Raw genomic sequence first — 55,313 nt, forward strand, 5'->3', positions numbered from 1 at the left:
ATGTCGATGCCATCGCGCTCTACCATGGCGAAGCCGATGCCAGGCAGCGGCTTGAACTCGACCTCGGCACGGTGCTGGGTGCCATGCGGCGCATCTATACCGCGCAGATCAACCTGTCCTGGGTGACCGATACCTATGGCTGGATCACCGTCGTGGCGCCGATCCTGGTTGCCTCGCCGGTCTATTTCTCGGGCGATATCAGCTTTGGCGGGCTGATGATGGCGGTCGGCGCCTTCAACCAGGTCCACTCCTCGTTGCGCTGGTTCATCAACAACATCGGCGCCATCGCAGATTGGCGCGCCACGCTGATGCGTGTCGCCGACTTCCGCATCGCGCTCGATGAAACCGATGTGCTGCACGACACCGAAAGACGCATCACCTTCGATCAGAACGCCAATGGCAGCCTGACGTTCGAGAAGCTCCAGGTGGCCTCGCCGGAGGGCTGCACAAAACTTTCCGACCAGCATGTCGAAATCCACCCCGGCGAACGCGTCATGATCACCGGCGAACCCGGCGCCGGCAAGACGCTGTTCTTCCGCGCCATTGCCGGGCTTTGGCCCTGGGGCAGCGGAAAGATCGGCCTGCCGGCGGGAGAAACCCTCATCTTCGTGCCGCGCGTGCCGTATTTGCCGGCTGGCACATTGCGCGAGGTACTCAATCACGCAAATGGGCATGCGCCCGCGAGCGATGCCGATATTGTGGCGGTGCTGGCCGAAGTTGGACTGGAACGGCTGTCGTCCTCGCTTGACCGCGTCGGGCGCTGGGACCACGAATTGGGCGATGATGAACAGCGGTTGCTGGGCGTCGCCAGGCTGGCCTTGCGGCGGCCGAAATGGGTGATCATCGACGAAGCGATGGATGCGTTCGACGGCCCCTCGCTGCGGCGGGTGCTGGCGATGCTGGAAAAGCATCTGAAGGGCTCCACGATCATCAATATCGGGCGTGGCCAGCACAATATCCAATTCTTTCCGCGCGGCCTGACGATCGTCAAGGATTCCGGTGCTCAAGCGCTGAAACCCGCCCACGTCAGGGCCGGCGCCATCGATCCACCGCCGGTCGCGGTCCGCCGCAAGAAATAGGGCTGTCTTTCCGCATCGTCGCTGCAAGCTTTATTTCGCCGCGATCGCGAAGGAGAATTTCCCGGAGAACAAAATTTGGCGGTGGCGATGCTTGATGCCCTGCGCCTGCTTGCCTGTCTTGCCTGCGCCCAGCCAACACCCGTTGCGGCGCCACCGGATGCGCTGGTCGTCGACGTAGAGCTGGTGCTGGCCGTCGATATATCCCTGTCGATGGACGAGAAGGAATTCGCCCTGCAGCGCGCCGGCTATGTCCAGGCGCTGCGTCATCCGGATTTCATCCAGGCGGTCCGGTCCGGCAATGCCGGGCGCATCGCGATCACCTATTTCGAATGGGCCGGCACGGTGCGCGACGACGCGGTCATCGGCTGGCAGATCATCGACAGCGCGCAGAGCGCCTACAGCTTTGCCGATAAGGTGGCGGCGCGCCCGTTCCGGAGTTTTCGCGGCACCTCGATTTCCACGGCTCTTGCCTTCGGCACGGAGCTGTTCGACAGGACGAATTTCGCCGGGGAACGCAGCGTCATCGACATATCGGGCGACGGCCCCAACAATATCGGGCCGCCGGTCACCGCGATGCGTGATGCGGCAACCGCAAAAGGCATCGTCATCAACGGCTTGCCGATCCTGATCAACCCATCGCCGACCTTCAAACATCTCGACCAGTATTACGCGCAGTGCGTGACCGGCGGACCCGGGTCCTTCGTGCTGCCTATCTACTCGGCCTCGGAATTTTCCACCGCCATCCGGCGCAAGCTGATCCTCGAAGTGAGCGGCATTCAGGGCAAGGCCAGCATCATTCCCGTCGACGCGGACGCGCCGATCGACTGCCTGCAAGGCGAACGCGACAGACGGTTCCTGTCGGATCCGTATTTTCCGGAACTCGACCGGTGAACTTGCGCCAAGAGCGCCAGAGACCGGCCGTCGAAGCAGTTGATACCATTACTTCTGACGTAATCGCTTTGCCTCAGGCGCTCCTGCAGATTGCCCTCACGAGGCCGGCAAGTCGGCTTCGATAGACAAGGGAGTTATGTCATGACCGCTTACGCCGTTGCCCATATGCGCCAAGTCACGATGGGCCCGCAGATCGTCGAGTACCTGCACAAGATCGATGCCACGCTGGAGCCATTCTGCGGCCGTTTCGTCGTCCATGGCGGCAACGTCGAGGTGGTCGAGAACGACTGGCCGGGCAACCTCATCGTCATCGAATTTCCCGACCGGCGGCATGTGCGCGCGTGGTATGCTTCGCCCGCCTACCAGGCGATATTGGCGTTGCGCACGGAGAATTCCCAATCCGACGTGGTGTTCGCCGACGGTGTCGAGCATCCGCACAAGGCCACGGATGTCCTGGGCTAGACGCGCCGTACTTTAGCGCTTCAGCAGGAACACCGCCTGCTGGCCGAAAAAATTCCAGAACCACCAGGGCATCGACAGGCCGATCTTCTGGCCGGCGGCGTCGAGCGCGGTCGCCTTTTCCACGGTCGCGCCAAGCTCCTCGCACAAATTGACGAAGTCGCGGATGGTGCAGAAATGGATGTTGGGCGTGTCGTACCAGGAATAGGGCAGGTCCTGGGTCACCGGCATGCGGCCTTTGACGAACAGCGACAGACGCACCCGCCAATGGCCGAAATTGGGGAAGGAGACGATCGCCCGGTTGCCGATGCGCAGCAACTCGTCGAGCACCAGCTTCGGGTTGCGGGTGGCCTGCAAGGTCTGTGACAGGACGACGAAGTCAAAGCCCTTGTCGGGATAGAATTGGAGATCCTTGTCGGCATCGCCCTGGATGACGGAGAGGCCGCGCGCCACGCATTCGTTGACGCCGCGCTGCGACAGTTCAAGCCCACGGCCGTCGACCTGCTTGGTGTCCTGCAGCAATTCAAGCAGTGAGCCGTCGCCCGAACCGACGTCGAGCACGCGGGACTGCGGCGGGATGAGGTTGGCGACGACCTCGAGGTCGACGCGCTGGCTGCCGTTGACGCTCATGATATCGCCCTCCGTGTGGCGCTTGATCCTGATCCGGAAAGTCTGCAACGTTCCGGGGTCATGCGCTCAGCCCTCTCGCCCGCGCCGCCGACCCGATGAAGCCGTTGATGGCGGCGAACAGTTCCGGCTCGTCGAGCAGGAAGGCATCGTGGCCGCGATCGGTCTCGATCTCGACGAAGGACACCGAGGCGCCGGCGGCATTGAGCGCATGCACGATGGAGCGGCTTTCTTCCGTCGGAAACAGCCAGTCCGATGTGAACGACACCAGGCAGAAGCGGGTCTTGGTTCCGGCAAAGGCGTCCGCCAGCCTGCCGCCATGGTCGGCGGCAATGTCGAAATAGTCCATGGACCGCGTCATATAGAGATAGGAATTGGCGTCGAAGCGGTCGACGAAGGTCATGCCCTGGTGGCGCAGATAGCTTTCGATCTGGAAGTCGGCGTCGAAGCCGAACGTCAGGTGGTCGCGATCCTGCAGATTGCGACCGAATTTGCGGTGCAGGGCGGCTTCCGAGAGATAGGTGATGTGGGCAGCCATGCGCGCCACCGCCAGGCCCTTTTCCGGGCGCTTGCCATGCTCGAAATATTTGCCGCCATGCCAGTCCGGATCGGCCATGACCGCCTGCCTGCCGACTTCGTGGAACGCAATGTTCTGCGAGGAATGGCGCGCGCCGGTGGCGATCGGCAGCGCCGAAAAGACACGCTCGGGATAGCTCGACGCCCATTCCAGCACCTGCATGCCGCCCATCGAGCCGCCGAGCACGCAGAACAGTTTCTCGATGCCGAAATGGTCGATCAGCATCTGCTGCGCGCGAACCATGTCACGGATGGTGATGACCGGCAGGTCGAGCCCATAGGGCTTGCCGGTGGAGGGGTTGGTCGAGGCCGGGCCGGTGGAGCCCAGGCAGCCGCCGATGACGTTGGAGCAGATGACGAAGAAACGGTTGGTGTCGATGATCCTGCCGGGGCCGATCAGCACTTCCCACCAGCCCGGCTTGCCGGTCACCGGATTGGTGTTGGCGACATGCTGGTCGCCGGTCAGCGCGTGGCAGACCAGGATGGCATTGGAGCGGGCATCGTTCAGCGTGCCATAGGTCTGGTAGGCGATCTGGAACGGCGACAACAGCGTGCCGGCGTCGAGCTTGAGCGGCTTGTCCGCCCCGAAGCGCAACACCGGGCTCGACGGCTGGTCGGCCTCGTTGTTGGTCTTTCCTGCGCGCAGAGTGGCCATTCACGTACTCACTTGCTGCATCGTGCCAGACGAAAAACCGTCGCCGATGCGTCCGTCCGGCCGGCCGCGGACAATAAAAAACCGGCATTGCCATTCGCAAAGCCGGTTACGTCACGCAAACGGCCCTTTAGCGAATTGTTTAACGTGGCTGCAAGCCGACCGGCCAAATCACCACGGAACTGTCGCTGTCCTTCTAGAACTCGCTCGCCCCGCCGTCAATGCCGGCTGTCTGGGCCGGCCACTAGGCCAGCTGCTGGCCCCACTGCCACCTCTCGACATTGCGGGCCGTGGCTTGTATTTCCGCTGCGGCCTCCGGATGGAGGCATTTTCGACGGATTTTGCAAAAAATGAACCAGACACCGGATCAGGCTCGTCCAACCCCGCGCGCGGGCATCATGGACATCGACGCCTATGTGCCTGGCAAGAGCGCCGCACCCGCTGGTGTCGACAAGGTCTACAAGCTGTCGTCGAACGAGAACCCGCTTGGCCCTTCACCGAAGGCGATCGAGGCCGCGCGTGAGGTCGCCGCCAGGCTGGACATCTATCCCGACGGCACCGCCCGGCGGCTGCGCGAGGCGATCGCGGACGTGCATGGCCTCAATGCGCAGAACATCATCTGCTCCAACGGCTCCGACGAGATCCTCGGCCTCTTGGCGCAGACCTATCTCGCACCCGGCGACGAGGCCATATTCACCGAACACGCCTTCATGGTCTACAAGATCTACATCCAGTCTGCCGGCGCCACCCCGGTTGTGGTCAAGGAGACCGATGAGCGCGCCGACATCGATGCGATACTTGCCGCCGTCACGCCGCGCACGAAAATCGTGTTTCTCGCCAACCCCAACAATCCGACCGGCACCTATTTGCCGTTCCAGGAGGTGCGCCGCTTGCATGCCGGCCTGCCCAGACATGTGCTGCTGGTGCTCGACGCGGCCTATGCCGAATATGTCCGCCGCAACGACTATGAAGCCGGCATCGAACTGGTCGGCAGCGCCGAGAATGTGGTCATGACCCGCACCTTCTCCAAGATCGGCCTCGGTGGCGCGCGGATCGGCTGGATGTACGCGCCCCTGCACATCGTCGACGCCATCAACCGGGTACGCGGGCCTTTCAACGTCAATGCGACGGCGATCGAGGCCGGCATCGCGGCGATCCGCGACCGCGCCCATGTCGAGCGCAGCGTGGCGCACAACGAGACCTGGCTCGCCTGGCTGAGCGCGGAGATGACCGGGCTCGGGCTGCGGGTGACGCCCAGCGTCGGCAATTTCCTGCTGATCCATTTTCCCCACGACCAGAAGCATTCGGCTGCCGCGGCGGACGACTACCTGAGCGCGCGCGGCTATATATTGCGGCGTGTTTCCGGCTACGGTTTTCCCAATGCGCTGCGCATGACCGTCGGCACGGAAGAGGCCAATCGCGGCGTTGTCGCCGCACTCACGACATTCCTGAAAAGCTAGAACGCCCCGAAAAGCTGGAACACCATGACCTCACCGATGTTTGAAAAGATCGCTCTGGTCGGCATCGGCCTGATCGGCTCGTCGCTGGCCCGCGTCATCCGCCGCGAAGGCCTTGCCGGCCACGTTGCCATTTCCACCCGAAGTGCTGCAACGCTGAAGCGGGCGGAGGAGCTTGGACTGGGCGATTCCTACACGACCGACGCGAAAGAAGCGGTCCGCGATGCGGACCTGGTCATCGTCTCGGTGCCCGTCGGCTCGTCCGGCGCGGTGGCCGAGGAGATCGCGCCGGCGCTGAAGAAGGGTGCGATCCTCACCGATGTCGGCTCGACCAAGGCGTCGGTTATCGCGCAGATGCAGCCGCACGTGCCCGACGGCGTCCATTTCATTCCCGGCCATCCGCTAGCGGGCACGGAAAAATCCGGCCCGGATGCCGGTTTTGCCGATCTGTTCGACAATCGCTGGTGCATTTTCACGCCGCTGCCGGACACCGATCCGGATGCGCTGGAAAGGCTGTCGGAGTTCTGGCGCCGCTGTGGCGCCAACATCGACACGATGGACCCACAGCATCACGACATGACGCTCGCCATCGTCTCGCATCTGCCGCACATCATCGCCTACAACATCGTCGGCACCGCCGACGATCTGGAATCGGTGACCAAGACGGAAGTCATCAAATATTCCGCCTCCGGCTTCCGCGACTTCACCCGTCTGGCCGCCTCCGACCCGACCATGTGGCGGGATGTCTGCCTGCACAACAAGGACGCCATCCTCGAAATGCTGGCGCGGTTCTCGGAGGATCTGGCCTTCCTGCAGCGGGCGATCCGCTGGGGCGATGGCGACAAGCTGTTCGACCTGTTCACCCGCACCCGCGCCGTGCGCCGCTCGATCATCGAGGCCGGCCAGGACATCGATGTGCCCGATTTCGGCCGCCAGGCGGTCGAGCATCCCGTCAAGAGCTAAGCCGTCTCCGGCCAGGTCGCCGCGACCATGGCCAGCGTCTCGGCCCGGTCCGGCGCGCCGAGCCTGCCGCCGAAGCGCAGGCATTTGAGCGCGGCGGCGGCACTGGCAAAGCGTAAGGCCTGCTCGACAGGCATGGCCTCCGCCAGCCCGACGGCAAAGGCGCCGTGAAAGACGTCGCCGGCGGCGAGCGTGTCGACCGCCTTGATTCTTGGCGCGGCGACATGGCGGGATGATCCCGACGCGCGATCGAACCACCAGGTGCCTGCAGCGCCGCCGGTGATCGCGACGAACGCATCGGTGCGGGAGGCCATGTCGGTGCAGGCGGTCTCTAGATCCATTGCATGGCCGCATATGATGCGTACCGCCGGCTCGGAGGCGACGATATGCGAGGCCAGCGGCAACAGCTGCTCCAGCACGGCCAACGGCGCCGTATCGGCATCGAGGATTGCCGGCCGGCCGGCTCCCCGCGCGGCTTTCAGGGCAAGCGCCGCGGCTCCCGGCCACCGCACGTCCACCAGCACGGCATCGAATGGCGTGATGTCGGCGAAAGGCAAGGCTTCGGGATCGGCCTGGGCCAGGCTGTCGTAGAAAGGCACGATGATGCGCTCGCCATGGGCGTCGACCAGGATCGAGGCCAGTGCCGAGCGGGCGCCGCTGACGCGGCGGACGTAGCTGCAGTCGACACCCTCGGCCTCGATCCCGGCGACCAGCTGATCGCCGATGAGGTCGTCGCCGGCACTCGCCCATAGCGATACGTCGGCGCCCAGGCGATGCGCGGCGCAGGCGGCGCTTGTCGCCATGCCCGAGGCGATCTGGACGCCGTCGGCGGCGATGAACTTGCCCTGATGCGTGGGCAGTGTTTCGACACGCAGGATGGTGTCCAGCGTCAGCGCGCCGACACTGAGGAGCCTCGCGGGTCTTGCCATGGCCGCGCTATTGCACCGGCTTGATCTTGCCGAGCGGGATGAAGCCGAGCGAGGCCTTGCCCTTGATCACCTTCAGCGGCATCGACGGTTCTTTGCCGAGCATGGCGAGCGCGGCAAAGCCCTGTTCGATCGCATCCTTCTGCTCGGGTATGGCGCCGGCCAGGATGGATGCCACGGCCTTGGGGTCCTTGATCCGGATCATCAGGTCGGCATCGACCAGGCCTTCGGCGTCGACCGACAGCGGCCCGGAAACGGTAACGCGCGCCGTGCCTGATGACAAATCGAGGTTGCGGATTTCGAGGCTCTGGCCACGTAGGCTCTTCACCTGCGTTCCGATCAGCGCGACACCATTCTTAAGCGTGGCGTCGCCGCTGGCATCGAGTGCCGGCAGCACGCGCCCGCCGATCGCATCCGCATCGATCTCCAGATCGGTGAAACTGCCGGCATAGTCGACGTCCTGACCGTTCGGCTGCAGCTGGCCGGCCGCCCTGCCGGCGCTGAACAGTTCCACCGGATCGGTGTCGTCGGCCGGGTCGGTCTGGCCCGACAGGCCCTCTGCCTGCAGCGCAATGCGCTGCGGCAGCGGCCATGACAGATTGACCTTGGCCTGCAGATTGTCCCAGTCGATCCACAGCGGCACCATGCCGGGAACGGAGGTCCTGAGTGGACCACGCAGATCGGCGACCGGCGACAGAGGCTGGGTGATCTGGGCGACGGCGTTGAAGGAGCCGGCCGAGGCCGCGATGTTCTTGGCGTCGTCCTCGTAGGCGAGGTTGTCGCAGGAGACGGTGAAGCTCAGCGGATAGCCGCTGACCTGGAGATTGGCGCAGCCGGCCTCGATGCCGCTCTTGTTGAGCGTGGCGACCGCCTTGTCGGTTTCAGTCCTGACCTTGTCGGCCAGGTAGAACCAGCCGCCGCTATAAAGGGCGAACAGCACAACGATGAACGCCATGAGCCAGAACAGGCCGCGGCGGGACTTAGGTCGGCGTTCGTCACTTGACGTCATGCTTTGGCTCTCATTAACGCATGGGTATTGGTGGACGGAGCTTTGATTCCGACAACACCAGGCAGGCTTGACGGATAGGTAGCTGGGGACGGACAGAAAAAACACCGGTTTCCGGTGCGGTGTTGCCATTCTTTTTGCAATCAGGCGCGGCGATATGGGCGATTTTTGGGTGTTTGGCTACGGGTCACTGATCTGGCGGCCGGGTTTCGCGCATGTCGAGACGCGGCGCGCCCATCTGCACGGCTATCGCCGCTCGCTCTGCGTCTATTCCTTCGTGCACCGCGGCACGCGCCAGCGGCCCGGGCTGGTGCTCGGTCTCGACCATGGCGGCTCCTGCGTCGGCCTGGCTTTCCGTGTGCCTGGCGAATTGCGTGACGAGGTCATCGCCTATCTGCGCGAGCGCGAGCTTGTCACATCAGTCTATCTCGAACGCACGCTCAAGGTCCGCCTCGAGGACGGCGGCGCGGTCGAAGCCGTGGCCTACATCGTCGACCGCAAGCATGAGCAATATGCCGGCGCGCTGGATGCCGCGCATGCGGCGGCGGTGGTGCGCGGCGCCGTCGGCCAATCCGGCAACAACGAGGACTATGTGCTCAGCACGCTGAAGCATCTGGAGGCACTGGGCATCCGCGACCACTGGCTGGAGGACGTGGCGCGGGGAATAGCGCCTTTGTGAAGCGCTGGCTCTGCTGAAATAGGCGGTCAGGCCTTTGACCTCGGCGCGGCAAGACCTAGCTTAGGCGTCGAACCCCAGCCAGCGGGCGGCATTCGCCCCATCCCCATCATCACGGAGATTCGTCTTGCAGAAACGCCGTCTCGGTCGCACCGACCTTTCCATCGCGCCGCTGGTTCTGGGCGGCAACGTCTTCGGCTGGACCGCTGACGAGAAAACCTCTTTCGACCTGCTCGACCGCTTCGTCGGGGGCGGGCTCAACGCCATCGATACGGCCGACGCCTATTCGCGCTGGGTGCCGGGCAACAAGGGCGGCGAGTCGGAAACCATCATCGGCAACTGGATGAAGGACCGCGGCAACCGGGACAAGGTCGTGGTGATCACCAAGGTCGGCTCGGATATGGGGCAGGGGCACAAGGACCTCTCCGCCGCCTATATCGAAAAGGCTGTCGAGGCCTCGCTGAAGCGGCTGCGGACCGATGTCATCGACCTCTATCTGTCGCACTGGCCGGACCCGGCGACGCCCTATGAGGAAACGCTTGGCGCCTACGAGAAGCTGCTCGCCAAGGGCAAGGTCCGTCACATCGGCTGCTCGAACCTCGACGCCGGCCAGTTGCGCGCGGCGCTCGATGTGGCGAGCCTGCGCAGCCTGCCGCGCTACGAGGTGCTGCAGCCGGAATACAATCTCTACGACCGCTCCTCCTTCGATGGGCCGTTGCGCGATCTGTGCGTGGCCGAGGATATCGGCGTCATCACCTATTTCAGCCTGGCCAAGGGTTTTCTGAGCGGCAAATACCGCAGCGAGGCCGATCTCGGCCAAAGCGAGCGCGGCGAGGACGTCGGCAGCTATCTGAACGCGCGCGGCATGCGCATCCTGGCCGCTCTCGATGCCATATCCGCCAGGCATTCGGCGAAACAGGCTGAAGTCGCTCTCGCCTGGGCGATCGCGCGGCCAGGTGTCACCGCACCGATCGCCAGTGCCACCAAGCCCAGCCAGATGGACAGCCTGATCAAGGCAGCGTCGTTGAAATTGACCGCCGACGACATGGCCGAACTCGACAGCGCGAGCGACTGAGCCTTCGGCTGCCGGTCCACGCACGAACGTCCAAGACCACGCCTCAGCCTTGCCATAGCGTCCTTCGCTGTTGGCAAGACAGAGGGTGCAATGACGGAGCCGCTTCTTTCGCAGCCGCAGCTTTGGCGGCCGCTGCTCGCTCTGGTGCTGGCCGCTACGGTGGTCATGGGCAGTCCAGGGCCGGCAACGATAAGCGTCACCGCTGTCGGCGCCGCCTTCGGCCTGCGCGATTCTGTGCGCTACACTTTGGGGATCGTTCTCGGCACGATCGCCGTGCTTCTGGTGGTGGCGACCGGGATCATGGCGGCGCTTTCCTCGATGCCGAAGCTGGCGCCGGTCCTGGTTGTCGCGTCGGCCGCCTACATCCTTTATCTCACCTTCAGGATCGCCACGGCGCCGCCGCTGGCGGCGCGCACGGCCGAGGCTGCGCGTCCGACCTGGCTTGCCGGTTTTCTGCTGGCGGTCGCCAACCCCAAAGCCTATGTGGCGATCGCCGCCGTATTCGCAGGCGCCTCTTCAAGCCAGGGCGATGCGGTACTCGGCCTGTGGTTGAAGCTGACGGTGCTCGCGGCGATGATCGTTGTTATCCATGCCGTGTGGCTGCTTGCCGGCGCGGCGTTCGCGCGCTTCCTGCGCAGGCCTGTCGCATCGCGGATCATCAACCTGGTCTTTGCCGCCACGCTGGTGCTGACCACGGTGCTGGCCGTCTACGGCTGATCGCCCGGCCGGAGGCCCTTCAGGCCTTCGCGCCGAGTTCCCGCAGCCGCTTTAGCGCCGTCGGCGGGAAGGCGGGCGGGTTGGGCGCGCGGGCCGCTTCGATGAGCATCTGGTCGCAGGCGGCTTCCGTCTCGCCGATCAGCCGTGCCATGAACTCGTCCTTGCTGAGGCCCGGCGGGATCGGTGGCAGGAAACGCGCCTTGATGATGCCGGGATAGCGCAGGAACTTGCGGCGCGGCCAATAGAGGCCGGCGACATGGGCCACTGGCACCACTGGTACGCCAAGCTGCGCGTAGATTTCGACGATGCCGTATTTGTAGGCCGGCTCGTCGCCCGGCGCCCGGCGCGTGCCCTCGGGATAGATGATCAGCTGGCGCGGGTTGCGCGCCATCTCTTCCTTGGTCGCCGCGACCACGGCCTTCAAGGCCTTGGAGCGGCTGCCGCGATCGACCGGGATCATGCGCATCTTCATGATGTACCAGCCGAAGAACGGGATCCAGGTCAGCTCGCGCTTGAGGATGTAGAGCGGGTCCTGGAGGAAAGGGAAGAAGGCGATGGCATCCCAGAACGACTGGTGCTTGGGCGCCAGGATGAAGGAGCCTTCGGGTAGGTTCTCCTGCCCGGTGATGTCGTTTTTGGTGCCGGCGATCTTGTCGTAGAGCCACATGCAGCTGCGCGACCAGAATTTCGGCACGAACCAGGCGCGGTGGCGAGGCGACAGGAAATAATAGGGGGTCCAGAGGATCATCTGGACGATCAGATTGACGTAGAAGACGAAATTGAACGCCAGCGATCTGACATAGAGCATGAGGGAGGTCCGGTGAGGAAGTGTGCGTTGGTTACACCAAGCGCGGGGAAAAAGGAAATGGCGCGGCCGTGTCCCGGCCAATGCTGAAGCACGGCTCAGGCTAGCCCAATCGTGCCAGCCGCTCCTTTAGACGCGGTGCGGCAAAGTCTAGGAAGGCGCGCAGCTTGACCGGCAGCAGGCCGTGGCCCGCATGCACGAGGCTCACCGGCCATGGTTCCGGCTCGAACTCTTGCAGCAGGATGCTGAGCATGCCGGATCGCACCGCGGCATCGACCTGATAGGAAAGCACTTTCGTCAGGCCGACGCCGGCAACCGCGGCATCGATCGCCGCTTCGGCGGTGTTGACCTGAAGGCGTGAGCGGACCTGGACCGTGACGTCCGTCTTGCCTCTGGTGAAGCCCCAGGGGGCGGCGGAGGAAAGTCCCTCGAAGGTGATGCAGTTGTGCGTGCTTAGGTCTTCCGGGATCGTGGGTATCCCGTGTTCGGCCAGATAGGCCGGGCTGGCGCAGACCACACGGCGGATCGAACCGACGCCAACGGCGACAAGGCGCGAATCGGGCAAGTGGCCGATGCGCAACGCGAGGTCGAAATGGTCTTCGACCAGCTGGGTTATGCGGTCCGCCAGGGTCAGGCGGATGTCCACGTCGGGATAGGCCGCGAGAAAGCCGGTGACCACGGGCAGCACATGGAGACGACCGAACACGACCGGCGCGGTGATGGCCAGTTCACCGGTCGGAGCGCTGTATTCGCCGGCCGCGGCGCGTTCCGCCTCGCCGACGTCATCAAGGATACGGCGGCAGGCCGCAAGATAGGCCTCGCCGGCGTCGGTCGGCGTCAGCCGGCGCGTCGAACGGTTCAGCAGCCTTGTGTTGAGATGGCGTTCCAGATCGGAGACCTTGCGGCTGACGGTCGCCAGCGGAACGCCGAAACGGCGGGCCGCGGCGGAAAGGCTGCCGGCCTCCACCGCCGCGACAAAGAGCGACATGGCTTCGAGACGATCCATAGCTTCTTCCAGAAAATGGAAGGAATGATTGCAGATATGCCATCTGCATTTCAGGAATGGAAGGGGCTATATCTCCAGCATGGCTTTGTCCGCAGCATAGCCACGCAATGGAGTTCCTATGTCTGAAAGCCGCCCACCCCTTCCGCCCTTCACCGCCGAGACCGCGGCGCAAAAGGCGCGCATGGCAGAGGATGCCTGGAATTCGCGCGATCCCGCGCGGGTCGCGCTCGCCTATACGACCGACAGCCGCTGGCGCAACCGCGCCGAATTCCTGCAGGGCCGCGATGCCATCCAGGCTTTCCTGACGCGCAAATGGAGCCGCGAGCTCGACTACAGGCTGATCAAGGAGGTCTGGGCCTTCCACGGCAACCGCATCGCCGTGCGCTTTGCCTATGAATGGCGCGACGACAGCGGCTCCTGGTTCCGCAGCTATGGCAATGAGAACTGGGAATTCGACGAGCACGGGCTGATGCGCCTGCGCATCGCCAGCATCAACGACCTGCCGATCGCGGAAGCCGACCGCAAATACCATTGGCCGCTGGGACGCCGCCCGGATGATCACCCGACATTGTCGGCGCTCGGGCTCTAGCGCCATCCCCGCAAGGAGGTTTCGATGAACGCGCATGCTTTCACCAGCGATGTCGCCTTTACGCCGACCGTCAAGGCGATCCAGGCGCGCAAGGGCTCGCGCCAGTCCTACGCCCGCGTCGAGGAGCGCGGCGGCTGGCAAGCCGTCATCACGCCGGACCTTGCCGCCTTCATCGGGATGCAGACCAGCGTCTTCCTATCGACGGCCAATGGCGATGGCCAGCCCTACATCCAGCATCGCGGCGGTCCGGCCGGCTTTCTCAAGGTCTTAGACGAAAAGACGATCGGCTTTGCGGATTTTTCCGGCAACAGGCAGTTCATCACGCAAGGCAATCTGGCCGACAATCCACGCGCCTTCCTGTTCCTGATCGATTACATGCTGCGTCAGCGCATCAAGATCTGGGGCACGGCGCGCGTCGTCGAGAACGATGCCGAGCTGATGGCGAGGCTGATGCCTGGGGATTACAAGGCGCGGCCCGAACAGGTTATCCTGTTCACGATCTCGGCCTGGGATGCGAATTGCCCGCAACACATTCCGCAACGCTTCGAGGCGGCTGATGTGGCGGCAGCGCTTGGCGAGCGGGACAGGCGCATCCAACTGCTCGAGCAGGAGATCATGCAGCTGAAAGCCGCGTCGAAGGGGACCGACCAGGAATGATGATGGAACGGTGGCTCAGCCGCCGGCTGCGGTCTCGGCCAGCGCAATGCCGTCCGGAGTCGGTTTCACCGGCACGATGCCGCGCGCCAGCGCCAGCAGATATTTGGTGTATTCGGTGAACAGCACGCGCAACGCCCGCGGCTTTGTCAGCCAGCCGCCATTGTCGAGATTGGAATTGACCACCGGATAGGGTTCCAGCTTGGCGCGATGCAGCAGGCGGCCCATTTCCAGCAGGCTGCGCGGCATGTGGTAATTGTTGGTGACCAGGATCACCGTGCCATAGGCATGGCTTTCGACCCATTTGGCGCTTTCCTCGGCATTGCCGATCGTGTCGAGCGCGGCGCGGTCGATGTCGACGCAGCAGGAAAACAGGTTCTTGTCGCCGCCGGTCGCGGCCTGGAGCTGGCGGCGGCTGGCGGAAGGATGCACGCCGCTGATCAACAGCCGCTCGCCCTTGCCGGACGCCAGCAGATCCATCGCCGCATCGAGGCGCGACTGGCCGCCGGTCAGCACGATGATGGCATCGGCTTTCTCTGGATTGGCGGGTGTGGTCAGATGCGCGACCTTGTTGGCGAACCAGCCGAAGCCGCCGGCAAACAGCGTTGCGAGAACGAGGAGCGAGAGCGCGGATATCCGCAGCGCGGTTTTCAAACGACTAAACCCGCCGTGGTCACGCAAACGAGCAACCACCACTGGCATCTGTCCAGCCGTCCCGGTCGAATCCCGCACGTCCATGGCCATATGGTTAATCCTGAAATGCGGCCTTTGGTAGGTAAAAGACGCACTTTGCGTTACGCTGTTTCTCCATCCGTGATCACCCTGGTTCGATCTCCGCCAGAGCAAGCCTCCCTTTCATGCGTCGGGTTGGCGAACATCGATGTCGCTGAGATAGGCGACGACGGTGGCATGCGAGGTTGCCGCGGTCAGCGCACCGATCACCAGCACCATCAGAACGACGCCGAGATAGCCCGCCGAGCCGATGGCGAAATTGCCGAACAAAGCGGTTGCCTGATCGGCCTGCGGCGTCGCCATGTTGCGCGACGACCACCAGGAAAAGACGATGAAGACCAGCACCGCCGCCGCGCCGCCGGCGGCCGCGCCCTTCATGCCGGTGACCAGGAAATGCCGGCGAAATTCGCGCGCGATGAAGGCCGCCTCGGCGCCGACGAAATGCAGCACTTCGATGATATGGCCATTGCCGGCCATGGCGCCGCGGGTCGCGAACACCACGGTCAGCACCGTCGCCGACAGCATCAGCGCCAGCACGGCAATGCCGATGGTCACCGTGGTGCGCGCCATGGCCACCAGCCGGTCGACCCAGGTGCGGTGATCGTCGAGCGAGGCGCTCGGCAGTTTTGGCGTGATCGCGGCCCGCATGGCGGCGAAGTCGGGCGGGCTGTTCTCATCGATGGTGACGATGATCAGGCGCGGCACCGGCAACTCGTCGATGTTGAGGCCCGAACCCAGCCATGGCTCCAGCAGCCGCGCGGTCGCGTCGCGATCGATGATCTTTGTCGACTTCACACCGGGGAATTCGCCGGCGATCTGCGAGGCCTGGGCAAGGGCGGCCTCCATGTCGAGGCCGTCGGCCGGCTTGATCTGGATCGTCGCCTCGCGCGAGATCTGGTTCTCCCAGACCGAGGCGGTGTCGCGCACCAGCGTCACGGCGCCGAAGGTCAGGCAGGACAGGAAGGTCATGATGGCGATGACCAGGACGAGCGCCCGGCCGGCGATGTTCTGCGCCGGCACGATCGGCGCCATACGGCGCTGGGTGCGCGGCCTTGCCTCGGCCGCCTCGGCTTCCTGCTCATGCTCCTGGAGGTGTTCGGCGGACAGGTCAGTCATAGATGTCCAGCCTTCCGCCGGCCAGGATCATGCGGCGCGCGTCGACCTGCTCCATCAGGCCGAGGTCGTGGGTGGCGATCACCACGGCGGTGCCGAGACGATTGAGCTCGATGAAGAGCCGCAGCAGCCGTCGCGCCAGCGGCGGATCGACATTGCCGGTCGGCTCGTCGGCGAGCAGGATCTCAGGCTGCTCGATCAGCGCGCGCGCGATGGCGGCGCGCTGCTTCTCGCCGCCCGACAGGACCGGCGGCAGCACATGCATGCGCTCGCCCAGCCCCACCCATTTCAGCAGCTCGGTGACATCGGTGCGGTAGCTCGCTTCTTCGCGCCCGCGCACGCGCAGCGGCAACGCGACATTCTCATAGGTCGTCATGTGGTCGAGGAGGCGAAAATCCTGGAACACCACGCCGATGCGGCGCCGCAAATGCGGCAGTTCGGTGCGCGAGATGCGCGAACGGTCCTTGCCGAAAATGGTGATGAGCCCGCGCGTCGGCTTCAGCGACATGAACAGAAGGCGCAGCAACGTCGTCTTGCCGGCGCCAGAAGGGCCGCTCAGGAACTGGAAGGAGCGCTCCGGTATATGCAGGGAGATGTCGCGGAGGATTTCCGGACCCATGCCATAGCGGAGGCCGACATTTTCGAAGCGAATCAATTTCGACGACCTGAAATTCCTGGCAGCGCCAAGCGTGCCTGTTCTGTGAAAAGACCATCGGCCGGCATGGTTAACCGGCGGTTAATTCCTGGGTTGTTTCGGCGCGTCACGAGAGCTCCGGTGGGGAAGCGTTAACCATTTTTGTTTACGCAAAAGAAACGAAAAGCGAACACGCGCAATAACGGGGCCATGATGGCTGACGAACGAACCGCGCGCCCGGTTTCCGGCGAAATCATGACCGATGCCCCGGCAATTGCCGTGGCGGACAGGATCGTGCGCGGCCCGGCGGCCGATATCGTCGATGCCGACTATGTCGTGATGCCGCGCCTTGTCCCCATCGTGGAAAGCGTTTCACCGCAGCCGCGCCCGATCGTCACGCCTTCCATCGAGGGCATGGACATGCTGCGCAAGCCGGAAGCGCCGGCGGAACGGCAGCCGGCCGTCCGCGGCGGGCCGATCTTCTGGATCGCCGGGATCGGTGCTGCTCTCGCCGCCTTCTGGGTCTCCGGCGGCCATGCGTTGGTGCGCCAGGCGCCGTTCCTGTCCGGCGCGCAAGCGTCGGCGCTGACCATCTCGGGCGTCACTTCGCGCGTCGACGCCTCGGGGGCCAATCCGGTGCTGTTCGTCGATGGCGAGGCCGCCAATGACGGGGTGGGGGCCGCGACAATGCCGCCGCTCGAAATCCGCGTGACCGGCAATGACGGGCGTACAACCCGCTATACGTTGGGGACATCCGGCCATTCGCTGGCATCCGGCGAAAGATTCGGCTTTGCCAGCCGCCTCGACGTGCCTAAGAACGGCGTGAGGACCGTTTTGGTTACTTTCGCCCAATAGGCGATCACCGGGGAAGACCAGCAATGCCCATCGTACGCGACAAGGACATCGAAGTCCTGTTTTCGGCATCGGCGATCGCGCGCCGCAATCTCGAACTCGCCAAGGAGATCGCCGAGCACGACTATTACGATCTCCTGGTGATTTCGGTGCTGAAGGGCTCGTTCATCTTCGCCGCGGATCTGATCCGCGCCATGCATGATGTCGGCCTGTCGCCAGAGGTCGAGTTCATCTTCATTTCCAGCTATGGCGCCGGCACCACCAGCGGCGAGGTGAGGGTGCTGCGCGACATCGACAATGAGGTCGCCGGCCGCGACGTGCTGCTGATCGACGACATCCTTGAATCGGGCAAGACGCTGACCTTCACCCGTGACCTGATGCTGTCGCGTGGTGCGAAAAGCTGTTCCATCGCCGTGCTGCTCGACAAGCGCATGCGCCGCCAGACCGCGCTCGTCGCCGACTATGTCGGCTTCGACTGCCCCGACTATTTCGTCGTCGGTTACGGCATGGACGTCGCGCACGCCTTCCGCGAATTGCCTTTCGTGGGCGTCGTGAAGGGTGATGCGTGAGGCCACTGCCTTCGACCGACAAGTCTTGAAAAAGGCCTTAACGACGCTGCAAAAATTAGCCCGGTCAGGGGATGGGGGCTTTCAGGAAAAGTCAACTTTTCGCGGCCAAATTGCCGGCCATGGCAAAGCTTTTGATCGTCGAGGACGATGAGTCCGTCCGCACCCTCGCAGCCCGCGCGCTCGAACGCGCAGGCCACGCAATCGATATCGCCGCCGATGGCGCCCAGGGCCTGGCGCTGATCCGGGCCGCGCATGGCGGCTATGATCTCGTCGTCTCCGACATCCGCATGCCCGAGATGGACGGCATCGAGATGGCGATCGCGGCGGCGGCGCTTTTTCCGGCGATGAAGATCATGCTGATGACCGGCTATGCCGATCAGCGCGAGCGCGCCGAGGAATTGAACGGCATCATTCTCGATGTCGTGCAAAAGCCCTTCACGCTGGCCGAAATCCGCTCGCGCGTCGAGCGGGCGCTGATCTGCTTCGCCTGATCAGGCCGGATCGGCAGTTGCAAGTACCGGCGGTGCGTTCTTGCGGCGCCCGGTGTTGAGCGCGAGCAGGCCGGCGCCGATGATCAGCGCCGCGCCGATCACCGTTGTCGACCTGGGCACCTCGGCGAAGAACAGGAAGCCCCACAGCGGCGACCACAGAATGCCGGTGTATTCGAAGGTGGCGACGCGGTTGGCCGGCGCCAGCCGGTAGCCTTGCGACAGAAGGATCATGCCGGCGGAGGCGACGAAACCGCAGGCGGCCATCTTGAGGAAATCCGGCAGCGTCGGCCATATCCAGGGCCGTACCAGGAATTCGACGCTGGGGTGGACGGCGTGATTTATGCCGGCCAGATGGAATGTGCCGGCAACGACGGCCGCGCCGATGAGATAGGCGCCGTTCTGATAGAAGGCCATGACGGTGGACGATTCGGTATCGCCGATCTTGCGCGCCATCAATTGCGAGAAGCCGTAGAGCGCCGCCGAGCCGAGCGACAGCAGTGCCGCCCAGTCGAACAGGCCGGCGCCGGGGCGCACCATCACGATGACGCCAAGCAGTCCGATCAGCACGGTCGCCAGCGTCCGCCAGGAGACGCGTTCCCCAAGATAGGGGCCGGCCAGCGCCATGATGAACAGCGGCGCCATGAAATAGAGCGCCACCGCGTCGGCCAGCGGCAGCGCGGCGATGGCCAGATAGTAGACCGTGTAGGAGGTGAACTGGATAAAGGCGCGGATCGTCAGCAAGCCGAACCGCCTCGACAGGATTGCGCCCAAGCCGACATCGGCGTGGACGAGCACGATCAGGATCGGCAGGGCGACGATCGAGCGGATCGCCATCACTTCGGTCACGGGGTAGGCGCTCGACACGGCCTTGACGAGCGGGTCCTGCAGCGAAAACACCAGCACGCCCAGGCACAGGCTCAGGATGCCGCGCACCATCCTATTCTGCATCTGCGTTCAGGCTCCCGCGCGTATGACCCGAGGCTCTCGCCAGCGGGGTAAAAAGAACCCGCCACCGTTTCGGGCAGCGGGCACGAGTGAGGACTCTTTGAATTGGTCCGCGGCCGATTTCGCAGCCGCATATCCAATGGGTAAGGCAACTATCGTCCGGTGTTTGACATGTTGCAAACGAATTGGAATGATGCCTGCAATCAAATCTGCTTATGATGGATAGCATGCGCCCGACCCTCGACAGCGATCTCCTGCGCACCTTCGTCGCCATTGCCGAGGCCGGCAATTTCACCCGGGCGGCCGAGCAGGCCGGCCGCACCCAGTCGGCCGTGTCGATGCAGATGAAGAAGCTCGAGGAGCTGGTCGGCGACAGCCTGTTCGAGCGCGGCTCACGTGGCGTCGCGCTGACGCGGCGTGGCGGCGAGCTCATCGTCAACGCCCGCCGCATCGTCTCGCTGCTCGACGAAACGGCGGCGTCTATGGCGGCGCCGCCGCTCGGCGGACCGGTGCGCATCGGCATTCCGGAGGAATATGGCCACGCCATCCTGTCGCGCGCGCTCGGCGCGTTCTCGAAGCGTCACACCAAGGTCGAGGTCACGGTGCGCTACGCGCATTCGGAAGCGCAACTGGCGGCAGTCGCCGCCGGCGAACTCGATCTGTGCGTGGTGTTCGAATGGCAGGATCCGGCTGGAGGCGAAGTGCTGATGCACGACCCGACGGTCTGGGTGACGTCCACCCTGCATCACATGCACGAGGAACGGCCTGTGCCGATCGCGCTCTACAACCGGGTCAGCTGGTGCAAGGACTTCGCCATCAAGTCACTGGAGCAGCGCGGGCTTGCCTATCGTGTCGCCTATACCAGCGACACCACCGGCGGCCTGAAGCTTGCTGTCACCTCGGGGCTGGCGATCGCGCCGATCTCACGCAGCAACATTCCGGACGGCTGCCGTGAACTGACCTCCGCCGACGGGTTCGGCGACATCGATTCCTCCAATGTGGTGATGCATCGCAACCCGAACGCGTCGGGCGAGGCGATCGACGGCATGCAGGAAGCGATCCGCGAGGCGTTCGTCAACCGGTAGAGTCAGTCCCTCACATCCTCATAGAAGGTCAGGCGGTTGCCGAACGGATCGGCAACCGTGACCTCTTTCGTCCTCCAAGGGGTCTCCTCCAACCCCGGCCTGGCAAAGCGGTATTTTCTTTCGGTCAACTCGTGGTGGAGCCCGGCAATGTCGGCAGTCTCGATCCGGAGATGAGCGCCTGGCGCGCCGTCGCCATGATGTTCGCTCAGATGCAAGACGCAGCCGTCGCGGGTAACGCCAGTGTATAGCGGCGTGTTGTCTTCATAGCGGTGTTCGAACTGCACTTCGAACCCGAGAAAACCGACGTAGAACTCATGCGCCTTGGCGACATCGAAGATACGCAGGATGGGCGTGACAGGACCGAGCTTCGGCATGGTGTTGCAACCGTTCGGAGGGGCGGGCGGGGTGTGGGGCTGAGGTCCCTATTTCAGCTCGAGCAGCCGTTCGAGATAGCTGCGCTCGATATCGGGGCTTAGCGCGTTGCCGAGCCGCTTGCGGATCGCTTCCAGGATCTGGCGGGCGCGCTGGACGTCGATCTCGTCGGGGACCTTCACAGAATCGCCGAAATCGGGACCCTGGCTGGCACGCGGCCGGCCGAGCGGGTCACGGTCGGCATTCTGCTGGCGGCCGCCTTCCTGGCTGCCGCCCTGGTCGCCCTGCATGGCCTGCATCTGCTTCATCATGTCCTTGGCGCCTTTGCGCAGCGCCTCGAGCGCCCGGCCCTGGTGGCCGACGGCCTCGTCGCCCTGGCCCTCGCCAAGCGCCTGCTCGGCGCTACCCATCGACTTGCCGGCCTCGCCAAATCCTTCATTGGGCTCCATGCCCATGCCTTCGAGGCTCTTCTTCAGCTTATCGAGATCGCTCTTGAGCTGGCCCTGGCCTTCCTGCAACTGCTTCAGCGCATCGGCGAATTCCTGCGGCGTCATCGGCTTTTGCCTCGCTAGCGGGTCGCGGTCCTCGCCGACGCCGGGCTTGTCCTGGTCCTCGCCACCGCCCTGGCCAAGCTGCTCGTCGCGGTTCTGTCCGCGCTGGCGCTCGCCGCGCTGCATCTGGTCCATGCGGAAAGTGTCGTTCATCATCTCCTGCTGGCGCCGCAGGATCTCGCCGAGCTTGTCCATCTGCTGGCGCATCTGGCTGTCTTGCTCGCCGCCCTGCTGCTGCCGGCCGGCCTGGAGATTGTTCATCATGTCCTGCAGCTGCGACAGCAATTGCTGCGCCTTGTCGCGGTCGCCCGACTTCGCCAGGTTCTCGATCTGGTCCATCATGCGGTCGATGTCGCTCTGGCGCAGTTCCTGGCCGTTCTGCTGCATTTGCGGGGCGTTCGGATTCTGCTTGGCGCGCTCGGCGAACTCCTGCAGGAACTGGTTCATCGCCTCGCGCAGTTCCTTCATCGCCTTCTCGATTTCGGCATCGCTGGCGCCGTTCTTGATGGCGTCCTGCAGCGCCTGCTGCGCCTGGCGCAGCCGCTTCTCGGCCGCCGAGAGGTTACCCTCTTCGATGCCGAGCGCGATTTCCCAGAGATAGGCGACCTCGCCGCGCAGCTGGTCGTCATTACCGGCCAGCTTCAGCCGGCTGCGCGCGCTCATGATGGCGAGGTAGTGGGACATGTTGTCGAATGTGTCTTCGGGCCGCAGCGTGATGGCGTCGATCAGATCGAGCACGCGCGGCTTGGCATTGGCGTCGAGCGCCAGCAAGCGGCGCTGTTCGATCACCGCCCGTGCCAGCGGGTTGGCGAAGGGCCGCTCGGGCATCACCAGCGTCTTGGTCTCGCTCGACGCGGTGTGGCCGGCGTCGTCGGTGGCGACCAGCGTCAGCTTGATGCTGTTGCCGGCCCAGACGTGCTCGGTCAGGTCCTTGGTGGTCTTGGCGGCATTCGACTTGCCACCGCGGCGCGGCAGCGCCAAAGGCATTTCGGGCGGGCCGTAGAGCGGATGCGCGGCCGGCGCCTGCGGGTCGGCCAGCGCGAAGACCGCCTTGGCGGTGGCGGCGCCATAATCATCGTCGATCTGGTAGTTGAGCTCGAAGGCGCCGTTGGCGGCGCGCTTGGGCTCGCCGACGAAGCGGATCTGCGGCGGCTTGTCGGCGATCACGGCGAAGGCCCAGCGGCCGAGCTGATCCTCGCCCGATTTCAGCGTCAGCGTGCCGTCGCCGGTCAGCTTGCCGGTGAACTGGCGCACCTTCGACGGAGCCGCCGGGTTCGCAGCTGGCTTGGCGGTCGCGGCCTGCGGCCCGGCCGGGTCGATGGTGCGCGCGTTGCCGTCCTTGTCGGCATAGGCGAGCGTTTCCTCGCCCGAGCCTCCGGTGACGCGCAAGGACACGTCGCTGCCCTCAGGCACATGAAACGTCGGCGTCGCCTGGTTGGCATCGGCGGTCAGGAAGATCGGCGGCTTGCCGGTGTAGGCAGGCGGCGTCACCCAGGCATCGATGCGTGGCGGCACTGCATCATGCGCGCCGTGGGCGCTGAAGCCGTCGGCTATCCTGCCGCCTGTCGGCCCGAAGGAGAAGGCAAAGGCGGTGACGAGCAACAGCGCCGCCACGGCGCGCAGCCCCCAGGGGTCGCGCTCCGGCACACGGGTACGCGGCAGGTCAGCGCCAAGGCTGTCGAGCCGGGCTGCCATGCGCTTCTGGTGTTCGCGCCACAGCGCCTGCGAGAAGCTGCTTTCGCGACCGCTCGGCCGGTCGGCCTGCACCAGCACGGGGCTGTGCAGCAGGTCGTTGGCGGCCTCGATGCGGCGATCGACCTCGGCGGCGCCAGGCAAGCGGAAGAAGCGCAGCGGATAGAGCGCCGCCAGCCCCGCCAGGCCGAACGCGGCGACAAGGCCGATGCGCGCGACATCCGGCAGCCGGGAGAAAACGCCGAACCAGGAGACGCTCAGGAACAGGCTGGCGAGAAGGATCAGCGGCAGCAGCAGCGGCCAGCCGCGCTCGACCATAATCGAGACCCGCGTTGCCAGCCGGCTCAAGGCCAGGCGCCCGGCCAGGCCGCGATCGCTGCTGAAGGTGGGTCGTTCGGTCATCGGCCCTTCCTGGAATCGGGCGGGATAGCCCGATCCTCACGACTCGAAGAATACCAGCAAACACGGCAAAGGCGAGGCGCTTTGAAAAAACGTGAAGCCCGCCAAAATGGTTGCAATCAGAAATTGGCGGGGTTTGCGTTGGCCCCGCAGACCAGCACGGCGACGCGTTCGCCCGGCGCCGGCGTGTAGCGGCCGGACAAGATCGCGGCGAAGGCGGCAGCCCCACCCGGCTCGGAAATGATGCGCACCCGGTTCCAAAGCGCCTTCTGGGCGGCGATGATATCGTCGTCGCTGACCAGGATGGAGCGCTCGACGAAGGCTTCGGCGATCGGGAACATCATTTCGCCGACGCGCTTTGGCGCCAGCGAATCGGCGGCGATGCCTTCGGCGGGTGCGTCGACGGGATGGCCGGCCGCAAAGGCGTGATGAAGCGTCGGCGCGCCTTCGGGCTCGATGGCGATGATGCGGATGCGGCCGGCATACCAGGCGGCGATGCCGCCGATCAGGCCGCCACCGCCGACGGCGACCAGCAGCGTGTCGATCCGAGGCACGTCTGCCTCGATTTCGAGCCCGAGCGTGCCCTGGCCGACCAGCGTTTCCTCCTGGTTGAAGGCATGGATCTGCAAGGCGCCGGTTTCCTCAGCGAAGCGTTCGCTGGCGGCCAGCGCCTCGGCATAGCGGGCGCCGCCGACGACCAGGTCGGCGCCATAGGAACGAATGCGGTCGAGCTTGGCCTGTGGGCTCACCTCAGGAACGAAGATGGTCGCCTTGTGTCCCAGCCGCATGGCGGCATAGGCGACGGCGGCGCCATGGTTGCCGCCCGACGCGGCGACGACGCCGGCCTCGGGAACCGGTCGTTCGAGAAGATTGGTGAAGGCGCCGCGCGCCTTGAACGAGCCGGAATGCTGCAGACATTCGAGCTTGAGGTCGACCGTCAGCGGCGGCCGGTCGAAATCGGCCATGTCGACGCGCAGCACCGGCGTGTGCCTGATAAAGGGGCGGATGCGCGGCTCGATCGCGGCAATGCGTTCGCGTGTGACGGTATTGCCCTGCGACATGATTTGCTCCCCGTCGTGAGATTCCGACTTATGCGAGCCAGTCTGGCACCGAATCCAGCCCGATCAAATCGTCATAGGTCAGGCGCGGACGCACGACGTGGAAACGGTCGCCGTCGACCAGAACCTCGGGCACCAGCAGTCGGGTGTTGTAGGTGCCGGCCTGCACGGCGCCGTAGGCACCGGCGGTGGCAACGGCAACGAGATCGCCGGCCTTCAGCCTGGGCAGGTCACGATCGAGGCCGAGATAGTCGCCGGTCTCGCAAACCTGGCCGACCACGTCGACCATCATGCGCGGCGTGTCGGCCGGCGGCTGCACGACCGGCTTGATGTCGTGGAAGGCATCGTAGAGCGTCGGCCGGATCAGATCGTTCATGGCGGCGTCGACGACCAGGAAATTCTTGGCGTCACCTTCCTTCACGAAGATCACTTCCGAGACGAGGATGCCGGCATTGCCCACGATCAGCCGGCCCGGCTCGAACATCACCTTCAGGCCGAGTTTGGTGACATGCTTCCTGACGATCTGGGCATAGGCGTCGGGCAGGGGCGGCGGGTTGTTGTCGACGCGGTAGGGGATGCCCAGCCCGCCGCCGAGATCGACATGTTCGATGGCGTGGCCGTCGGCGCGCAGCGCGCCGACCAGATCGACCAGCAGGGCGAAGGCGTCGTCGAAGGGCTGCAGCTCGGTGATCTGGCTGCCGATATGGGTGTCGATGCCGGCGACCTTGATGCCTGGAAGCGTTGCCGCCCGCGCATAGACCTGCCGCGCCCGCTGCCAGGCAATGCCGAACTTGTTTTCGGCCTTGCCGGTGGAGATCTTCTTATGGGTTTTGGCGTCGACATCGGGATTGATGCGCAGCGAGATCGGCGCCACCTTGCCAAGCGCTGTGGCGCGGGCTGACAGCAGCTCAAGTTCAGGTTCCGACTCGACGTTGAAGCAAAGGATGCCGGCTTCCAGCGCAAGGTCCATTTCGCGCGCGGTCTTGCCGACTCCCGAGAACAGGATCTTGCTGGCCGGAATGCCGGCCGCCAGTGCCCGGCGCAACTCGCCTTCCGAGACCACGTCGGCTCCAGCGCCGAGCCTGGCCAGGGTGCGCAGCACGGCCTGGTTGGAGTTGGCCTTCATGGCGTAGCAGACCTGCGCGTCGAGGCCGGCGAAAGCCTGGGCGAAGACGCGGTAGTGCCTGGTCAGCGTGGCGGTCGAATAGCAGTAGAACGGCGTGCCGACCTGAGCGGCGATATCAGGGATTGCCACGTCCTCGGCATGCAGCACGCCGTCGCGGTAGTCGAAATGGTTCACGAGAGTGATTCCGGAAGTTGGTGCACGACGAGATCGGGTTCGGAAGACCAACCCGGTCCGATCGGTTTCTAGATCAGCGGGTCGAGGATGAACTTCTTGTCCTTGACCGGTTTCTCCGGCTCCGGCGGCAAAGGCTCCTTGGCCTTCTCGGCATCCTTGCGCGCCTGCACGGCCGCCTCATAGGGCGTGTCGAGACCGGCCTTGCGGCCGCAGGCGGTCACGGCGGCCATCGCAGCCAGCAGCGTCAGCGTCACCAAAATCCTGCTTCCGGTCATCGATCCATCCGTCCGAAACGTGTTGTCAGCCGCCGCTTTTAGCCGAGTTCTCCGCGTATTGCACCCCTGGCTCAGGCTTTGGCCAGCCGCTTTTTCCAGTAGCGGATCTGCTTCCTCACTTCCGACGGCGCGGTGCCGCCGAAACTGGTGCGGCTCTTCACCGAGTTCTGCACCGCCAGCACCGAGAAAATATCTGGCGTGATGCCGGGATCGATCGACTGCAGGTCCTCCAGCGAAAGCTTCTCCAGGCTCACCTTCTTCTCCTCGGCCAGCGCCACCGCGCGGCCGGTGACGTGATGCGCCTCGCGGAACGGCAGGCCGAGCGTGCGCACCAGCCAGTCGGCAAGGTCGGTCGCGGTCGCGTGGCCGGAGCCTGCGGCCTTCTTCATCGCGGCGGCGTTGACCGTCATGTCCGAGACCATTCCGGTCATCGCCGCCAGCATCAGGTCGAGCGTCTCGGCGGCATCGAACACCGATTCCTTGTCTTCCTGCATGTCCTTGCCATAGGTCAAAGGCATGCCCTTCATCACCGTCAGCAGGCCGACCAGATGGCCGTTGACGCGGCCGGTCTTGCCGCGCACCAGTTCGGCGGCGTCGGGGTTCTTCTTCTGCGGCATGATCGAGGAGCCGGTGGAAAAACTGTCCGACAGCCTGATGAAGCCGAACTGCGGCGTCGACCAGATGATGATCTCCTCGGCCAGCCGCGACAGATGCGTGGCGCAGATCGCCGCCATGCCGAGAAAGTCCAGCGCGAAATCGCGATCGGAGACGCTGTCCAGCGAATTGCGCATCGGCTCGCGGAAGCCGAGCGCCTTGGCGGTCCGGTGGCGGTCGATCGGGAAACTGGTGCCGGCGAGGGCGGCGGCACCCAGCGGGCTCTCGTCCATGCGTTCGATGGCGTCGCGCACGCGCGACAGGTCGCGCGCAAACATCTCGACATAGGCCATGCAGTGATGGCCGAAGGTCACCGGCTGCGCCGCCTGCATATGGGTAAAGCCGGGCATCACGGTCGCCGCATGCTCCTCGGCCCGCGCCAGCAGTGCCGTGATCAGGCCCTTCAGCGCTTCGGCGACGCGGAAGCATTCGTCCTTGACCCAGAGCCGCAGGTCCACCGCCACCTGGTCGTTGCGCGAGCGCGCCGTGTGCAGGCGGCCGGCAGCCGGGCCGATCAGGTCGGCGAGGCGTGCCTCGACATTCATGTGGATGTCTTCGAGCTTCGTCGAGAACTCGAAGCTGCCGGCCTCGATCTCTTTCAGGATCGTGTTCAGGCCGTGAGCGATTTTCTCTTGATCGGCCGCCGAAATAATGCCCGTTTGCGCCAGCATCTCGCTATGGGCGATCGAGCCGCGTATGTCCTGCGCGTAGAGTTTGCGGTCGAACGAGATCGACGCGTTGATCGCTTCCATGATCGCGGCCGGACCCGAGGCAAATCGTCCGCCCCACATCTGGTTGCTGGTCTTCTTGTCGCTCATCGCTATAAAACCCGTGCTTCGGAGCAGTTTTGAGAAAATGGCAGACGGAAACAGATTTTTCCCGGCCCCGCGCCTGATCCTCGCCGCTTTGGTGGCGGGAGCGCTGGCCGGCGCGGTCGCGGTATATGTCAGCGAGAGCCGGTCTGGCAACAATGCACCGGCCCAGGTGGCGGTCGGCGGCAGCAAGGATGACGTCGCCTGCGCCGCCAAGAACGACCGCGCCAAGAAGATCGCCGCCGCCGCCACCGGCGAGGTCGCGGCGCTTTTGCCCGCCGATCCGCCGCAATCGATGAAAGGCCTTGCCTTCAATGGTCCGGACGGCAAGCCGATGACCATCGCCGACCATGCCGGCAAGACGGTGCTGCTCAACCTCTGGGCGACGTGGTGCGCGCCGTGCCGCGCCGAAATGCCGGCGCTCGATGCGCTGCAGAAGGAGAAGGGCAGCGACAGCTTTCAGGTGGTCGCCGTCAATGTCGATGCCGGCGACGATGTGAAGCCGAAGAAGTTTCTCAAGGAAACAGGCGTCGAAGCGCTCGGCTACTACCGGGATTCGACGGTGGCGCTGTTCAACGACCTCAAGACGCGCGGCCTGGCGCTCGGCCTTCCCGTCACCATGCTGATCGACGGCGAAGGCTGCCTGATCGCGCATATGAACGGTCCGGCCGAATGGTCCGGGCCTGACGCCAGGCGGCTGGTCGACGCGGCGCTCGGGTCGTAGAGCAATTCCAGGAAAAGTGTGAAACGCTTTTCCGTCGGGAATTGCGTCAGAACAAAGAGTTAGAGCGGTTCGCCGTATCCGTGAAACCGTGAGCCGCTCTAGGTCAAGCCGAGCGCACGCTTGGCTTGAGCAATACGAGATTGCCATCGCGACGGTCGGCGCGAGCCGGAGTGCGCTTGCCGTGGCCGGTCAGGTCGTCGAACGCCTCGATCGGCGCCGGCTTGCCGAGATAGTAGCCCTGGCCGATCTCGCAGGCCTCGGCGTCCAGGAACTTCAGTTCGCCAAGCGTCTCGACGCCTTCGGCAAGGACCGGCAGGCCAAGGCCGCGCCCCAGCCCCAGCACGGCGCGCACGATCGCCGCGACCTGACCGTTGGTGTCGACCGCCTTGATGAAGGAGGAGTCGATCTTGATCTTGTCGAAGGGGAAGGCGCGCAGGTTGGAGAGCGAGGAATAGCCGGTTCCGAAATCGTCCATGGCAACCCGCACGCCAAGCGACTTGACCTGGCGCAAGGTTGCCAGCGCACGCGGCATGTCCTTCACCAGCGCGGTTTCGGTGATCTCGAGCTCCAACCTTGTCGGGGCAAGACCCGTTCTTAGCAACGTCTCATGGACCTTGCGGCTGAAATTGGGATTGTGAAGCTGGACCGCGGAGACATTGACGGCGACCGTCAGCGGATTTTCCCAGCGCGCGGCTTCCTCGCAGGCCGCGTCGAGCACCCAGTCGCCGATCTGCCCGATGGCGCCGCTTTCCTCGGCCACCGGGATGAATGTCGCGGGGGAAACGTCGCCGCGTTCGGGATGGCGCCAGCGGATCAGGGCTTCGAAGCCGACCATCCTGCCGCTGCTGATCTCCTTCTGCGGCTGGTAGACGAGGTAGAACTCGTTGCGCACGACGGCCTGACGCAATTCGTGCTCCATAATGCGCTTGTCTCGGGCCTCGGCACCCATCGAGGCCTCGAAATAGCGATAGGTGTCCCTGCCTTCGGTCTTGGCGCGGTAGAGCGCCGTATCGGCATGGCTGATCAGGGCGGTCGGGTCTTCGGCATCGAGCGGATAGATCGCGATGCCGATGCTGGCCGAGACCAGGCCACCGCCGGCCGCTGCCCGGTTTTCCTCGCGCATGGCGGCGAGCAGCGAGCCGGCGATGCGGCCCGCCGCCTGCGGGTCGGGCAGGTTGGGGGCGATGATGGCGAATTCGTCGCCGCCGAGGCGCGCGAGCATCTGTCCGTGGCGCAGAACGCCGGCCGCGCAGGTCGCCACCTTTTGCAGCATCGCATCGCCGGCGCCATGTCCGTAAAGGTCGTTAACCTCCTTGAAGCGGTCGAGGTCGAACAGCAGAAGCGCAAGGTGCCGGCCTTTGATGCCCTTTTCGGTATTGGCGATCCGGTTCATGGATGCGATTTCCATGTCGAGACGGCTGGAAAAGGAGCGGCGGTTGGCCAGTCCCGTCAGCGGATCGAAATGGGCGAGACGAAGGATCTCCTCCTCCGCCTTCTTGCGCTCGCGGATGTCGCGGACGGCGATGACGTTGTGGGGCTTGCCGCAATAGTCGATGCTCCGGGCGATCAGCTCGACGGGAATTCGCGTTCCGTCGCGGTTCCTCAACTCCGCCTCCCATGGCTGGCCTGCCAGGCTGGCAGCGTCGGTCGCGGTGTGGTCGTCGAAAAGCTCGCGCAGTTCCATTCCGTTCAGCGTCGCGGCAGGCGTGCCGTTCAGCTTGCCCATACTGTCATTGGCGCTGACGATGCGGTTGCCGTCGCAGACGATCAGGCCTTCCACGGCGGCATTGGCCAGTCCGTGCATGCGATCGACCTCGAGCTTCTGGCGACGGAAGCGCAAATCGATCCACAGCGCCGATGCCGACAGCACCAGGATCACCAGCGTGGCGGCCGCGGCCGCGAAAGCCTGCGAGGTCGGCTCGATCGTGTACTCGGATATGACGATCGAGGAATCTGGAAAGATCGAGACGGCGCCCATGCCGATGAAATGCAAGGTGCAGATCGCCAGCGTCAGCAGCACCGCGCCGGCGGACGTCGCCGTCGAGGAAGGGCGGCGCAGCACGACATGCAGCGCCAGCGCCCCGAGCGTCACGCCGGCCAGCAGGGAAACGGCGACCATCAACAGGTTCCATTCGATGCGGCCCTGCACCTCGAATGCCGCCATGCCGATATAATGCATGGCTGCGATGCCGCCGCCCAGAACGGCGCCGCCGACGAGATGATAGTCGAACTCGTGCCGCAAGGTGGCGATCCACATGCCGGCCGCCGTCAGCGCGACCGAGGCGGCGAGCGAGAGCACGGAGAGCCACGGATCATAGGCGCTGGGTATGCCCGGCGTGAATGCGAGCATAGCGATGAAATGCGTTGCCCAGATGCCGAAACCGGTCGACGTCGCCGCGATCATCAGCCAGGCAAGGCGGTTGCGGTCCGTCGAACGGCTGATGTGGTGAAGCAGGCTGACAGCGGAGAAGCAGGAAATTCCGCAGATCAGCGCGGCGAGTGCGACCAGTCTCAGATCGTGCTGGTTCACGATACAATTATAGACCGTCAACATCTTATATCCCCAAGCCCATCTGGAAATAAAAAACGAAATATGACTGATTAAGACCTGGCTGTTGAAGGATCGATAAAGTCGCCTGCAACCAGAACGTGCTTTCCTGACGCATGGTCGGTGCCCTCTGCCGCACCCGCGGTCCATCCAACCTTTAGCCGGACAATCATCGCGGCCGGCATGGCCTTTACGTCCTTTGCAGTCGCGCTAGCTACCTATGCGCCGGTGTGCGTTTTGACGCCGGCCAAGCCGCCGAGGGAGAGGAACGAGCAGCTGTGCAAAGGCCGGAGAGCCACAACAGAACTGTCACATACCTTCTCTAAGAGAGCGGGCAAGGACTTGCGCAAGACCCTTGTCTCCAGCCACTCAAGAGGGAAAACCATGACTATGATCAAGCGGGGCTTTGCTGCCCTTGCCGCTGGTGCGCTCAGCTCTGCGCTGGCGATGCCTGCTTCTGCGGAACCGGTGAAATTCGACTTCTGGTTCGGCCTTTCGGGCGACCTCGCCCGTGTCGTCGACACGCTGTGCAAGAACTTCAATGAATCGCAGAAGGACTACGAAGTCGTCTGCACCAGCCAGGGCAATTACGACGCCACGCTGCAGAACACCATAGCGGCCTTCCGCGCCGGCAAGCAGCCGGCCGTCGTCCAGGTCTATGACGTCGGCACCGCCACCATGATGCTGTCGGGCGCCTACAAGCCAGCCGACAAGCTGATGGAAGAGAACGGCTACAAGATCGACTACGCCGACTATTTCCCCGGCATCGCGCGCTACTATGCGACGTCGAAAGGCGAGATGCTGTCCTTCCCGTTCAATTCCTCGACCCCGCTGATGTACTGGAACAAGGACGCCTTCGCCAAGATCGGCAAGACCGAAGCGCCCAAGACCTGGGAAGATGTCGGCGCCGATCTCAAGGCGTTGAAGGAGGCCGGCTATGAGTGTCCGATGGCCATCAACATCTCGGCCAACGAAAGCTGGCAGCTGATGGAGCAGTTCTCGGCGCTCCACAACCAGCCGATCGCCACCAAGAACAACGGCTATGACGGTCTCGACGCGCGCCTCGAAGTCAACAAGACCAAGTTCGTCCAGTACGTCACCGACCTCAAGAAGTGGTATGACGCCGGCCTGATCAAGATCAAGTCCAAGGATCTCGGCCAGGACATGGTCCAGGCCTTCGCCTCGGGCACCTGCCAGGTCATCCTGACCTCGGTCGGCGACCACGGCACGGTCGGCAGGACCCAGAAGGAAGGCATGAAGTGGGATGTCGCCGAACTGCCGGTCTATGCCGGCACGGAGCGCAAGAATTCGCTGGTCGGCGGCGCTTCGCTGTGGGTGCTTTCCGGCAAGTCGGACGCCGAATACAAGGGCGCGGCCGCTTTCCTGAACTTCATCCATGACCCCAAGACGGCTTTGTTCTGGTCGACCAACACCGGCTACATCCCGGTGACCAAGTCGGGCTTCGACTACATGAAGGGCCAGGGCTTCTACGACAAGGCCCCCTTCAAGGGCCGCGAAGTCGCCATCGCCAGCCTGACCGCGTCCGAGCCGACCGAAATCACCCGCGGCATCCGGCTGGGCAACTTCACCCAGATCCGCGCCGAGTTCGGCACGCAGATGCAGGCGATCTTCGCCAACAAGGTCAGCGTCCAGGAAGGCCTCGACACGCTGGTCAAGAACGGCGACGCCATCCTCGACCGCTTCCAGCAGACCTATCCGGGCAAGACCTTGCCCTGATGCCTGAAACGCCAAGGCCGCCCGTCGAGATTCGACGGGCGGCCATTTCATACCGGTTTTGATTTTTACGCATGTCTTTATCCCGAAACCGGTACCCATTTTCGGGAGACATGCTTTAGTCTTCCGCTGAGAAAGCGGGCTGACGGTTCAACGGCATCGGCGGATCGATGGAAAAACGCGTCACTTTCGGCAAATGGACGATCGGCATCCTCTTCGCGGTGCCACAGCTCCTCCTGATCTTCACCTTCTTCTACTGGCCGGCCGGCCAAGCCGTGTACTGGTCGCTGACGCTGCAGCAGCCCTGGGGCGGCGGCAACATCTGGGTCGGGCTCGACAATTTCCGCTCCATCCTGTCCAACGCCGACTACTGGAACTCGATCACCGCCAGCCTTGTCTTTGCCGGTATCAGCACCGGTCTTGCAATGTTCATCGCCCTGGTGCTCGCTGCCTTGACCGATCGGCAGCTCGCCGGCTCGCGGCTCTACCGCGTCGTCCTGATCTGGCCCTACGGCATCGCGGCGCCCGCGCTGGCGATGGCGTTCCGCTTCATCCTGGCGCCGGAGGCCGGCTTCATGGCTATGGTCAACCAGGTCTGGCCCGGCTTCTGGGACCCCGGCCTCGACGGCGCCGACGCCATGGCCTCGATCATCGTCGCCTTCTCGTGGAAATATGTCGGCTACAACTTCATCTTCTTCCTCGCCGCGTTCCAGGCCATCCCGCGTTCGCTGGTCGAGGCCGCCGCGATGGACGGTTCCGGCGTCATCAGGCGTTTCTGGGACATCCAGTTTCCGCTGATCACGCCGACCATCTTCTTCCTGCTGGTCATCAACATCACCGAGAGTTTCCAGGACTCCTTCGGCATCGTCGACATCATGACATCAGGCGGTCCGGCCAACGCGACCAATTTGATGGTCTACAAGATCTATTCGGACGGTTTCAAAGGCCTCGATTATTCAGGAGCCGCCGCGCAGAGCATCATCCTGATGCTGCTCATCATCGTGCTCACCATCTTCCAGTTCCGCTTCATCGAACGGCGCGTGCATTACAGGTGAGATGGACATGGTCGAGCGCACACCGTTCTTGAATTTCTTCACGCATCTGATCCTGTTCATCGGCTTCGTCTTTTGCATTGCGCCGTTCGTGGTTGTCGTCGTCGCGGCGTCCCACAACCTCAAGGATGTCAACGATGTGCCGATGTCACTGCTGCCGGGCAGCGACTTCTGGGTCAACATCAAGACCGCCTGGACGACGGCCGATCTCGGTCCCAAGCTGCTCAACAGCTTCATCATGGCGACAGGCGTCGCCGCCGGCAAAGTGATCATCTCGGCACTCACCGCCTTCTCGATCGTCTACTTCCGCTATCCCGGCCGCATGCTGATCTTCTGGCTGATCTTCATCACGCTGATGCTGCCGCTCGAAGTGCGCATCGTGCCGACCTACGCGGTTGTCGCCAACGTCCTTGAGCCCTATCAGGCGATCCTGGACCTGACCGGGATTTCCTGGCTGATCGAAAAAGTCTCGGGCGTGCATGTCGCGCTCAACCTGGGCATGCTCAATTCCTATCCAGGCCTGATCCTGCCGCTGATCGCCACCGCCACTGGCACCTTCCTCTACCGGCAGTTCTTCCTGACCGTTCCAGACGAGCTGACCGAGGCCGCGCGCATGGACGGCGCCGGTCCGCTGCGCTTCTTCATCGATGTCCTGTTGCCGCTGTCGCGCAACAATATGGCAGCGCTCGGCACCATCATGTTCCTCTGGGCGTGGAACCAGTACCTGTGGCCGCTGCTCATCACCACCGACCAATCGCATGCCACGGCGGTAACCGAGCTGAAGCAGCTCATCCCCAATGTCGGCGGCGCGCCCGAATGGCACATCGCCATGGCCGGGACGCTGATCGTCATGCTACCGCCGCTGGTCGTCGTGGTGCTGATGCAGCGCTGGTTCGTGCGCGGCCTGATCGCCACCGAGAAATAGGAGACAAGAATGGCCTCCATCGCCATACGCGGCGTCAAGAAGAACTACGCCAAGACGCAGGTCGTGCACGGCGTCGACCTCGACTTCGCCTCTGGCGAATTCGTCGTCATCCTGGGACCGTCGGGCTGCGGCAAGTCCACGCTGCTGCGCATGATCGCCGGGCTCGAGGAGATTTCCGATGGCACGATCGCCATCGACGGCACGGTGGTCAACAAGCTCGAACCGCGCGAGCGCGGCTGCGCCATGGTGTTCCAGAACTACGCGCTCTATCCGCATATGAGTGTTTCGCAGAACATCGGCTATTCGCTCAAGGTCGCCGGCGTTCCCTCGGCCGAGCGCCAGCAGCGCATCCAGGCGGTCGCCCGCACGCTGGAGCTCGAACACCTGCTCGACCGCAAGCCGATGGCACTTTCCGGTGGCCAGAGGCAGCGCGTCGCCATGGGCCGGGCCATGATCCGCGAGCCGAAGGTGTTCCTGTTCGACGAGCCGCTGTCCAATCTCGATGCCAAGCTGCGCGTGCAGATGCGCTCGGAAATCCGCAAGCTGCATCGCCGGCTGAACGCCACCTCGGTCTTCGTCACCCATGACCAGGTCGAGGCGATGACGCTGGCCGACCGGCTGGTGGTGATGAATGGCGGACGCGTCGAACAGGTCGGCACGCCAGGTGAGATCTACACCCGCCCGGCCAGCCGCTTCGTCGCCACCTTCGTCGGCGCGCCGGCCATGAACATTCTGGAAGGCACGGTCGAACTCGATGGGCTGTCGCTGCTCGGCGGCAGCCGGCGCCTGGCCATGGCACGCGCCGGCCTGCCGGTCGGCACCAAGGTCGCGATGGGCATCCGGCCGGAGACCGTCCGACTGGTGGCGCCCGGCACGGCCGGTGCGCTCGACGCCACCGTCGACCTGGTCGAGGAACTGGGCGCGGGGCGGGTCATCTATGTCGATCTCGACGGCGCGCCGTTTTCGGTGATGACATCGGAGGCCGTCCACCCCGAGCCCGGCAGCCAGGTCGGCCTGAAGATTTCGCCGCAGGACATGCATTTCTTCTCATCGGAGACGGGAAGCCGCCTCGATGTCTTCAAGGCGTCCGTGCCCGAGCCGGCGCTCTAATGCCTCGCTGAGCCGTGGCCGATCTACTTGGCCGAATCCGGAAAACGCATCATCGCGTGATCCCGCCACCGCGCCCCCGGGGGCAGCGCCGTTGGGCCTTCAAACGAAGACATGCGCCTTCCCCGACACGGTGAGCCGGACGATCTCGCCTACTGTCGGTGCGTCCATGCCGGATTTGCGCAGGATCAGCGGCGTGTTGCCGATGGCGGCGGCGTCTGGTGGATCGGCATTGTTCAGCAGCCGCACCGCGATCATGCAGGTTGACCCGGCGAATTCCGATTCCGTCACCTCGCCGAACAGCATGTCGGGGGTGCCCGACATGCCTTCACGCGATGTGCGCTTCAGCCCGATCTGCTCCGGCCGCAGCATGATGCGGGCAATATCGCGGCTGTCATTGGTATCGACGGCGATGCGGCCGAGCGGCGAGTTGGCGAAGCCGCCCGAGATGCTCGCCGGCAGGATGATGGCGTCGCCGAGGAACTCGGCGATCATCCTGTCCTTCGGCTTGAGGTAGAGATCGCGCGGCGTGCCGACCTGCGAGAATTTGCCGTCGCGCATCACCGCCACCTGGGCGGCGAAGGACAGTGCTTCGGCCTGGTCGTGGGTGACCAGGATGGTGGTGATGCCGGCCGCCTCCAGAAGTTCGGCCACCGCCTTGCGCATCGAGGCGCGCAGGCCGGTGTCGAGCGCCGAGAACGGCTCGTCGAGCAGCATCAGCCGCGGCTTCATCGCCATGGCGCGGGCGAGCGCCACGCGCTGCTGCTGGCCGCCGGAAAGCTCATGCGGGCGGCGCTTGAGGATCGCCTTGTCCAGGCCCACGATATAGGCGAGTTCGACAATGCGCTCGGTGCGCTTGTCCTCGCCTCGGCCCATGCCAAAACCGATATTGTCCGCGATGGTCAGATGCGGGAACAGGGCGCCGTCCTGCGCCACCACGCCGATGCCGCGGCGATGCGCCGGGACCGCGGCGCCGCCATTGGCCAGCACCTCGCCGTCGAGCACGATGCGGCCCTGGTCCGGCGCCTCGAAGCCGGCGATCAGCCGCAGCAAGGTGGTCTTGCCGCAGCCTGAAGGTCCGACGATTGCGGTCCGGCTGCCGCTGGCGACATCGAGGTCGACGCCGGCAAGGGCTGCGACGGGGCCGTAATGCTTGTGCAGGCCTTTGATTTCGAGAAAGCTCATCGTCCGGCCATCCGTTTCGACTGGACATAGAGCAGCCAGGTGAGCGGCAGCGACATCGCCACCATGATGAAGGCGTAAGGGGCCGCCGAGGCGTAGTCGATCTCACCGCTGTAGGACCAGAATGCCATGGCCAGCGTGCGGGTGCCGTTCGGCGCCAGCATCTGGGTCGCGGTCAGTTCGTTCATGATGCCGAGCGCCACCAGCGCCATGCCGGCCGCGGCACCTGGCGCCGACAGGCGGATGGTCGTCGACCACAGCGCGTTGAGCGGGCGCCTGCCCAGGCTGGACGCGGCGCGCTCGAGCTCGACCGGTGCCTGGGCGATCGAGGCGCGCAGGCTGACCAGGGCGCGCGGCAGGAACATGAGGGCATAGGCGACCAGGATCGTGAACAGCGTCTGATAGAGCGGCAGCGCGATGCGCACGGTGATGGTGACCAGCGCCAGCGCGATGACGACACCCGGTAGCGAGCCGACGATGTAGTTGCAACCCTCCAGCAGGCGTTGCAGCCGTCCCGGCGCGCGGATCGAGATCCAGGCCATCGGCATGGCGGCGACAGTGGCAAGCAGTGCCCCGGCAAGCGCCAGGAACAGCGTCTGGCCAAGCGCCAGGCCAATCTCGTCGAGACGCCAGACCTCGGCGCCGCCGGCGACGAGCCAGCGGCCGATGATGACGAACGGCACGCCAAGCGCCAGCAGCGTGGTGACGACCAGCAAGAGCAGGCTCGGCATGGTGGCGCGGCCGAGGCTCGTGCGTTGCTGGTGGCGCGCCGCGCCGGAGCCGACACGGGCATAACGCTCCTCGCCGCGTACCAGAACTTCGAGGCCCAGAAGCACGAAGCAGCAGGTCACCAGCACGCCGGCCAGCATGTTGGCGGCTGGTCCGTTGAAGGTCGACTGGAACTGGTCGACGATCGCCGTGGTGAAGGTGTCGAAGCGGATGAAGACGTAGAGGCCGTATTCGGCCAGCAGATGCAGCCCGACCAGCAGCGAGCCGCCGCAGATGGCGAGCCTCAGCTGCGGCAGTACGACACGCCAGAAGACGCGCCGGGGTCCAAGGCCGAGGGCGGCGGCTGCGTCCTCCAGGGCCGGATCGAGACGGCGCAGCGCCGCCGATATGGGCAGATAGAGGAAGGGGAAATAGGCGATCACGGACACCAGCACGCCGGCCCACAGGCCATGCAGGCTGGGCACCATGGTGATCCAGGCATAGGAATGCACGAAAGCGGGAATGGCGAGCGGCGCCACGCACAGCCAGGCCCACAGCCTGGCGCCGGGCAGGTCGCTGCGCTCGGTCAGCCAGGCCAGCGCCACCGACAGCACGATGGCGATCGGCACGGTCAGCAGCACCAGCAGCGTGGTGTTGATCAGCAGTTCGCCGACACGCGGCCGCAAGACCAGCGCGGACACGGTCTCCCAGCCGGTCTGGATTGCGATCCAGATGATGAAGGCGAGCGGCAACAGGGCGAACAGCGCGACGAGAGCAGCGGCGGTGACAAGCCAGGGCGCGGCGCGGCGCTGCGGCATTTGTCGCATCCTCGACGTCAGGCCGGCGCGCGTGAGATCGACCGCGGACTGCATCAGCTCGGACGCCCCGCGGTTGCGGCGCGGTGCCAGCAACCAGGGGACCACGGTCGGAGGTCAGGAACGCAGCGTGTCGTCATCGACGAAGGCCATCTCGAAAACAAAACGCTCCCGCGGAAGGTGAATTCTCGCGGGAGCACGGTCGGTTTGTCCTTATTAGGACGAACGGCAACTAAAGCAAGCCGGCTGCCGTCATCAGGTCGGTGACCTTCTTGGAGTTCAGCGTCGTGGCGTCGACTTTCGGCGCCTGCAGGTCGGCCAGCGGAACGAGCTTCGGGTTGGACTCGGCACCCTTGCCGACAGCGTATTCGAAGGAGTTCCCGTTCTTCAGCACATCCTGGCCGCCCTTGCCGGTCACCCATTTCAGGAAGGCCTGGGCTTCCTTCTGGTGCTTGCTCGAGGCGAGCACGCCGCCACCCGAGACCGAGACGAAAGCGCCCGGATCCTGGTTCTTGAAATAGTGCAGCGCGACGTTCTTGCTGTTCTCGCCGGTCTTGGCCTGATCGCCGAAGTAGTAATAGTGGTAGATCACGCCGCCTTCGATCTCGCCGGCGTTGACCGCCTTCATCACCGTGCTGTTGCCCTTGTAGGCGGTGAAGTTCGCCTTCATCGCCTTCAGCCAGTCCGCCGTGGCGGCCTCGCCCTTGAGCTGCAGCAATGCGCTGACGATGGCCTGGAAATCGGCGCCCGAGGGCGAGGCGGCCCAACGGCCCTTCCAGCTCGGATCGGCGAGATCGAGCAGCGACTTCGGCAACTGGTCGGCCTTTAGCTTGGTCGTGTTGTAGGCAAAGACGGTGCTGCGCGCGGCCACGCCCACCCATTTGCCGCTGGTCGCCTGATAGTCCTGCGGCACCTGCGCCAGTGTGTCGGCATCGACGGGCGCGAACAGGCCGGCATTCTCGACCAGCACCATGGCGGGTGAATTCTCCGTCAGGAAGACGTCGGCGGGCGAGGCGGCGCCTTCGGCGACGATCTGGTTGGAGAAGTCGCTGTCGCCGCCATTGCGCAGCGTGACCTTGATGCCGGTCTCCTTGGTGAAACCTTCGGCCCATTCCTTGGCCAGGCTTTCGTGCTGGGCGTTGTAGACGATGATGCCGGCATCCTCCGCCGTCGCCGGACCGGCGGCCAGGCCGATTGCAAGTGCGGTGGCACCGACAAGGGCGGAAAGGGTGTATTTCATGGCGTCATCCTCGTTTGGTTGGTCTTGTCACGCTGCACCTATCGATACCTGACACGCGTAGTCAAGATTGTTGATGTGCTTCAATCGGTCGCTGAGGCGCAAAGGTCGGCGTGAGGGGGACAATTCCATGTGAAGGCCGCCCGGACCGATGGTTTCCCGCAAGACGTCCCCGCAGACCTCCGCTCTGGGGCTGTGCCTTCAAGCACCCGCAATCTTTCGTGATTTGCCCGTAGTTTGGCTTGGACATTATTTCGCCGGCCACGTAACAAATCAGTGCCGAGGCACGAAAATCGGGGGAGTGAACTCTTGTGAGCGGCAAGGACGAAGCCGAGCTTTCCCGGCTCTTGCGGGCCGCGATCGCCGGAGATGAAAAGGCCTATGCCGACTTTCTGCACCGGATTGCCGCGCTGGTGCGCGGCTTTGTCCGGCGCAAGATCGTGCAGGGCGGAGTCGACCCCGAGGATGTCGTGCAGGAAACCTTGCTGGCCATTCATGTGAAACGGCATACCTGGCGCCAGGACGCGCCGGTGCTGCCGTGGATCTATGCCATCGCCCGCTTCAAGCTGATCGATGCGTTCCGGCGGCGCGGCCGGCGCATTGAAATCGATGTCGATGATATCGCCGAGACCTTCGCCGAACCGGAAACCGAAACCGTCAGCGAGCGCGACATCAACAGGGCCCTGGACGGGCTGCCGCCGGCACAGCGTTCGGTGGTTTCGGCTGTATCGGTGGAAGGCCGCTCGATCGGCGAGACCGCAGCGAAGTTCGGCATCAGCGAGACGGCGGTGCGTGTGTCGCTGCATCGGGGGCTTGCCGCCATAGCCAAGCGATTCGGGCAGGGGCGGTTCGGGCGGGAATGACATGAGGACCGAGGATCTCATCAAGGCGCTCGACGCCGATGCAACCAGCAAGGCGATGCCATTGCGTTCGGCCTGGTGGCTGGCTGCCGGCGCGGCCATTGTCATCGCGGCAATCGTTTTCCTGCTGACGATCGGCCCGCGCCCCGACTTCATGGTTGCCGCGCACACGATGCGCTTCCTGTCCAAGTTCGTTTTCACCATCGAGCTGGCCACCAGCGCCTTCGCCCTAATCCGCGCTCTGTCGACGCCTGGCGCCTCGACGGCTTGGGCGATGGCAGGGATGCTGGCCGCGCCGCTGCTGGTGGCCGTGGCGGTGGTTCTGGAGCTCTTCATGGTGCCGGAGGCGTTGTGGGGCACCAGGATGATCGGCTCCAACATGATGATCTGCATGGGCTTCATCCCGCTGATCGGCATCGGCCCTCTGGCCATCTTCCTGTGGATGCTGCGCTACGGCGCGCCGACACGGCCGGTGCTTGCCGGCGCGGTTGCGGGGCTGCTTGCCGGGGGGCTGGCGGCAACCTTCTATGCCGCGCACTGTTTTGACGATTCGCCGCTTTTCGTCGCCACCTGGTACACGATCGCGATCGCGGTTCTCGCCTTGCTTGGCGCGCTCGGCGGGCGGTTTTTCGTGCGCTGGTAGCACGGGACCCGCAAACAGGTCCCCTGCATACCGATCCTTAATCATGCCGGCAATTGTTTGCCGGTTGACCATGTCGCGGTACCCCCACGCAACCTTTCCTTAAAATCGATCCTTCAGGATTTTCTCGGGAAAAAGCGATTGCCCACGGGGGTGGCACGGATCGTGAGACTACGAGGACCGATCAGGCTCCACAAACATGCAGCGCCGGCGTTGCTCGTGGCCGGCTTGGCCGTGGCGGCGGCCTCGGTCATGTTGTCGAGGCTGGACCTTGGCGCGGAAGCGCTCAGGCTTTGCCTTCAAGTGTCGGTCGCCATGACAATCGGCGCGCTTTTTTTCGCCTATCTCTTCATTGGCCGCATCTCGGAAGACCGGCGGCAGATCGCGGAGAGCGAGCAGCGCTTCCGCCGGGCGATGGAGGACTCGGCAATCGGCATCGTCGTCGTCGCCCTGGATGGGCGCATCGTGCAGACCAATCCGGCCTTCGCCTCGATGCTTGGCTACAGCCGCGAAGAGATGGAGGCGCTGACCTTTTTCCAGATCACGCACCCTGACGACCTGCATGTCGGACAAGAGACCATGGAAGGCATCAAAGCCGGCACGGTCAATGCTTTCCAGTTCGAGAAGCGTTACCTCAAGAAGGACGGCACGCCCGTCTGGGCGCATCTCGCCGGCTCCGTCATTCGAGAGGAGACGAGCGGCCGCCCGCTCTATCTCGTTTCGCAGATCGAGGACATCGACGCGCGCAAGCAGGCCGAGGCGCGTATTGCCGAGGCCGAAACGCGCTGGAATTTCGCGCTCGCCGGCGCCGGCCAGGGTGTCTGGGATCTCGACATCCGCAAAGGCGGCACGACCTACTCCTCGACCTGGGTCAAGATGCTCGGTTATGCGGATGGCGAACTTGACGGCGACCCCGATCGTTGGCTGACGATGATCCATCCCGACGATCGCGAAACCGTCGCCGAGGCGGACCGCGCCCATCTCGACGGCAAGACGGAGTTCTTCGAAGCCGAGTTCAGGATGCGTCACAAGGACGGCCGCTGGATCTGGATCCTCGACCGCGGCAAGGCCATCGAGCGCGACGGGGAGGGGCGTCTGATCCGTGCCATCGGCAGCCTGACCGACATTACCGGGCGCAAGGAGGCCGAGGAGCGCCTGACCGTGTCGGCGGCAATGCTGGCCGACGAGAAGGAGCGGCTTCGGGTGACGCTGCAGTCGATCGGCGATGCCGTCATCTGCACCGATGCCGCGAACCGCGTCACATTCATGAACCCGGTTGCCGAGAAGCTGACCGGCGTTTCGGCGGAGGCGGCTCTGGGCAAGACGCTCGGCCATGTTTATTGGGCGGTCGACGAGGAAACGGGACACAGGATCGGCGTGACGCGGCCGGCGATCGGCGCGGAGGCGCCTTCCGACCAGAACAGCCGCGCCGTGCTGATCCGCCGCGACGACACGCGCTGCAGCATCCGCCAGGTCGTGTCGCCGATCATGAACGAGCGCAACGAATTCTGCGGACTGGTCATCGTCTTCCAGGACTTCACCGATGCGCGCGCCCTGCAGCGCCAGCTTGCCCATGCCGCCGCGCATGATGCGCTGACCGGCCTTGCCAATCGCTCGAGCTTCATCCGCACCATGGAGGGATTGGTCGATCAAGCGCGCAAGGACGGCACGGCGGCCGGGAGCGGCCATCAGTTCATGTTCATCGACCTCGACCATTTCAAGCTGGTCAACGACACCGGCGGGCACGCCGCCGGCGACGCCCTGCTGAAGCGGGTCGCCGAGGCCGTGCGCGGCGTGCTCGGGCCCGAAGACATCGTCGCGCGCCTTGGCGGCGACGAGTTCGCGGTCGTCCTGAAATCGGGTTCGACCGCCGGCGCCAGGATCGCGGCGCGCTCAATCATCGATGCCATAGCCAGCCTGAACTTCACCTGGGATGGCCGGCCGCATGCCATCGGCGCCAGCATCGGGCTGGCGGCGATCAACGGCCATTGCGGCGAGGCGGACGAGATCATCGCAAGGGCCGACGCCGCCTGCTACGCGGCCAAGGCGGCCGGCCGCGGATGCGTTTGCGCGGCACCCGACGGCAGGATCACCGACGACAGGCCGGAGCCGCTTGCCGCAGCCTCCTGAGGGGAGATTTCCCGAAGATCGTGAGGCTCAGCGCGTCGGAACGGGGTGCTCGCCGCGATAGTCGTAGAACCCGCGCCCGGTCTTGCGGCCGAGCCAGCCGGCTTCGACATATTTCACCAGCAGCGGGCAAGGGCGGTACTTCGAATCCGACAGGCCGTCATGCAGCACCTGCATGATCGACAGGCAGGTGTCGAGGCCGATGAAGTCGGCCAGCTGCAGCGGTCCCATCGGATGGTTGGCGCCGAGCCGCATGGCGGTGTCTATGGCGTCGACCGAGCCGACACCTTCGTAAAGCGTGTAGATCGCCTCGTTGATCATCGGCAACAGGATGCGGTTGACGATGAAGGCCGGGAAATCCTCCGAGACCGTGATCGTCTTGTCGAGCTGCTTCACATAGGTCTTCGCCGCCTCGAAGGTCTGGTCCTCGGTGGCGATGCCGCGCACCAGCTCGACCAGCTTCATCAGCGGCACCGGGTTCATGAAATGAATGCCGATGAAGCGCTCGGGCCGGTCGGTCTGCGCGGCGAGCCGGGTGATCGAGATCGACGAGGTGTTGGTCGCCAGTATGGCTTCGGGATTGAGCTGCGGACAGAGCTGCGCGTAGATCTTGCGCTTGACGGTTTCGTCCTCGGTCGCCGCCTCGATCACCAGATCGGCGCCGGCGAGATCGGCCATAGCCGGTGCAGAAGAAATACGTGCCATCGCCTGGTTGCGCAGCTTCTCGTCGAGCTTGCCGGAGCCCACCTGGCGGGCCATGTTGCCGCTGATGGTGGCGATGCCCTTTTCAATGCGGTCGGGCGAAATATCGTAGATCAGCACCTTGTAGCCCGAAAGCGCGGAGACATGGGCGATACCTCCACCCATCTGGCCCGCGCCGATGATGCCGATCGTCTCGATCTTGCTCATTACACCGATCCCGTCCGGAGCCCTTCCGCATGCATTGCGAAAGCGCTCCACCTCTTAAGTCTATCGCAATTCCGGACGCAAAACCGCTGCGCACTTTTGCTGGAATTGCTTTTGGCCTTTGTGGCCTGCTTTTTGTGCGGTGCAAACTAAAAGGGCGGGGCGACTTCGTCTACCCCACCCCAGGCATTTAATACGCTTTGTCGGAAAGCGTCAAAGCGCCTTCTGCAACTCCGGCAGAATGACGAAGAGATCGCCGACGAGGCCGTAGTCGGCAACCTGGAAGATCGGGGCCTCCTCGTCCTTGTTGATGGCGACGATGACCTTGGAATCCTTCATGCCGGCGAGGTGCTGGATGGCGCCGGAGATGCCAACCGCGATGTAGAGGTCGGGAGCGACCACCTTGCCCGTCTGGCCGACCTGCCAGTCGTTCGGTGCATAGCCGGCGTCGACCGCGGCACGCGAGGCGCCGACCGCCGCACCGAGCTTGTCGGCGACCGGCAGGATGACTTCCTGGAACTTCTCCGACGAGCCAAGCGCGCGGCCGCCCGAGATGATGATCTTGGCCGAGGTCAGTTCCGGACGGTCGGTCTCCGACAGCTTGTTCTCGACGAAGGTGGACAGGCCGGGATTGGCCGCCGCCTTGACGGTCTCGACCGCGGCCGAGCCGCCCTCGGGCGCCGCCTGGAAGGAGGCGGTGCGCACGGTGATGACCTTCTTGGCGTCGGTCGACTGCACGGTCTGGATGGCGTTGCCGGCATAGATGGGCCGCTTGAAGGTGTCGGGCGAAACCACTTCGATGATCTCGGACACCTGCGCGACATCGAGCAGGGCGGCGACGCGCGGCGCGACGTTCTTGCCCGACGAGGTCGCCGGCGCGATGATGGTGTCATAGCCGCCGGCCAGCGACACGACGAGGGCGGCCGTCGGTTCGGCGAGGCGCTCGGCGAGTTCATCGGCTTCGGCGAGCAGCACCTTGCTGACGCCCTTGAGCTTGGCCGCGGCGTCCGCCGCGCCCTTGGCGCCCTTGCCGGCCACCAGCACATGCACGTCCGAGCCGATCTGCAGGGCCGCGGAAAGCGCCTTGGCGGTCTGGTCGGAAAGGCTGGCGTTGTCGTGTTCTGCGATGAGGAGAATTGCCATTTTATCTGTTCCTTCCGATCTCAGAGCACGCCGGCTTCGTTCTTGAGCTTGTCGACCAGTTCGGCGACGCTCTTGACCTTGACGCCCGCCTTGCGGCCGCCCGGCTCCTCGGTCTTGATGACCTTGAGGCGCGGCTTGACGTCGGCGCCGTAGTCGGCCGGGGTCTTTTCGTCGAGCTGCTTCTTCTTGGCCTTCATGATGTTGGGCAAAGAGGCATAGCGCGGCTGGTTGAGGCGAAGATCGGCGGTGATGATCGCCGGCATCTTCAGTTCCACCGTCTGCAGGCCACCGTCGACTTCGCGCGTCACCTTGGCCTTGTCGCCGTCGAGGACGACCTTGGAGGCGAAGGTGCCTTGCGCCCAGCCGAGCAGGGCCGCCAGCATCTGGCCGGTCTGGTTGGAATCGTCGTCGATCGCCTGCTTGCCGAGAATGACGAGGCCGGGCTGTTCGGCATCGACCACGCCCTTCAGCACCTTGGCGACGCCAAGCGGCTCGGTCTGCTCGTCGGTCTTGACCAGAATGGCGCGGTCGGCGCCCATGGCGAGCGCGGTGCGCAGGGTTTCCTGCGCCTGCTGCGGGCCGATCGAGACGACGATGATCTCTTCGGCCTTGCCGGCTTCCTTGAGCCGGATTGCCTCCTCCACCGCGATCTCGTCGAACGGGTTCATCGCCATCTTGACGTTGGCGAGTTCCACCGCTGAACCGTCGGCCTTCACGCGAACCTTGACGTTCGCATCCACAACCCGCTTCACGGGCACAAGGATCTTCATTTGCCTGTCACCTCTTCACGCTAGTTGGGCGCGCTATAACAGCTTGTGCCCCTTCTGAGTTGTCGAAAGCCGACATTCCTGACTGAATTCCGGCCAGACGGAATTCCGGCCGGATGGAAATTCTGGTCTTTGACCGTCTTGCACTGCTCCTTAACAGCCCTGGGGCTCGGACGGAGACGTTTCCGTAGTTGCGGCAACTCTTGACGTCAATACGCCGAAAGCCGCTCAAATCGGTTCAGTTCGAGCCAGAAGGGCTTCCTCGGCCCCAGCGCGTCGTTGTGGCCGGCGGTTCGGGCGCCGCTGGCTTAGCAGCAGCTGGCGGCTGGTCGGGAGCGGGAGCCACGGTGTCCTCGTCGGCGCCGGCAAAAAGCGGCACGCCGCGGCTGCGCAGCACCAGCACCAGCACCGCACCGGCAATGATGCCGCCAATATGGCAGGCCCAGGAAATCTGGTCCTCGCCGGCGGCGGCGAACATGACGACCTGGAACAGCACCCACAGGACGAGCGGGATGAAGGCCGGAATGCGCAGCGGGATGCGGGCAAAGGCCAGCACCCAGACCTTCACCCTGGGATAAAGGATCAGATAGGCGACGACCACGCCGGCGATGGCGCCGGAGGCGCCGATCAGCGGCACCTGCGAATCCCAGGCGACAAGTCCCTGGAAGGCGGCGCCGGCGATGGCGCACAGGAGATAGAAGATCAGGTAGCGGACGTGGCCGAGCGCGTCCTCGACATTGTCGCCGAACACCCACAGGAACAGCATGTTGCCGCCAAGGTGGAAGATGTCGGCATGCAGGAAGGAATAGGTGAGGTAGCTCAGGCTTTCCGGAATGATGATGAACCGAGGATCAAGCTCGGCGGTGTTGTGCACCACGGACGGGATAAAGCCGAGGCCAAGCACGGCGGCATTGGTGAAGTTCTCGCCGCCGAGTGCGGTGGCGCAATAGACCAGCGCGTTGACCACGATCAGGCCGATCGTCACATATTGCAGGCGGATGTGGCGCAGCCTGTTTGTGTCGTAAAGCGGGATGAACATGCGTGCCTGGTCCCCTCCCGCGTTTCGATCCGTTCAGCGGTTCTTGCCGGGAACCCATAGCACGTCGGCATTTCCGTTGTCATTGACCGCCCGGGCGGCGACAAACAGGAAATCCGAGACCCGGTTGATGTATTTCAACCCGTCCCGATTGACGTGTTCGCCCGGGTCCTGGGCCAGCGCCACCATCAGCCGTTCGGCCCGCCGCGCCACCGTGCGGGCCAGATGAAGTGCTGCCGCCGCCGGCGTGCCGCCGTTGAGGACGAAGGATTTGAGCGGCTGGAGATCCTTGTTGAGGAGATCGATGTCCTTCTCGACACGGTCGGTCTGCGCGGCAACGATGCGCAAGGGCTCGTAGCCAAGCGGCTTGCCGTCATCGGGCACGGCAAGGTCGGCGCCGAGGTCGAAGAGATCGTTCTGGATGCGCGACAGCATGGCATCGATCGCCGGGTGGCTGGCCGCCGTGTGCACGCGCGCCATGCCGATGCAGGCATTGGCCTCGTCGACCGTGCCGTAGGCGTCCACGCGCAGGTCGGATTTCAGCCGCCGCTCACCGGTGCCGAGACCCGTCGTGCCGTCATCGCCGGTGCGGGTGTAGATCTTGTTGAGTTTGACCACGTTGCCTCCCCGCTGCCGATATCCTCACTTGCGGGTGAAATACACGGCCAGAAGGATCAGCACCAGCGCGACCGCCTGCAGCATGACGCGTGCCTGCATCAGCTTGTTCGAAGTGACGCCGGAACCGCCGCGCATCATATTGACGAGGCCTCGGATCAGGACGATCACCACCGCGGCCATGACCAGAATGGCGAGGATGTTGAAGACGGTTGCCATTGTAGCGTTTCCAGTTGTTTCGCGTTCAGGCGCGTTTGGCCATCAGGCGGTAGAGCATCGAAGCCGGCAGGATACGTTTGAGCGCCGTGCCGATTTTAGCCGGCACTGTTACCACATAGTGCGGGCGCGGGCGCCGCGACAGAAGGGCATGGCGCAGAACCTTGTGGACCACTTCCGGCCCGGGCTTCAGCGCCGATTGGCTGCCGCCGGCGCGCAGCCGCTCCAGCTGCGCGGCATAGTCCGCGCGGTGCACGGAATTCTCGATGTCGATGTTCTTCAGGAACCAGGGCAGGCCGTTGCTGGCGATCTTCGACTTCACCGGTCCAGGCTCGATCAGCGAGACATGGACGCCGCTGCCTTCCAGTTCCTGGCGCTGGCAGAGCATGAGCGCCTCGAGCGCGTGTTTGGATGCCGAATAGGCGCCGCGAAAGCGCACCGGTACGAGGCCGAGGATCGACGAGCAATGGACGAGACGGCCATGGCCCTGGCGGCGCATCACCGGCACGAGACGGCGGGTCAGATCGTGCCAGCCGAAGAAATTGACCTCGAACTGCTCCTTGAGCGCGGCAACCGACAGATCCTCGACCGCGCCGGCCTGGGCGTATGCGCCGTTGTTGAACAGGGCATCGAGCCGGCCGCCGGTGCGCTCGAGCATCGCCGTCACCAGGGCGGCAATGGAGTCCGGTTCGCTGTAATCGAGGTAAAAGGCCTCGATGCCGTCCGCTTCGAGGGCGGCGATGTCCTCGGGTTTTCGGGCCGTTGCAAAGACCCGCCAGCCTTCCGCCTTGAGTGCCCGCGCGCAATATGCACCTATGCCGGACGAGGCGCCGGTGACGATGATGGTGCGCAACTGCTGCGCCGTCGGACTCGTGGTTTCGCCAAGGGTTGCCATTTGCCGCATTCACTTCCCATATTCGCGGCGTCGAGACAATCGAAGGGAACGCGGGTTCTTGCTGCGGAATATTGTCGCTCTGCGCCGCGTGCTCTACGACGCGCTCGGCCATTTCAACACCGATGATGGCTGGGCGATGGCCAGCCATCTGGCGATCACGTCGCTGATGGCGCTGTTTCCGTTCCTGATCTTCGCCACCACGCTGGGCAGCTTCCTCGGCGCCCAGGCCTTTGCCGACACGGCCGTGCATCTGGTGTTCGACACTTGGCCGGACCAGATCGCCAAGCCGATCGCGCATGAGGTGCTCAACGTGCTGACCGTCCGGCGCACCGATTTGTTGACCTATGGCGTGCTGCTTGCCGCCTACTTTGCCTCGAACGGCATCGAGGCGCTGCGCACCTCGCTCAACCGCGCCTATCGCGTAACCGAGACGCGCGGCATCATCTATCGCCGGGTGCAGAGCATCTTCTTCGTGCTGATCGCGACGGCCGGCTTCCTGGCGATCAGCGTGCTCCTGGTTTTCGCGCCGTTGCTGGCGCGGCTGGCGGAAGCGCATTTCGAATGGATAAAGCCCTATACCGGCACGATCACGCTGTGGCGCTACGTCATTGCCTCAGCCGTCATCATCGGCGGGCTGTTTGCCGTGCATTACTGGCTGCCGGCCGGCAAGCGCCGCTTCGTCTCGCTGGTGCCGGGCATCGTCTTCACGCTGGCCGCATGGCTTATCGGCTCGACGATGTTCGCTACCTATCTCGACCATTTCTCGTCCTATGTGACGACCTATGCCGGTCTCGCCTCGATCATGATCGCGGTGGTCTTCCTCTACATCGTCTCGGCGATCTTCATCCTCGGCGGCGAGCTCAATGCCGCCATCAGCCGCTATCTGGAGGCGCGGGCGAGGGTCGGATGAGGAAAGGAAGAACTGGAGAATTGGAGAATTAAAGAACTGAAGACGAGATACACAGCGCCAAATACGGCTGCTTTCCTCAGTTCCTCAGTTCCTCAGTTCCTCAGTTCCTCAGTTCCTCAGTTCTCCTGCTCTCTTCAAACCCTCAGCTCTCCCCTTGCCCTGCCGCGCCGTCGCCAGGCCGACGCCGAAGGTGGTGATCGCCATGCCGACGATCTGCAGCGCGTTGAGCTGTTCGTTGAACAGCGCCCAGGCGATGATGGCCGTCACCGCCGGCACCAGGTAGAACAGCGAGGCGACTTTCGACATTTCGCCGTCGCGGATCATCACCATCAAGAGGAAGATGGCGCCGAGCGACAGCACCAGCACCAGCCAGGCCATGGCGAAGATCAGTTCGCCGTTGATGATGACGGTGTGCGTTTCGAAAGCGAGCGCGGCCAGGATCATCAGCGAGGCGCCGCCGACATATTGCCACATGGTCGCCGCCACGAGGTCGCCGCCGGACGCAAAGCGCTTTTGCCAGATGGTGCCGGCGCTCATGCCGAGCACCGAGACCAGTGAGGCGGTCAGCGTCGCCGCCGTTACGCCGCCGCCGAGCGCGCCGAGCTTCGGCCACAGCACGATGACGATGCCGATCAGGCCGATGCCAAGGCCAAGCCAATGGCGCGGCAGGATGGCCTCGCCCAGGAACTTGCCGGCCAGTACGGCGGTGATCAGCGGCTGCAGGCCGACGATCAGGGCCGAAAACCCGGCCGGCATGCCCCTGTGGATGGCCCAGAAGACGGCGCCGAGATAGACGCCATGCATCAGCACGCCGGCGCCGGTGGCGTGCAGCGCCTCCTTGCGTGTGGCGCGTTTCGAACCCAGGACGGGCATCAGGGCAGCCAGCAGGATGGCCGCTATGACGAAACGGGCGGCAAGGAAGGTGAACGGCTCCGCCCATGGCATGGCGTAGCGCGCGCCGATAAAGCCGGTCGCCCACAGGACGACGAAGGTGGCCGGGATGAACCGCTTGATGCTGTGCATTTTCGGGAGATCGCCGTGCTGGTGAGAAATTGACCGTGGCGCTGCTGTAATCCCGTTCGATCCGGCGCGCAAAACGAAACGATTGATCCATGCATCACGGGAATTCAACCGGCGGTGCCCCGACACACGCTTCCCAGAGGCCTTCACCAGGCTTAGAGACCGACCATCCGCCTGATATCGTCAGGTGACGCGCCGGCCCCGCGCAATTTGGCAAGGCCGGTGTCGCCAAGGCTCTTCGACAGCTTTCGCCCGTCCGGGCCGAGGATGAGCCGATGGTGAAAATAGACGGGTTGCGGCAGCCCGAGCAATTCCTGCAGCAGGCGCTGCACGCTGGTCGCGAAAAACAGGTCCTGCCCGCGCACGACATGGCTGACGCCTTGCAGGGCATCGTCGACAATGACGGCGAGGTGGTAGCTGGTCGGGATGTCGCGGCGCGCCACGATCACGTCGCCCCAGTCCTGTGGGCGGGCCTCCACCGAGCGGGTCGCCGACAGCGATTCATCGGTGAATTCGGTCCATGCGAGATCGCCGACGCGCGCGACAGCGGCATCGACATCAAGCCGCCAGGCGAAGGGTTCGTTGTCGGCGATGCGGCGTTTGCGCTCGTTCGGGGCCAATGCCTTTTCGATCGGGGGATATAACGGCACGCCGTCAGGGTCGCGCGGCCAGTCGCGCCCGCGCTTTTCGCTGTCGGCGATGAAGGCACGGATGTCGCCCCGGCTCATGAAGGCGGGATAGACGAGATCCTCCTGGATCAGCCGGTCGAGCACCGCCTGATACTGCGCGAAATGCTCGGATTGGCGGCGCACCGGCTTTTCCCAGGCAAGGCCCAGCCATTTCAGGTCGGCAAGCACGCCCGCCTCGAATTGCGGCGTGCAGCGCGTTGTGTCGATATCCTCGATGCGCAGCAGCAGGCGGCCGTCATGGGCCTCGGCGAGCCTCTGGTTGAGAAGCGCCGAATAGGCGTGGCCAAGATGCAGTTCGCCGTTGGGGCTGGGCGCGAAGCGGAATGTCAGGAGCGTCATGTCTCAAGCGGCAATCGGGTTGTGCTGCGGTTTTGGCCGTTGCTACTTTGCTGCACATTCGCGGACAACGATACCATGCAACGCATCGCCACACTGGACGACATCGCCCGCGGGCTCGATGCGCTTTGCATCATCGACCCGCGCCTGGAAAAGGTGCGCGGCATGGCCGGCGAGGTGCCGCTCCGGCTCTCGGAGCCGGGGTTCAGGAGCCTGGCCTCGATCATCGTCTCGCAACAGGTGTCGCGGGCAAGCGCCGATGCCATCTTCGGCCGGTTGACGAAGCTGGTCGATCCGCTGACGCCGCAGGCGATCCTGGCCGCCGGCGAGGACATGTTTCGCGAGGCCGGCCTGTCGCGGCCCAAGCAGCGCGGGCTGATCGCAGTCGCCCAGGCCGTGGCCGACGGGCTCGACCTCCTTCATCTCTGTTCACTGGACGCGACCGAGGCGATCACGACGATGACGGCGGTGCCTGGCATCGGCCCGTGGACAGCGGAAGTGTATCTTCTGTTTGCCGCCGGGCACCCCGACATTTTTCCCGCGCGCGACGTCGCGCTGCAGAGCGCGGTCGGCCATGCGCTCGGCATCGACCCGCGTCCGCCGGAGAAAACACTGATCGCTTTGGCCGAATCATGGAGCCCGTGGCGAGGTGTCGCATCGCGGCTTTTCTGGTCCTATTATCGCGAAACCAGGGGCAGGGACGCAGCGCCGCCGTCCTGAATCCGCAAAAAAGCATAAAAATCGGGGATTTTTGTCGCTTTGGACAAGCGACAATCCGCTTCACATCCCTGTCATGTCGGGCTTACAGTATCCGTGCCGTTCGGGTCTAGAACCAAGGAGGTAAACACGTGACGGTTGCCGTATCTCCGGATGGGCTTCCAGCACTGGTGCTGAATGCGGATTACCGTCCGCTCAGCTATTACCCCTTGTCGCTCTGGTCGTGGCAGGACGCCATCAAGGCGGTGTTCCTCGACCGGGTGAACATCGTCGCCGAATACGAGCATGCGGTGTCCTCGCCGACCTTCTCGATGAGGCTGCCGAGCGTGGTCAGCCTGAAGGCCTATGTGAAGCCGTCCAGGCACCCGGCCTTCACCCGCTTCAATGTGTTCCTGCGCGACCGCTTCCAGTGCCAATATTGCGGCACGCCCGACGACCTGACCTTCGACCACGTCATTCCCCGCCATCGCGGCGGTGCGACGACCTGGGAGAATGTCGTCGCCGCCTGTTCGCCCTGCAATCTGCGGAAAGGCGGCATGATGCCGGCACACGCCAAGATGTGGCCGCTGCAGAAGCCCTATCAGCCGACCGTGCATGATTTGCACAACAACGGCCGCCTGTTCCCGCCCAACCATCTGCACGAAAGCTGGATGGATTATCTCTATTGGGATGTCGAGTTGGAGCCATAGAGTCCGGCAGAAATCCGCCATTGCTGGCCGCCAGACGCAGCTTTCCGCGCTGCCGGCCTTAGCCGACCGAAGCCCTTGTGGGTAGTTGCGGCAGTTAACGGCTACGGCCGGCGTAGGCCGGTGCTCACGCACCTAAGTAAGCTCCGCTCGTCGACTGCGTCGACCCCGAAATCCGCGCCATCCGACTTAGCCTGACGAATTTCTGGACGAACTCTGCGTCGCGCTGGTTCTGCTTCAGTCGCGAGCCAGCGCGCCGCGGAAGGCGACGGCGGCGAGGATCAGGCTGGCGATGGCATTCCAGCCGGCCAGCGACAGGCCCAGGATGCGCAAGGCCGCCTTGTCGCAGGAGGGCGGCACGAATTTGTCGAGCGCGTCGAGCACGCCCTTGCCGCCGGTGTCGACCGGGCCGGCACCCGCCGTGCAATCGGTCGGGCCGGCCCACCACTGCCATTCGACGCCGGAATGGTAGACGCCGAGATAGAGGCCGTAGAGCATCAGGAGGCCGCCAATGCCCAGCAGGCCGCGCGTCAGCCAGGCCGGCGCGCGCAGCATCGACGCAATCACCGCCAGCACCATCAGCGGCGCGCCGATGTAGTAGGGGGTGCGCTGCTCCAGGCAGAGATGGCAGGGGATGTAGCCGCCAATGTACTGGAAGCCGAGCGCCGAGCCGACGGTCGCGGCCATGGCGACGGCGAGAAACAGCGCGGTCCGCGTCCGCTGGCGTCCGGTGTCGGCATTCATGGTGGCTGTCATAGGGTTTTGTCCGTTGAGTTCGCCGGCTCACTTTTTGTCCATGTCGTTGTCCCAAAACCGCAGGGCACTTTTGGGCGACATGGACTAGAACGCGTATTTGAAGACGATATAGAGCAAAATCAGGGCAGCGGCCGCGGCGCCGGCGATCAGCCCGAGACGCTTTTCGATGAACTCGCGGATCGATTCGCCGTAGCGGCGCAGCAGCCAGGCCAACAGCAGGAAGCGCGCGCCGCGAGCGACGATGGCCGAGATGATGAAGATCAGCAAATTGACGTGCAGGGCGCCGGCAAGGATGGTGACGACCTTGATCGGGGGCAGGTGCGCGAGACCGGAAGTAACGAGCAGCACCAGCATCAGGCCGGTGCCGGAATTCTGCCAGCGCTCGAAGGTCTCCAGGCCGCCGAAATGCTCCAGGATCGGACGGGCGATGGTGTCGTAGGCGAAATAGCCGATCATCCAGCCGGCGATGCCGCCCAGCACCGAGGCGGCCGTGGCGGTCAGCGCATAGCGGTAGGCGCGGTCGGGGCGTGCCAACGCCATCGGCAGATAGAGCACATCGGCCGGCACGAAGAAAAACGAGCTTTCAATGAAGGCGATGATGGCAAGCCACCATTCCGCGGATTTCCGGGCCGCCAGCGACAAGGTCCAGTCGTACAGTCCGCGAAGCATCGGCACTCCTATGCGTATCGCCCAAACGGTGCGCAGCGGTTTCGGGGCAATGGCATGCTCAAAACAAAGACCCAAAGCGCGCCATCCATCCAGTGGGACGCCTCGCTTTGATGCGCCGCCTGTCTAGAAAGATTTTCCGCGCTGCACAATGGCAGCACGGTCACGAAATCAAAAGGCGAAGATTGGTCGCATCTCGGCGATCCCGAGATTTGGCCAGTTGACGAACAGGCCTCCGACCGTATAGTCCGCGCCCATCCAGGCCGCCCGGCCTGAGCCCCTATGGCGGAATTGGTAGACGCGCTCGACTCAAAATCGAGTTCCGCAAGGAGTGCTGGTTCGATCCCGGCTAGGGGCACCATTCCATTTTTCAGTAACTGCCCATGTTGCTTGCCTGCCCGTGAGGCGGGCAAGCTCAGTCAGGCCACGGATGGGTTCGGCTGCGCCTGACGCAGCCGAGAGGATTTCGGCCGCAGGCTGGCCACAGCGCCAGCCTGCGCCCAGCCAATCCGCTCGGAGCGAGTGCTTGTAGCCGATCCCGATGTTCCATTTGTCGCCGGCGGCGCGCGCCACTACTTCGCGGCGTTGAGGGATCAGGACAGCTTAC

57 protein-coding genes, 1 tRNA gene and 1 riboswitch (2 of these 59 running past the window's edge) are annotated in these 55,313 nt (G+C 64.4%); of the genes, 26 read left to right on the forward strand and 32 right to left on the reverse strand.

The window, feature by feature from the left end; genetic code table 11:
- The 3 genes from JG746_RS08205 to JG746_RS08215 all read left to right on the forward strand — a co-directional run.
- Positions 1-1,079 carry the 3' portion of an ABC transporter ATP-binding protein/permease gene (locus JG746_RS08205; protein ID WP_202357686.1) on the forward strand. The gene continues 742 nt to the left of window position 1, outside the view, so 1,079 of the gene's 1,821 nt are visible here — the last part of the coding sequence; its start codon lies off the left edge, out of view; it ends in the stop codon at positions 1,077-1,079.
- An 87-nt stretch (positions 1,080-1,166) separates the two neighbouring features.
- A complete protein-coding gene (locus JG746_RS08210; RefSeq protein WP_202357687.1) occupies positions 1,167-1,970 on the forward strand; it encodes a DUF1194 domain-containing protein in 804 nt (267 codons plus the stop codon).
- A gap of 141 nt (positions 1,971-2,111) precedes the next feature.
- Positions 2,112-2,432 (forward strand): DUF1330 domain-containing protein, encoded by a 321-nt coding sequence (locus JG746_RS08215; RefSeq protein ID WP_202357688.1) that lies wholly within the window; start codon positions 2,112-2,114, stop codon positions 2,430-2,432.
- Between the two features lie 12 nt (positions 2,433-2,444).
- Here the strand turns inward: JG746_RS08215 and metW are convergent, their stop codons facing one another.
- Together metW and metX are read right to left on the reverse strand one after the other, a co-directional pair.
- Entirely contained in the window at positions 2,445-3,059 is a 615-nt protein-coding gene (gene metW / locus JG746_RS08220; RefSeq protein ID WP_202357689.1) for a methionine biosynthesis protein MetW, read from the reverse strand.
- A 58-nt stretch (positions 3,060-3,117) separates the two neighbouring features.
- A complete protein-coding gene (gene metX / locus JG746_RS08225; protein WP_202357690.1) occupies positions 3,118-4,287 on the reverse strand; it encodes a homoserine O-acetyltransferase MetX in 1,170 nt (389 codons plus the stop codon).
- A 107-nt stretch (positions 4,288-4,394) separates the two neighbouring features.
- A riboswitch (SAM riboswitch) is annotated at positions 4,395-4,472 on the reverse strand.
- 162 nt (positions 4,473-4,634) lie between these two features.
- Between metX and hisC the strand changes: the two genes are divergently transcribed.
- Both hisC and JG746_RS08235 read left to right on the forward strand, forming a co-directional pair.
- A complete protein-coding gene (gene hisC / locus JG746_RS08230) occupies positions 4,635-5,744 on the forward strand; it encodes a histidinol-phosphate transaminase (RefSeq protein ID WP_202357691.1) in 1,110 nt (369 codons plus the stop codon).
- Positions 5,745-5,768: 24 nt separating this feature from the next.
- Positions 5,769-6,704 carry a prephenate/arogenate dehydrogenase family protein gene (locus tag JG746_RS08235; RefSeq protein ID WP_202357692.1) on the forward strand — a complete coding sequence of 312 codons (936 nt, stop codon included), beginning with the start codon at positions 5,769-5,771 and terminating at the stop codon, positions 6,702-6,704.
- Here the strand turns inward: JG746_RS08235 and JG746_RS08240 are convergent.
- Entirely contained in the window at positions 6,701-7,630 is a 930-nt protein-coding gene (locus tag JG746_RS08240) for a sugar kinase (RefSeq protein ID WP_202357693.1), read from the reverse strand. The genes JG746_RS08235 and JG746_RS08240 overlap by 4 nt on opposite strands.
- Before the next feature lie 7 nt (positions 7,631-7,637).
- Positions 7,638-8,636 carry a DUF2125 domain-containing protein gene (locus tag JG746_RS08245; protein ID WP_202357694.1) on the reverse strand — a complete coding sequence of 333 codons (999 nt, stop codon included), beginning with the start codon at positions 8,634-8,636 and terminating at the stop codon, positions 7,638-7,640.
- 154 nt (positions 8,637-8,790) lie between these two features.
- Between JG746_RS08245 and JG746_RS08250 the strand changes: the two genes are divergently transcribed.
- The 3 genes from JG746_RS08250 (at position 8,791) to JG746_RS08260 (ending at position 11,101) form a co-directional block, all read left to right on the forward strand.
- Positions 8,791-9,312: a gamma-glutamylcyclotransferase gene (locus JG746_RS08250; RefSeq protein WP_202357695.1), complete on the forward strand. Its 522-nt coding sequence runs from the start codon at positions 8,791-8,793 to the stop codon at positions 9,310-9,312.
- A 124-nt stretch (positions 9,313-9,436) separates the two neighbouring features.
- Positions 9,437-10,384 (forward strand): aldo/keto reductase, encoded by a 948-nt coding sequence (locus tag JG746_RS08255; protein WP_202357696.1) that lies wholly within the window; start codon positions 9,437-9,439, stop codon positions 10,382-10,384.
- Positions 10,385-10,474: 90 nt separating this feature from the next.
- The gene (locus JG746_RS08260; protein ID WP_202357697.1) at positions 10,475-11,101 is read left to right on the forward strand and encodes a LysE family translocator; all 627 of its coding nucleotides are present in this window, start codon (positions 10,475-10,477) and stop codon (positions 11,099-11,101) included.
- Between the two features lie 19 nt (positions 11,102-11,120).
- Here JG746_RS08260 and JG746_RS08265 read toward each other — a convergent pair whose 3' ends face one another.
- Both JG746_RS08265 and JG746_RS08270 read right to left on the reverse strand, forming a co-directional pair.
- Positions 11,121-11,909 carry a lysophospholipid acyltransferase family protein gene (locus JG746_RS08265; RefSeq protein ID WP_202357698.1) on the reverse strand — a complete coding sequence of 263 codons (789 nt, stop codon included), beginning with the start codon at positions 11,907-11,909 and terminating at the stop codon, positions 11,121-11,123.
- 100 nt (positions 11,910-12,009) lie between these two features.
- A complete protein-coding gene (locus JG746_RS08270) occupies positions 12,010-12,912 on the reverse strand; it encodes a LysR family transcriptional regulator (RefSeq protein ID WP_202357699.1) in 903 nt (300 codons plus the stop codon).
- Positions 12,913-13,030: 118 nt separating this feature from the next.
- Here JG746_RS08270 and JG746_RS08275 point away from each other — a divergent pair, with 118 nt between their 5' ends.
- Together JG746_RS08275 and JG746_RS08280 are read left to right on the forward strand one after the other, a co-directional pair.
- Positions 13,031-13,501 (forward strand): nuclear transport factor 2 family protein, encoded by a 471-nt coding sequence (locus JG746_RS08275; RefSeq protein WP_202357700.1) that lies wholly within the window; start codon positions 13,031-13,033, stop codon positions 13,499-13,501.
- 24 nt (positions 13,502-13,525) lie between these two features.
- Positions 13,526-14,158: a pyridoxamine 5'-phosphate oxidase family protein gene (locus JG746_RS08280; protein ID WP_202357701.1), complete on the forward strand. Its 633-nt coding sequence runs from the start codon at positions 13,526-13,528 to the stop codon at positions 14,156-14,158.
- Between the two features lie 15 nt (positions 14,159-14,173).
- Here JG746_RS08280 and JG746_RS08285 read toward each other — a convergent pair whose 3' ends face one another.
- The 3 genes from JG746_RS08285 to ftsE form a co-directional block, all read right to left on the reverse strand.
- Positions 14,174-14,899, reverse strand: coding sequence for a YdcF family protein (locus tag JG746_RS08285; RefSeq protein WP_202357702.1), 726 nt, complete (start codon positions 14,897-14,899; stop codon positions 14,174-14,176).
- Between the two features lie 111 nt (positions 14,900-15,010).
- Complete coding sequence (locus tag JG746_RS08290) at positions 15,011-16,003, reverse strand: cell division protein FtsX (protein WP_202357703.1); 993 nt, start codon at positions 16,001-16,003, stop codon at positions 15,011-15,013.
- On the reverse strand, positions 15,996-16,655 hold the full coding sequence (gene ftsE, locus JG746_RS08295) for a cell division ATP-binding protein FtsE (protein ID WP_010911739.1): 660 nt from the start codon (positions 16,653-16,655) through the stop codon (positions 15,996-15,998). Before ftsE ends, JG746_RS08290 begins: the two co-directional genes overlap by 8 nt.
- A gap of 189 nt (positions 16,656-16,844) precedes the next feature.
- Here ftsE and JG746_RS08300 point away from each other — a divergent pair, with 189 nt between their 5' ends.
- From JG746_RS08300 to JG746_RS08310, 3 genes are all read left to right on the forward strand, one after another.
- Complete coding sequence (locus JG746_RS08300) at positions 16,845-17,489, forward strand: fimbrillin family protein (protein WP_202357704.1); 645 nt, start codon at positions 16,845-16,847, stop codon at positions 17,487-17,489.
- Between the two features lie 23 nt (positions 17,490-17,512).
- Positions 17,513-18,055, forward strand: a complete 543-nt coding sequence (gene hpt / locus JG746_RS08305) for a hypoxanthine phosphoribosyltransferase (RefSeq protein ID WP_202357705.1) — start codon at positions 17,513-17,515, stop codon at positions 18,053-18,055.
- Positions 18,056-18,174: 119 nt separating this feature from the next.
- Complete coding sequence (locus JG746_RS08310) at positions 18,175-18,546, forward strand: response regulator (RefSeq protein WP_010911735.1); 372 nt, start codon at positions 18,175-18,177, stop codon at positions 18,544-18,546.
- Here JG746_RS08310 and JG746_RS08315 read toward each other — a convergent pair whose 3' ends face one another.
- Positions 18,547-19,494, reverse strand: coding sequence for a DMT family transporter (locus tag JG746_RS08315; protein WP_202357706.1), 948 nt, complete (start codon positions 19,492-19,494; stop codon positions 18,547-18,549).
- A 224-nt stretch (positions 19,495-19,718) separates the two neighbouring features.
- Between JG746_RS08315 and JG746_RS08320 the strand changes: the two genes are divergently transcribed.
- A complete protein-coding gene (locus JG746_RS08320; RefSeq protein ID WP_202357707.1) occupies positions 19,719-20,576 on the forward strand; it encodes a LysR family transcriptional regulator in 858 nt (285 codons plus the stop codon).
- A gap of 2 nt (positions 20,577-20,578) precedes the next feature.
- On the opposite strand, the gene JG746_RS08325 is transcribed toward JG746_RS08320, so the two are convergent.
- The 6 genes from JG746_RS08325 to argH form a co-directional block, all read right to left on the reverse strand.
- Entirely contained in the window at positions 20,579-20,950 is a 372-nt protein-coding gene (locus tag JG746_RS08325; RefSeq protein ID WP_202357708.1) for a glyoxalase superfamily protein, read from the reverse strand.
- Between the two features lie 48 nt (positions 20,951-20,998).
- Positions 20,999-23,593: a TIGR02302 family protein gene (locus tag JG746_RS08330; RefSeq protein WP_202357709.1), complete on the reverse strand. Its 2,595-nt coding sequence runs from the start codon at positions 23,591-23,593 to the stop codon at positions 20,999-21,001.
- 116 nt (positions 23,594-23,709) lie between these two features.
- Positions 23,710-24,651 (reverse strand): threonine/serine dehydratase, encoded by a 942-nt coding sequence (locus JG746_RS08335; protein ID WP_202357710.1) that lies wholly within the window; start codon positions 24,649-24,651, stop codon positions 23,710-23,712.
- 28 nt (positions 24,652-24,679) lie between these two features.
- Positions 24,680-25,948 carry a diaminopimelate decarboxylase gene (lysA, locus tag JG746_RS08340; protein ID WP_202357711.1) on the reverse strand — a complete coding sequence of 423 codons (1,269 nt, stop codon included), beginning with the start codon at positions 25,946-25,948 and terminating at the stop codon, positions 24,680-24,682.
- Positions 25,949-26,016: 68 nt separating this feature from the next.
- Complete coding sequence (locus JG746_RS08345) at positions 26,017-26,223, reverse strand: hypothetical protein (RefSeq protein ID WP_202357712.1); 207 nt, start codon at positions 26,221-26,223, stop codon at positions 26,017-26,019.
- 71 nt (positions 26,224-26,294) lie between these two features.
- Positions 26,295-27,695, reverse strand: a complete 1,401-nt coding sequence (gene argH / locus JG746_RS08350) for an argininosuccinate lyase (protein ID WP_202357713.1) — start codon at positions 27,693-27,695, stop codon at positions 26,295-26,297.
- Between the two features lie 37 nt (positions 27,696-27,732).
- Here argH and tlpA point away from each other — a divergent pair, with 37 nt between their 5' ends.
- Positions 27,733-28,413, forward strand: coding sequence for a thiol:disulfide interchange protein TlpA (gene tlpA, locus JG746_RS08355; protein WP_202357714.1), 681 nt, complete (start codon positions 27,733-27,735; stop codon positions 28,411-28,413).
- A 103-nt stretch (positions 28,414-28,516) separates the two neighbouring features.
- Here the strand turns inward: tlpA and JG746_RS08360 are convergent, their stop codons facing one another.
- Positions 28,517-30,967, reverse strand: coding sequence for a sensor domain-containing diguanylate cyclase (locus tag JG746_RS08360; protein ID WP_202357715.1), 2,451 nt, complete (start codon positions 30,965-30,967; stop codon positions 28,517-28,519).
- Between the two features lie 378 nt (positions 30,968-31,345).
- Between JG746_RS08360 and JG746_RS08365 the strand changes: the two genes are divergently transcribed.
- From JG746_RS08365 to JG746_RS08380, 4 genes are all read left to right on the forward strand, one after another.
- On the forward strand, positions 31,346-32,698 hold the full coding sequence (locus JG746_RS08365; RefSeq protein ID WP_202357716.1) for an extracellular solute-binding protein: 1,353 nt from the start codon (positions 31,346-31,348) through the stop codon (positions 32,696-32,698).
- Positions 32,699-32,865: 167 nt separating this feature from the next.
- Entirely contained in the window at positions 32,866-33,750 is an 885-nt protein-coding gene (locus JG746_RS08370; protein ID WP_202357717.1) for a carbohydrate ABC transporter permease, read from the forward strand.
- 7 nt (positions 33,751-33,757) lie between these two features.
- The gene (locus JG746_RS08375; protein ID WP_202357718.1) at positions 33,758-34,672 is read left to right on the forward strand and encodes an ABC transporter permease subunit; all 915 of its coding nucleotides are present in this window, start codon (positions 33,758-33,760) and stop codon (positions 34,670-34,672) included.
- A gap of 9 nt (positions 34,673-34,681) precedes the next feature.
- On the forward strand, positions 34,682-35,782 hold the full coding sequence (locus JG746_RS08380; protein WP_202357719.1) for a sn-glycerol-3-phosphate import ATP-binding protein UgpC: 1,101 nt from the start codon (positions 34,682-34,684) through the stop codon (positions 35,780-35,782).
- 99 nt (positions 35,783-35,881) lie between these two features.
- Here the strand turns inward: JG746_RS08380 and JG746_RS08385 are convergent, their stop codons facing one another.
- From JG746_RS08385 to JG746_RS08395, 3 genes are all read right to left on the reverse strand, one after another.
- Positions 35,882-36,964: an ABC transporter ATP-binding protein gene (locus JG746_RS08385; protein WP_202357720.1), complete on the reverse strand. Its 1,083-nt coding sequence runs from the start codon at positions 36,962-36,964 to the stop codon at positions 35,882-35,884.
- The gene (locus JG746_RS08390; protein ID WP_202357721.1) at positions 36,961-38,541 is read right to left on the reverse strand and encodes an ABC transporter permease; all 1,581 of its coding nucleotides are present in this window, start codon (positions 38,539-38,541) and stop codon (positions 36,961-36,963) included. Before JG746_RS08390 ends, JG746_RS08385 begins: the two co-directional genes overlap by 4 nt.
- 175 nt (positions 38,542-38,716) lie before the next feature.
- Entirely contained in the window at positions 38,717-39,724 is a 1,008-nt protein-coding gene (locus tag JG746_RS08395; RefSeq protein ID WP_202357722.1) for an iron ABC transporter substrate-binding protein, read from the reverse strand.
- A 308-nt stretch (positions 39,725-40,032) separates the two neighbouring features.
- Here JG746_RS08395 and JG746_RS08400 point away from each other — a divergent pair, with 308 nt between their 5' ends.
- The 3 genes from JG746_RS08400 to JG746_RS08410 all read left to right on the forward strand — a co-directional run bounded on the left by JG746_RS08400 (position 40,033) and on the right by JG746_RS08410 (position 43,351).
- Positions 40,033-40,584 carry a sigma-70 family RNA polymerase sigma factor gene (locus tag JG746_RS08400; RefSeq protein WP_019861390.1) on the forward strand — a complete coding sequence of 184 codons (552 nt, stop codon included), beginning with the start codon at positions 40,033-40,035 and terminating at the stop codon, positions 40,582-40,584.
- 1 nt (position 40,585) lies between these two features.
- The gene (locus JG746_RS08405) at positions 40,586-41,224 is read left to right on the forward strand and encodes an NrsF family protein (protein ID WP_202357723.1); all 639 of its coding nucleotides are present in this window, start codon (positions 40,586-40,588) and stop codon (positions 41,222-41,224) included.
- Positions 41,225-41,440: 216 nt separating this feature from the next.
- Positions 41,441-43,351 (forward strand): PAS domain S-box protein, encoded by a 1,911-nt coding sequence (locus tag JG746_RS08410; protein ID WP_244730707.1) that lies wholly within the window; start codon positions 41,441-41,443, stop codon positions 43,349-43,351.
- A 27-nt stretch (positions 43,352-43,378) separates the two neighbouring features.
- Here the strand turns inward: JG746_RS08410 and JG746_RS08415 are convergent, their stop codons facing one another.
- The 7 genes from JG746_RS08415 to JG746_RS08445 all read right to left on the reverse strand — a co-directional run bounded on the left by JG746_RS08415 (position 43,379) and on the right by JG746_RS08445 (position 48,926).
- On the reverse strand, positions 43,379-44,257 hold the full coding sequence (locus JG746_RS08415; protein WP_172223650.1) for a 3-hydroxybutyryl-CoA dehydrogenase: 879 nt from the start codon (positions 44,255-44,257) through the stop codon (positions 43,379-43,381).
- A gap of 210 nt (positions 44,258-44,467) precedes the next feature.
- Positions 44,468-45,397 carry an electron transfer flavoprotein subunit alpha/FixB family protein gene (locus JG746_RS08420; protein ID WP_032931838.1) on the reverse strand — a complete coding sequence of 310 codons (930 nt, stop codon included), beginning with the start codon at positions 45,395-45,397 and terminating at the stop codon, positions 44,468-44,470.
- A gap of 20 nt (positions 45,398-45,417) precedes the next feature.
- Complete coding sequence (locus JG746_RS08425; RefSeq protein WP_010911711.1) at positions 45,418-46,167, reverse strand: electron transfer flavoprotein subunit beta/FixA family protein; 750 nt, start codon at positions 46,165-46,167, stop codon at positions 45,418-45,420.
- A 235-nt stretch (positions 46,168-46,402) separates the two neighbouring features.
- Positions 46,403-47,203 carry a rhomboid family intramembrane serine protease gene (locus tag JG746_RS08430; protein WP_202357724.1) on the reverse strand — a complete coding sequence of 267 codons (801 nt, stop codon included), beginning with the start codon at positions 47,201-47,203 and terminating at the stop codon, positions 46,403-46,405.
- 33 nt (positions 47,204-47,236) lie between these two features.
- Positions 47,237-47,818, reverse strand: a complete 582-nt coding sequence (locus tag JG746_RS08435) for a cob(I)yrinic acid a,c-diamide adenosyltransferase (protein WP_202357725.1) — start codon at positions 47,816-47,818, stop codon at positions 47,237-47,239.
- 24 nt (positions 47,819-47,842) lie between these two features.
- The gene (locus JG746_RS08440) at positions 47,843-48,034 is read right to left on the reverse strand and encodes a twin transmembrane helix small protein (protein WP_202357726.1); all 192 of its coding nucleotides are present in this window, start codon (positions 48,032-48,034) and stop codon (positions 47,843-47,845) included.
- 25 nt (positions 48,035-48,059) lie between these two features.
- Positions 48,060-48,926 carry an SDR family oxidoreductase gene (locus JG746_RS08445; protein ID WP_202357727.1) on the reverse strand — a complete coding sequence of 289 codons (867 nt, stop codon included), beginning with the start codon at positions 48,924-48,926 and terminating at the stop codon, positions 48,060-48,062.
- 58 nt (positions 48,927-48,984) lie between these two features.
- Between JG746_RS08445 and JG746_RS08450 the strand changes: the two genes are divergently transcribed.
- Positions 48,985-49,836, forward strand: a complete 852-nt coding sequence (locus JG746_RS08450; protein ID WP_027047430.1) for a YihY/virulence factor BrkB family protein — start codon at positions 48,985-48,987, stop codon at positions 49,834-49,836.
- A 108-nt stretch (positions 49,837-49,944) separates the two neighbouring features.
- Here the strand turns inward: JG746_RS08450 and JG746_RS08455 are convergent, their stop codons facing one another.
- Both JG746_RS08455 and gluQRS read right to left on the reverse strand, forming a co-directional pair.
- Complete coding sequence (locus tag JG746_RS08455) at positions 49,945-50,859, reverse strand: DMT family transporter (protein WP_202357728.1); 915 nt, start codon at positions 50,857-50,859, stop codon at positions 49,945-49,947.
- Between the two features lie 152 nt (positions 50,860-51,011).
- Entirely contained in the window at positions 51,012-51,884 is an 873-nt protein-coding gene (gene gluQRS, locus JG746_RS08460; protein WP_202357729.1) for a tRNA glutamyl-Q(34) synthetase GluQRS, read from the reverse strand.
- 75 nt (positions 51,885-51,959) lie between these two features.
- On the opposite strand from gluQRS, the gene JG746_RS08465 reads away from it, so the two are divergent.
- Positions 51,960-52,601 carry a DNA-3-methyladenine glycosylase family protein gene (locus JG746_RS08465; protein ID WP_202357730.1) on the forward strand — a complete coding sequence of 214 codons (642 nt, stop codon included), beginning with the start codon at positions 51,960-51,962 and terminating at the stop codon, positions 52,599-52,601.
- Between the two features lie 128 nt (positions 52,602-52,729).
- A complete protein-coding gene (locus JG746_RS08470; RefSeq protein ID WP_202357731.1) occupies positions 52,730-53,287 on the forward strand; it encodes an HNH endonuclease in 558 nt (185 codons plus the stop codon).
- Positions 53,288-53,521: 234 nt separating this feature from the next.
- Here the strand turns inward: JG746_RS08470 and JG746_RS08475 are convergent, their stop codons facing one another.
- Positions 53,522-54,040, reverse strand: a complete 519-nt coding sequence (locus JG746_RS08475; protein ID WP_095772290.1) for a disulfide bond formation protein B — start codon at positions 54,038-54,040, stop codon at positions 53,522-53,524.
- 84 nt (positions 54,041-54,124) lie between these two features.
- Positions 54,125-54,709, reverse strand: a complete 585-nt coding sequence (locus JG746_RS08480; RefSeq protein ID WP_202357732.1) for a YqaA family protein — start codon at positions 54,707-54,709, stop codon at positions 54,125-54,127.
- Between the two features lie 273 nt (positions 54,710-54,982).
- Here JG746_RS08480 and JG746_RS08485 point away from each other — a divergent pair.
- Positions 54,983-55,067, forward strand: a tRNA-Leu gene (locus tag JG746_RS08485).
- A gap of 232 nt (positions 55,068-55,299) precedes the next feature.
- Here the strand turns inward: JG746_RS08485 and JG746_RS08490 are convergent.
- Positions 55,300-55,313, reverse strand: partial view of a hypothetical protein gene (locus tag JG746_RS08490; RefSeq protein ID WP_202357733.1) — the final stretch only. It continues 166 nt past the right edge of the window; only the last 14 of its 180 coding nucleotides appear in the window; its start codon lies beyond the right edge, outside the window — the gene reads right to left on this strand; the stop codon is at positions 55,300-55,302.

The sequence above is a fragment of the Mesorhizobium sp. 113-3-3 genome (assembly GCF_016756495.1).
Taxonomy (GTDB): Bacteria; Pseudomonadota; Alphaproteobacteria; order Rhizobiales; family Rhizobiaceae; genus Mesorhizobium.

Excerpts from the sequence above, each read along its gene's own strand:
- JG746_RS08210 (WP_202357687.1), top strand. The coding sequence starts at position 1,167 with ATGCTTGATGCCCTGCGCCTGCTTGCCTGTCTTGCCTGCGCCCAGCCA.
- JG746_RS08215 (WP_202357688.1), top strand. The coding sequence starts at position 2,112 with ATGACCGCTTACGCCGTTGCCCATATGCGCCAAGTCACGATGGGCCCG.
- metW (WP_202357689.1), bottom strand. The coding sequence starts at position 3,059 with ATGAGCGTCAACGGCAGCCAGCGCGTCGACCTCGAGGTCGTCGCCAAC.
- metX (WP_202357690.1), bottom strand. The coding sequence starts at position 4,287 with ATGGCCACTCTGCGCGCAGGAAAGACCAACAACGAGGCCGACCAGCCG.
- hisC (WP_202357691.1), top strand. The coding sequence starts at position 4,635 with ATGAACCAGACACCGGATCAGGCTCGTCCAACCCCGCGCGCGGGCATC.
- JG746_RS08235 (WP_202357692.1), top strand. The coding sequence starts at position 5,769 with ATGACCTCACCGATGTTTGAAAAGATCGCTCTGGTCGGCATCGGCCTG.
- JG746_RS08240 (WP_202357693.1), bottom strand. The coding sequence starts at position 7,630 with ATGGCAAGACCCGCGAGGCTCCTCAGTGTCGGCGCGCTGACGCTGGAC.
- JG746_RS08245 (WP_202357694.1), bottom strand. The coding sequence starts at position 8,636 with ATGACGTCAAGTGACGAACGCCGACCTAAGTCCCGCCGCGGCCTGTTC.
- JG746_RS08250 (WP_202357695.1), top strand. The coding sequence starts at position 8,791 with ATGGGCGATTTTTGGGTGTTTGGCTACGGGTCACTGATCTGGCGGCCG.
- JG746_RS08260 (WP_202357697.1), top strand. The coding sequence starts at position 10,475 with ATGACGGAGCCGCTTCTTTCGCAGCCGCAGCTTTGGCGGCCGCTGCTC.
- JG746_RS08265 (WP_202357698.1), bottom strand. The coding sequence starts at position 11,909 with ATGCTCTATGTCAGATCGCTGGCGTTCAATTTCGTCTTCTACGTCAAT.
- JG746_RS08270 (WP_202357699.1), bottom strand. The coding sequence starts at position 12,912 with ATGGATCGTCTCGAAGCCATGTCGCTCTTTGTCGCGGCGGTGGAGGCC.
- JG746_RS08275 (WP_202357700.1), top strand. The coding sequence starts at position 13,031 with ATGTCTGAAAGCCGCCCACCCCTTCCGCCCTTCACCGCCGAGACCGCG.
- JG746_RS08280 (WP_202357701.1), top strand. The coding sequence starts at position 13,526 with ATGAACGCGCATGCTTTCACCAGCGATGTCGCCTTTACGCCGACCGTC.
- JG746_RS08285 (WP_202357702.1), bottom strand. The coding sequence starts at position 14,899 with ATGGCCATGGACGTGCGGGATTCGACCGGGACGGCTGGACAGATGCCA.
- JG746_RS08290 (WP_202357703.1), bottom strand. The coding sequence starts at position 16,003 with ATGACTGACCTGTCCGCCGAACACCTCCAGGAGCATGAGCAGGAAGCC.
- JG746_RS08300 (WP_202357704.1), top strand. The coding sequence starts at position 16,845 with ATGATGGCTGACGAACGAACCGCGCGCCCGGTTTCCGGCGAAATCATG.
- hpt (WP_202357705.1), top strand. The coding sequence starts at position 17,513 with ATGCCCATCGTACGCGACAAGGACATCGAAGTCCTGTTTTCGGCATCG.
- JG746_RS08310 (WP_010911735.1), top strand. The coding sequence starts at position 18,175 with ATGGCAAAGCTTTTGATCGTCGAGGACGATGAGTCCGTCCGCACCCTC.
- JG746_RS08315 (WP_202357706.1), bottom strand. The coding sequence starts at position 19,494 with ATGCAGAATAGGATGGTGCGCGGCATCCTGAGCCTGTGCCTGGGCGTG.
- JG746_RS08320 (WP_202357707.1), top strand. The coding sequence starts at position 19,719 with ATGCGCCCGACCCTCGACAGCGATCTCCTGCGCACCTTCGTCGCCATT.
- JG746_RS08325 (WP_202357708.1), bottom strand. The coding sequence starts at position 20,950 with ATGCCGAAGCTCGGTCCTGTCACGCCCATCCTGCGTATCTTCGATGTC.
- JG746_RS08330 (WP_202357709.1), bottom strand. The coding sequence starts at position 23,593 with ATGACCGAACGACCCACCTTCAGCAGCGATCGCGGCCTGGCCGGGCGC.
- JG746_RS08335 (WP_202357710.1), bottom strand. The coding sequence starts at position 24,651 with ATGTCGCAGGGCAATACCGTCACACGCGAACGCATTGCCGCGATCGAG.
- JG746_RS08345 (WP_202357712.1), bottom strand. The coding sequence starts at position 26,223 with ATGACCGGAAGCAGGATTTTGGTGACGCTGACGCTGCTGGCTGCGATG.
- argH (WP_202357713.1), bottom strand. The coding sequence starts at position 27,695 with ATGAGCGACAAGAAGACCAGCAACCAGATGTGGGGCGGACGATTTGCC.
- tlpA (WP_202357714.1), top strand. The coding sequence starts at position 27,733 with ATGGCAGACGGAAACAGATTTTTCCCGGCCCCGCGCCTGATCCTCGCC.
- JG746_RS08360 (WP_202357715.1), bottom strand. The coding sequence starts at position 30,967 with ATGTTGACGGTCTATAATTGTATCGTGAACCAGCACGATCTGAGACTG.
- JG746_RS08365 (WP_202357716.1), top strand. The coding sequence starts at position 31,346 with ATGACTATGATCAAGCGGGGCTTTGCTGCCCTTGCCGCTGGTGCGCTC.
- JG746_RS08370 (WP_202357717.1), top strand. The coding sequence starts at position 32,866 with ATGGAAAAACGCGTCACTTTCGGCAAATGGACGATCGGCATCCTCTTC.
- JG746_RS08375 (WP_202357718.1), top strand. The coding sequence starts at position 33,758 with ATGGTCGAGCGCACACCGTTCTTGAATTTCTTCACGCATCTGATCCTG.
- JG746_RS08380 (WP_202357719.1), top strand. The coding sequence starts at position 34,682 with ATGGCCTCCATCGCCATACGCGGCGTCAAGAAGAACTACGCCAAGACG.
- JG746_RS08385 (WP_202357720.1), bottom strand. The coding sequence starts at position 36,964 with ATGAGCTTTCTCGAAATCAAAGGCCTGCACAAGCATTACGGCCCCGTC.
- JG746_RS08390 (WP_202357721.1), bottom strand. The coding sequence starts at position 38,541 with ATGCAGTCCGCGGTCGATCTCACGCGCGCCGGCCTGACGTCGAGGATG.
- JG746_RS08395 (WP_202357722.1), bottom strand. The coding sequence starts at position 39,724 with ATGAAATACACCCTTTCCGCCCTTGTCGGTGCCACCGCACTTGCAATC.
- JG746_RS08405 (WP_202357723.1), top strand. The coding sequence starts at position 40,586 with ATGAGGACCGAGGATCTCATCAAGGCGCTCGACGCCGATGCAACCAGC.
- JG746_RS08415 (WP_172223650.1), bottom strand. The coding sequence starts at position 44,257 with ATGAGCAAGATCGAGACGATCGGCATCATCGGCGCGGGCCAGATGGGT.
- JG746_RS08420 (WP_032931838.1), bottom strand. The coding sequence starts at position 45,397 with ATGGCAATTCTCCTCATCGCAGAACACGACAACGCCAGCCTTTCCGAC.
- JG746_RS08425 (WP_010911711.1), bottom strand. The coding sequence starts at position 46,167 with ATGAAGATCCTTGTGCCCGTGAAGCGGGTTGTGGATGCGAACGTCAAG.
- JG746_RS08430 (WP_202357724.1), bottom strand. The coding sequence starts at position 47,203 with ATGTTCATCCCGCTTTACGACACAAACAGGCTGCGCCACATCCGCCTG.
- JG746_RS08440 (WP_202357726.1), bottom strand. The coding sequence starts at position 48,034 with ATGGCAACCGTCTTCAACATCCTCGCCATTCTGGTCATGGCCGCGGTG.
- JG746_RS08445 (WP_202357727.1), bottom strand. The coding sequence starts at position 48,926 with ATGGCAACCCTTGGCGAAACCACGAGTCCGACGGCGCAGCAGTTGCGC.
- JG746_RS08455 (WP_202357728.1), bottom strand. The coding sequence starts at position 50,859 with ATGCACAGCATCAAGCGGTTCATCCCGGCCACCTTCGTCGTCCTGTGG.
- gluQRS (WP_202357729.1), bottom strand. The coding sequence starts at position 51,884 with ATGACGCTCCTGACATTCCGCTTCGCGCCCAGCCCCAACGGCGAACTG.
- JG746_RS08465 (WP_202357730.1), top strand. The coding sequence starts at position 51,960 with ATGCAACGCATCGCCACACTGGACGACATCGCCCGCGGGCTCGATGCG.
- JG746_RS08475 (WP_095772290.1), bottom strand. The coding sequence starts at position 54,040 with ATGACAGCCACCATGAATGCCGACACCGGACGCCAGCGGACGCGGACC.
- JG746_RS08480 (WP_202357732.1), bottom strand. The coding sequence starts at position 54,709 with ATGCTTCGCGGACTGTACGACTGGACCTTGTCGCTGGCGGCCCGGAAA.